49 protein-coding genes, 1 tRNA gene and 7 pseudogenes (2 of these 57 cut by a window edge) are annotated in these 57,671 nt (G+C 65.8%); 32 read left to right on the top strand and 25 right to left on the bottom strand.

The features are described from left to right. A protein-coding gene (locus CKW46_RS27295; protein WP_499018563.1) for an MMPL/RND family transporter crosses the window boundary here: on the bottom strand, positions 1-93 show its 5' portion. 2,847 nt of this gene lie to the left of the window's left edge; 93 of the gene's 2,940 nt are visible here — the first part of the coding sequence; its start codon is at positions 91-93; its stop codon lies beyond the left edge, outside the window. A gap of 699 nt (positions 94-792) precedes the next feature. Here CKW46_RS27295 and CKW46_RS27290 point away from each other — a divergent pair. The 8 genes from CKW46_RS27290 (at position 793) to CKW46_RS27255 (ending at position 8,492) form a co-directional block, all read left to right on the top strand. Beyond that, complete coding sequence (locus CKW46_RS27290) at positions 793-1,473, top strand: ABC transporter ATP-binding protein (RefSeq protein ID WP_015357343.1); 681 nt, start codon at positions 793-795, stop codon at positions 1,471-1,473. Further along, positions 1,473-2,306: an ABC transporter permease gene (locus tag CKW46_RS27285; protein WP_482052618.1), complete on the top strand. Its 834-nt coding sequence runs from the start codon at positions 1,473-1,475 to the stop codon at positions 2,304-2,306. The genes CKW46_RS27290 and CKW46_RS27285 overlap by 1 nt, the downstream gene beginning before the upstream one ends. A gap of 66 nt (positions 2,307-2,372) precedes the next feature. Beyond that, positions 2,373-3,308 (top strand): enoyl-CoA hydratase, encoded by a 936-nt coding sequence (locus CKW46_RS27280; protein ID WP_482052617.1) that lies wholly within the window; start codon positions 2,373-2,375, stop codon positions 3,306-3,308. Between the two features lie 208 nt (positions 3,309-3,516). After that, positions 3,517-4,743: an aminotransferase class I/II-fold pyridoxal phosphate-dependent enzyme gene (locus CKW46_RS27275; protein ID WP_499018559.1), complete on the top strand. Its 1,227-nt coding sequence runs from the start codon at positions 3,517-3,519 to the stop codon at positions 4,741-4,743. Positions 4,744-4,883: 140 nt separating this feature from the next. After that, positions 4,884-6,533: a fatty acyl-AMP ligase gene (locus CKW46_RS27270; protein ID WP_482052616.1), complete on the top strand. Its 1,650-nt coding sequence runs from the start codon at positions 4,884-4,886 to the stop codon at positions 6,531-6,533. Continuing rightward, positions 6,530-6,772, top strand: a complete 243-nt coding sequence (locus tag CKW46_RS27265) for an acyl carrier protein (RefSeq protein WP_482052615.1) — start codon at positions 6,530-6,532, stop codon at positions 6,770-6,772. The genes CKW46_RS27270 and CKW46_RS27265 overlap by 4 nt, the downstream gene beginning before the upstream one ends. A gap of 91 nt (positions 6,773-6,863) precedes the next feature. Further along, on the top strand, positions 6,864-7,697 hold the full coding sequence (locus CKW46_RS27260) for an SDR family oxidoreductase (RefSeq protein WP_482052614.1): 834 nt from the start codon (positions 6,864-6,866) through the stop codon (positions 7,695-7,697). Between the two features lie 3 nt (positions 7,698-7,700). Then, the gene (locus tag CKW46_RS27255; RefSeq protein ID WP_011741700.1) at positions 7,701-8,492 is read left to right on the top strand and encodes an SDR family NAD(P)-dependent oxidoreductase; all 792 of its coding nucleotides are present in this window, start codon (positions 7,701-7,703) and stop codon (positions 8,490-8,492) included. Between the two features lie 6 nt (positions 8,493-8,498). On the opposite strand, the gene CKW46_RS27250 is transcribed toward CKW46_RS27255, so the two are convergent. Further along, entirely contained in the window at positions 8,499-10,034 is a 1,536-nt protein-coding gene (locus tag CKW46_RS27250) for an LCP family protein (protein WP_015357337.1), read from the bottom strand. Between the two features lie 262 nt (positions 10,035-10,296). On the opposite strand from CKW46_RS27250, the gene CKW46_RS27245 reads away from it, so the two are divergent. After that, on the top strand, positions 10,297-10,989 hold the full coding sequence (locus CKW46_RS27245; protein WP_482052613.1) for an LppP/LprE family lipoprotein: 693 nt from the start codon (positions 10,297-10,299) through the stop codon (positions 10,987-10,989). 68 nt (positions 10,990-11,057) lie between these two features. Continuing rightward, complete coding sequence (locus CKW46_RS27240) at positions 11,058-11,801, top strand: DUF2510 domain-containing protein (protein ID WP_117436657.1); 744 nt, start codon at positions 11,058-11,060, stop codon at positions 11,799-11,801. Positions 11,802-11,856: 55 nt separating this feature from the next. Here the strand turns inward: CKW46_RS27240 and CKW46_RS27235 are convergent, their stop codons facing one another. Then, entirely contained in the window at positions 11,857-12,099 is a 243-nt protein-coding gene (locus CKW46_RS27235) for a hypothetical protein (protein ID WP_011741697.1), read from the bottom strand. Positions 12,100-12,302: 203 nt separating this feature from the next. On the opposite strand from CKW46_RS27235, the gene CKW46_RS27230 reads away from it, so the two are divergent. The 3 genes from CKW46_RS27230 (at position 12,303) to CKW46_RS27220 (ending at position 15,212) form a co-directional block, all read left to right on the top strand. Continuing rightward, complete coding sequence (locus tag CKW46_RS27230; protein ID WP_117436677.1) at positions 12,303-13,460, top strand: TDT family transporter; 1,158 nt, start codon at positions 12,303-12,305, stop codon at positions 13,458-13,460. 82 nt (positions 13,461-13,542) lie between these two features. Continuing rightward, positions 13,543-14,232 carry a GAP family protein gene (locus tag CKW46_RS27225; RefSeq protein WP_015357334.1) on the top strand — a complete coding sequence of 230 codons (690 nt, stop codon included), beginning with the start codon at positions 13,543-13,545 and terminating at the stop codon, positions 14,230-14,232. A 104-nt stretch (positions 14,233-14,336) separates the two neighbouring features. Further along, the gene (locus tag CKW46_RS27220; protein WP_499018554.1) at positions 14,337-15,212 is read left to right on the top strand and encodes an alpha/beta fold hydrolase; all 876 of its coding nucleotides are present in this window, start codon (positions 14,337-14,339) and stop codon (positions 15,210-15,212) included. A 68-nt stretch (positions 15,213-15,280) separates the two neighbouring features. Here the strand turns inward: CKW46_RS27220 and CKW46_RS27215 are convergent, their stop codons facing one another. Together CKW46_RS27215 and CKW46_RS27210 are read right to left on the bottom strand one after the other, a co-directional pair. Continuing rightward, positions 15,281-15,544 (bottom strand): type II secretion system F family protein, encoded by a 264-nt coding sequence (locus CKW46_RS27215; RefSeq protein WP_012396487.1) that lies wholly within the window; start codon positions 15,542-15,544, stop codon positions 15,281-15,283. 119 nt (positions 15,545-15,663) lie between these two features. Next, positions 15,664-16,050, bottom strand: a complete 387-nt coding sequence (locus CKW46_RS27210) for a hypothetical protein (RefSeq protein WP_015357332.1) — start codon at positions 16,048-16,050, stop codon at positions 15,664-15,666. Positions 16,051-16,257: 207 nt separating this feature from the next. Between CKW46_RS27210 and CKW46_RS27205 the strand changes: the two genes are divergently transcribed. After that, the gene (locus tag CKW46_RS27205; protein ID WP_231389787.1) at positions 16,258-16,665 is read left to right on the top strand and encodes a hypothetical protein; all 408 of its coding nucleotides are present in this window, start codon (positions 16,258-16,260) and stop codon (positions 16,663-16,665) included. A 41-nt stretch (positions 16,666-16,706) separates the two neighbouring features. Here CKW46_RS27205 and CKW46_RS27200 read toward each other — a convergent pair whose 3' ends face one another. After that, positions 16,707-18,344, bottom strand: a complete 1,638-nt coding sequence (locus CKW46_RS27200; RefSeq protein WP_083866545.1) for a DHA2 family efflux MFS transporter permease subunit — start codon at positions 18,342-18,344, stop codon at positions 16,707-16,709. Between the two features lie 210 nt (positions 18,345-18,554). Between CKW46_RS27200 and CKW46_RS27195 the strand changes: the two genes are divergently transcribed. Next, positions 18,555-20,045: a WS/DGAT/MGAT family O-acyltransferase gene (locus tag CKW46_RS27195; protein WP_482052612.1), complete on the top strand. Its 1,491-nt coding sequence runs from the start codon at positions 18,555-18,557 to the stop codon at positions 20,043-20,045. 20 nt (positions 20,046-20,065) lie between these two features. Here CKW46_RS27195 and CKW46_RS27190 read toward each other — a convergent pair whose 3' ends face one another. Together CKW46_RS27190 and CKW46_RS27185 are read right to left on the bottom strand one after the other, a co-directional pair. Further along, on the bottom strand, positions 20,066-21,559 hold the full coding sequence (locus tag CKW46_RS27190; protein WP_482052611.1) for an amidase: 1,494 nt from the start codon (positions 21,557-21,559) through the stop codon (positions 20,066-20,068). Between the two features lie 63 nt (positions 21,560-21,622). After that, positions 21,623-21,757 carry a hypothetical protein gene (locus CKW46_RS27185; protein WP_020726724.1) on the bottom strand — a complete coding sequence of 45 codons (135 nt, stop codon included), beginning with the start codon at positions 21,755-21,757 and terminating at the stop codon, positions 21,623-21,625. Between the two features lie 34 nt (positions 21,758-21,791). Here CKW46_RS27185 and CKW46_RS27180 point away from each other — a divergent pair, with 34 nt between their 5' ends. Continuing rightward, positions 21,792-23,528 (top strand): PE domain-containing protein, encoded by a 1,737-nt coding sequence (locus CKW46_RS27180; protein ID WP_482052610.1) that lies wholly within the window; start codon positions 21,792-21,794, stop codon positions 23,526-23,528. 73 nt (positions 23,529-23,601) lie between these two features. Further along, positions 23,602-24,360, top strand: coding sequence for an enoyl-CoA hydratase (locus CKW46_RS27175; protein WP_499018551.1), 759 nt, complete (start codon positions 23,602-23,604; stop codon positions 24,358-24,360). Positions 24,361-24,370: 10 nt separating this feature from the next. Here the strand turns inward: CKW46_RS27175 and CKW46_RS27170 are convergent, their stop codons facing one another. Beyond that, positions 24,371-25,585 (bottom strand): PucR family transcriptional regulator, encoded by a 1,215-nt coding sequence (locus CKW46_RS27170; RefSeq protein WP_012396479.1) that lies wholly within the window; start codon positions 25,583-25,585, stop codon positions 24,371-24,373. Positions 25,586-25,821: 236 nt separating this feature from the next. Here CKW46_RS27170 and CKW46_RS27165 point away from each other — a divergent pair, with 236 nt between their 5' ends. The 6 genes from CKW46_RS27165 (at position 25,822) to CKW46_RS27140 (ending at position 34,603) form a co-directional block, all read left to right on the top strand. Beyond that, positions 25,822-28,236 carry an arylsulfatase gene (locus CKW46_RS27165; protein WP_482052609.1) on the top strand — a complete coding sequence of 805 codons (2,415 nt, stop codon included), beginning with the start codon at positions 25,822-25,824 and terminating at the stop codon, positions 28,234-28,236. 80 nt (positions 28,237-28,316) lie between these two features. Next, complete coding sequence (locus tag CKW46_RS27160) at positions 28,317-30,218, top strand: solute carrier family 23 protein (protein ID WP_482052608.1); 1,902 nt, start codon at positions 28,317-28,319, stop codon at positions 30,216-30,218. Continuing rightward, positions 30,219-30,722 (top strand): 2-oxo-4-hydroxy-4-carboxy-5-ureidoimidazoline decarboxylase, encoded by a 504-nt coding sequence (gene uraD, locus CKW46_RS27155; protein ID WP_012396476.1) that lies wholly within the window; start codon positions 30,219-30,221, stop codon positions 30,720-30,722. It begins immediately after the preceding gene. Between the two features lie 37 nt (positions 30,723-30,759). Continuing rightward, positions 30,760-31,080: a hydroxyisourate hydrolase gene (uraH, locus tag CKW46_RS27150; protein WP_020785789.1), complete on the top strand. Its 321-nt coding sequence runs from the start codon at positions 30,760-30,762 to the stop codon at positions 31,078-31,080. Then, entirely contained in the window at positions 31,080-31,904 is an 825-nt protein-coding gene (locus tag CKW46_RS27145; RefSeq protein WP_015357323.1) for an FAD binding domain-containing protein, read from the top strand. Before uraH ends, CKW46_RS27145 begins: the two co-directional genes overlap by 1 nt. Then, positions 31,901-34,603: a molybdopterin-dependent oxidoreductase gene (locus CKW46_RS27140; protein WP_482052607.1), complete on the top strand. Its 2,703-nt coding sequence runs from the start codon at positions 31,901-31,903 to the stop codon at positions 34,601-34,603. Before CKW46_RS27145 ends, CKW46_RS27140 begins: the two co-directional genes overlap by 4 nt. Here the strand turns inward: CKW46_RS27140 and hpxO are convergent. The 3 genes from hpxO to CKW46_RS27125 all read right to left on the bottom strand — a co-directional run bounded on the left by hpxO (position 34,587) and on the right by CKW46_RS27125 (position 36,785). Beyond that, positions 34,587-35,753, bottom strand: coding sequence for an FAD-dependent urate hydroxylase HpxO (hpxO, locus tag CKW46_RS27135; protein ID WP_015357322.1), 1,167 nt, complete (start codon positions 35,751-35,753; stop codon positions 34,587-34,589). The genes CKW46_RS27140 and hpxO overlap by 17 nt on opposite strands. Positions 35,754-35,954: 201 nt before the next feature. After that, positions 35,955-36,029 (bottom strand) — tRNA-Thr (locus CKW46_RS27130). A 27-nt stretch (positions 36,030-36,056) separates the two neighbouring features. Then, the gene (locus CKW46_RS27125; RefSeq protein ID WP_011738791.1) at positions 36,057-36,785 is read right to left on the bottom strand and encodes a hypothetical protein; all 729 of its coding nucleotides are present in this window, start codon (positions 36,783-36,785) and stop codon (positions 36,057-36,059) included. Positions 36,786-36,946: 161 nt separating this feature from the next. On the opposite strand from CKW46_RS27125, the gene phoP reads away from it, so the two are divergent. Beyond that, positions 36,947-37,669, top strand: coding sequence for a two-component system response regulator PhoP (gene phoP, locus CKW46_RS27120; protein WP_012396471.1), 723 nt, complete (start codon positions 36,947-36,949; stop codon positions 37,667-37,669). 40 nt (positions 37,670-37,709) lie between these two features. Further along, a complete protein-coding gene (locus CKW46_RS27115; RefSeq protein WP_015357321.1) occupies positions 37,710-39,155 on the top strand; it encodes a sensor histidine kinase in 1,446 nt (481 codons plus the stop codon). 6 nt (positions 39,156-39,161) lie between these two features. Here the strand turns inward: CKW46_RS27115 and CKW46_RS27110 are convergent, their stop codons facing one another. After that, complete coding sequence (locus CKW46_RS27110) at positions 39,162-39,566, bottom strand: HIT family protein (protein WP_011738794.1); 405 nt, start codon at positions 39,564-39,566, stop codon at positions 39,162-39,164. Positions 39,567-39,570: 4 nt separating this feature from the next. Then, a pseudogene (locus tag CKW46_RS27105) lies at positions 39,571-40,902 on the bottom strand (PE-PPE domain-containing protein). Positions 40,903-41,389: 487 nt separating this feature from the next. Between CKW46_RS27105 and CKW46_RS27100 the strand changes: the two are divergent. Next, a complete protein-coding gene (locus tag CKW46_RS27100) occupies positions 41,390-42,832 on the top strand; it encodes a hypothetical protein (RefSeq protein ID WP_240274344.1) in 1,443 nt (480 codons plus the stop codon). A 1-nt stretch (position 42,833) separates the two neighbouring features. Here the strand turns inward: CKW46_RS27100 and CKW46_RS27095 are convergent, their stop codons facing one another. The 8 genes and pseudogenes from CKW46_RS27095 to CKW46_RS27060 all read right to left on the bottom strand — a co-directional run bounded on the left by CKW46_RS27095 (position 42,834) and on the right by CKW46_RS27060 (position 49,702). Beyond that, positions 42,834-43,253: a ketosteroid isomerase family protein gene (locus CKW46_RS27095; protein ID WP_011738796.1), complete on the bottom strand. Its 420-nt coding sequence runs from the start codon at positions 43,251-43,253 to the stop codon at positions 42,834-42,836. Between the two features lie 316 nt (positions 43,254-43,569). After that, complete coding sequence (locus tag CKW46_RS27090; protein ID WP_482052606.1) at positions 43,570-44,697, bottom strand: NDMA-dependent alcohol dehydrogenase; 1,128 nt, start codon at positions 44,695-44,697, stop codon at positions 43,570-43,572. Positions 44,698-44,859: 162 nt separating this feature from the next. Next, positions 44,860-45,405, bottom strand: coding sequence for a nuclear transport factor 2-like protein (locus CKW46_RS27085; protein WP_012396463.1), 546 nt, complete (start codon positions 45,403-45,405; stop codon positions 44,860-44,862). Positions 45,406-45,410: 5 nt separating this feature from the next. Beyond that, a pseudogene (locus tag CKW46_RS27080) lies at positions 45,411-45,618 on the bottom strand (ferredoxin). Continuing rightward, a pseudogene (gene cyp51, locus CKW46_RS27075) lies at positions 45,618-46,988 on the bottom strand (lanosterol 14-alpha demethylase). The pseudogenes CKW46_RS27080 and cyp51 overlap by 1 nt, the downstream one beginning before the upstream one ends. Beyond that, positions 46,985-47,809: an SDR family oxidoreductase gene (locus CKW46_RS27070; RefSeq protein ID WP_015357316.1), complete on the bottom strand. Its 825-nt coding sequence runs from the start codon at positions 47,807-47,809 to the stop codon at positions 46,985-46,987. The pseudogene cyp51 and the gene CKW46_RS27070 overlap by 4 nt, the downstream one beginning before the upstream one ends. After that, a pseudogene (locus CKW46_RS27065) lies at positions 47,809-49,037 on the bottom strand (cytochrome P450). Before CKW46_RS27065 ends, CKW46_RS27070 begins: the two are co-directional and overlap by 1 nt. Further along, positions 49,034-49,702 carry a TetR/AcrR family transcriptional regulator gene (locus CKW46_RS27060; RefSeq protein WP_012396459.1) on the bottom strand — a complete coding sequence of 223 codons (669 nt, stop codon included), beginning with the start codon at positions 49,700-49,702 and terminating at the stop codon, positions 49,034-49,036. Before CKW46_RS27060 ends, CKW46_RS27065 begins: the two are co-directional and overlap by 4 nt. Before the next feature lie 205 nt (positions 49,703-49,907). Between CKW46_RS27060 and CKW46_RS27055 the strand changes: the two are divergent. The 5 genes and pseudogenes from CKW46_RS27055 to purD all read left to right on the top strand — a co-directional run bounded on the left by CKW46_RS27055 (position 49,908) and on the right by purD (position 54,786). Further along, positions 49,908-51,378: pseudogene (locus tag CKW46_RS27055) on the top strand (aldehyde dehydrogenase). A 10-nt stretch (positions 51,379-51,388) separates the two neighbouring features. Continuing rightward, on the top strand, positions 51,389-52,141 hold the full coding sequence (locus CKW46_RS27050) for an SDR family oxidoreductase (protein ID WP_012396457.1): 753 nt from the start codon (positions 51,389-51,391) through the stop codon (positions 52,139-52,141). A 46-nt stretch (positions 52,142-52,187) separates the two neighbouring features. Beyond that, positions 52,188-53,054, top strand: coding sequence for an NAD(P)-dependent oxidoreductase (locus tag CKW46_RS27045; RefSeq protein WP_482052605.1), 867 nt, complete (start codon positions 52,188-52,190; stop codon positions 53,052-53,054). Next, positions 53,054-53,479 carry a carboxymuconolactone decarboxylase family protein gene (locus CKW46_RS27040; protein ID WP_117436673.1) on the top strand — a complete coding sequence of 142 codons (426 nt, stop codon included), beginning with the start codon at positions 53,054-53,056 and terminating at the stop codon, positions 53,477-53,479. Before CKW46_RS27045 ends, CKW46_RS27040 begins: the two co-directional genes overlap by 1 nt. Before the next feature lie 38 nt (positions 53,480-53,517). Further along, the gene (gene purD, locus CKW46_RS27035) at positions 53,518-54,786 is read left to right on the top strand and encodes a phosphoribosylamine--glycine ligase (RefSeq protein WP_117436674.1); all 1,269 of its coding nucleotides are present in this window, start codon (positions 53,518-53,520) and stop codon (positions 54,784-54,786) included. 39 nt (positions 54,787-54,825) lie between these two features. Here purD and CKW46_RS27030 read toward each other — a convergent pair whose 3' ends face one another. Then, on the bottom strand, positions 54,826-55,029 hold the full coding sequence (locus CKW46_RS27030; RefSeq protein ID WP_499018542.1) for a DUF732 domain-containing protein: 204 nt from the start codon (positions 55,027-55,029) through the stop codon (positions 54,826-54,828). A gap of 481 nt (positions 55,030-55,510) precedes the next feature. Further along, a pseudogene (locus tag CKW46_RS27025) lies at positions 55,511-56,375 on the bottom strand (serine/threonine-protein kinase); the annotation flags it as partial. Positions 56,376-56,691: 316 nt separating this feature from the next. On the opposite strand from CKW46_RS27025, the gene CKW46_RS27020 reads away from it, so the two are divergent. Next, positions 56,692-57,606, top strand: coding sequence for a universal stress protein (locus tag CKW46_RS27020; protein ID WP_015357310.1), 915 nt, complete (start codon positions 56,692-56,694; stop codon positions 57,604-57,606). A gap of 28 nt (positions 57,607-57,634) precedes the next feature. On the opposite strand, the pseudogene CKW46_RS27015 reads toward CKW46_RS27020, so the two are convergent. After that, positions 57,635-57,671 (bottom strand): annotated as a pseudogene (locus CKW46_RS27015) (Rv1355c family protein); it runs 2,091 nt beyond the window's last position.

The following is a 57,671-nucleotide window of genomic DNA, read 5'->3' as shown; positions in this document are numbered from 1 at the left end:
GATCAACAGGTTGCCCACGGTGGCGCCGACGATCCAGAGCCCCACAATAAGCACGGCGTATCGACTGGTGATTTTGGTAAAGCGATCCCACACGGGATGTGAAAGTACCGGAATTCAACGCGCGCACCCTTGTGAGCTGTACCACTAGGGGGTATTTAGTTTGACTCCGTACCACCGCGATCGACCGTCGGCAGCCACGGTATTCATTAGCCAAATTGACTGCGATCGGCTATTTGTATAGCGAAGGAATATGTGGGCCGCAGTATTCGATTGACAAGTCGTATCAAATGCCCGCTGACGCGCTATTTCTCCCGCCGGCTGGGTTGGTGTCAGGCGGCTCGAGCAGTGGGTATGACCGCTGGTCACCGCCCTTTGTGGGAAGTGCGGTGAAACGTTGCTGGCCGCCGTGTCGACAAGGCGGTAAGTCGCCTTTGTCAACCTTTTTGACAATCGGGTATCAGCAAATTCCCAGGGGGACGTTCAGGTAACTCCAAGTTGTGCGGAAGCCTGTGTTCGATCGCCCGGCGGGGAGCGGGGGTCTTCGTCTGCAAATCTATTCACCGTGAGGTTTTTGTTTGATTTCACCGCGCCGCCGGGATTTATCGGAGGAGAAAACCTAATTCCCTCAACCGTGAAACCCGAAGGCGGACACCGGTGAGCCAGTGGGTCCTACGGAATCGGTCTTCGATATCGTCTTTCGATAGTGTTGTTGGTCGAGACTGCCGGGTCTGGCGGCCGGCTTCATGATCGGCTGGTCAGATCGAGAGCCCGCACACGTTGGGAGGTGCCGTAGTGGGCGAGGGCCCGGTGTTCGAGTTGGTCGATGTGGTCGTCCAGCGCGACCGGGTTCGCGCGCTGGATGGGTTCACCGCCGCGGTTCCGGCGCAGGGTGTGACGGCGGTGTTCGGGCCATCGGGATCGGGCAAGTCGACAATGTTGCGCCTGTGTAATCGACTGGAGGTGCCAACGAGCGGGCGAGTGTTCTTCTGGGGCAACGATATTGCTGAGTGTGACCCGCTGTGGCTGCGGCGCCGAGTGGGCATGTGCTTCCAGCGTCCGACGCCGTTTGCGGGCACCGTGGCCGATAACCTCCGGGTCGCTCGGCCGGACGCCTCCGAAGCTCAGATGGCCGAAACCCTGGCCCGGGTTGCGCTGAGGGGATCGTGGCTGGATCGCGATGCCACCGCGCTATCGGGCGGAGAGGCGCAGCGGATGTGCCTGGCCCGGACCTTGCTGGCGCAACCGCAAGTCTTGTTGCTCGACGAACCAACCTCGGCGGTCGACGCCGACGCGGCCGCGGTGATCGAGGGCGCGGTCCGGGAACTGGCGGACGACGGGATTCCGGCGCTGTGGGTCACCCACGATGCGGCTCAGGCCGAGCGCGCCGCCGACCGCATTCTGCATATCACCCGGGGGCGCTGCACCGGCCTCGATTCGGTTGTGGACAGGCCCGCAGACGGGCAGGTGAGCTAGTGAACGGTCAGATCGGGTGGATAGGGCTGGCGACTTCGCTGGCCCTGGTCGCGTTCGCGGCGGCTATTTCGCTTTGGCAGCGATTGGGCTTGGAGCGGCAGGTGGTCTGGGCGGCGGCCCGCGCGCTGGTGCAGCTGCTGCTGGTGGGGGGTGCGTTGACCCTGCTGCTCGAGCCGGGGCGCTCGCTGTGGTGGTCCTGGGCGTGGATCGCCGGGATGATCGGCTACGCCGGGGATGTGGCACGCCGGAGGGCGCCGGAGGTGCCGCGGCTGGCGCTGCTGGCGGTCGCCGCATTTTCTGCTGCGGCGGTGCTCACCCTGGGAGTGATTTTCGGGCTAGGGGTGTTTCCCCTGCAGGCACGCACCGTGGTGCCGATCGCCGGAATGATGATCGGCAACTCGATGACCGCGATGGTGCTGGTGGCTCGCCGCCTCGTCGACGAACTGCGCGACAAGCGCGACGAGGTGGAGGCGAGACTAGCGTTGGGGCAGCCCTCCCGTCAGGCTGCCGCCCCCTACCTGCGGACCTCGTTGCGGTCAGCGATATCGCCGCAGATCGAGACCACCAAGGCCACCGGGTTGGTGTTCCTGCCCGGCGCCATGACCGGGCTCATCCTGGCCGGTGTATCACCGCTGCAGGCCGTGCTGGTGCAGGCGGTCGTGATGTTTTTGATCCTCGGCTCGGTTGCGGCCACCACCGTGGTCGTCGGGCTCGGTCTGGTCCGCCTGGTGTTCACCCGCGATCATCGGCTGCGACCGTTGCGGCAGCCAACCGGGGTCCACGGGGGCCCCAGTCGCGCCCGACCGTCCGGCCGGCGGGCAACCCAGCGATGACCCGCTTACACAATGGACGTAATCTGTAGAGTTCCACGCAAGCCCAGGACAAGTTAGGCGGGCGCAATGACACTCTCCGAGCAGGCCGACACCAGCGCGGAGGGTGTCGCCCCCGCCGAACTGGTGGCCTACGAAACCCTTGATGAGGGCCGTATCGCCCGGATCTGGCTCAACCGGCCCGAGGCGCACAACGCGCAGAACCGCACCCTGTTGGTGCAGCTGGACGAGGCGTTTGGTCGAGCCGAGGCGGACGACACCGTGCGAGTGGTGATTCTTGCCGCGCGTGGCAAGAACTTCTCCGCCGGACACGATCTCGGGTCCGAGGCGGCGCTGCTGGAACGCAAACCCGGGTCGGCGCAGCATCCGACCTTCCGATCGCACGGTGGGACCCGCGACGCGGTAATGGAGAAGCTCTACCTGCAGGAGTGGCACTTCTACTTCCAAAACACCTGCCGCTGGCGCGATCTGCGCAAGATCACCATTGCCCAGGTACAGGGCAATGCGATCTCGGCGGCGCTGATGCTGATCTGGGCCTGCGATCTGATCGTCGCCGCGGACAATGCCAAGTTCAGCGACGTGGTGGCGGTGCGTCTGGGGATGCCCGGGGTCGAATACTATGCCCATCCTTGGGAATTCGGGCCGCGCAAAGCCAAAGAGCTGTTTTTGACCGGTGATTCGCTAGACGCTGAGGAGGCGTACCGGCTAGGCATGGTGTCCAAGGTTTTCCCTGCCGATGAGCTGGCGGACAAGACCCTGCAGTTCGCCCGTCGTATCGCCGAACGTCCTACCATGGCGGCGTTGTTGGTCAAGGACTCGGTCAACGCGGCTTCCGACGCGATGGGATTCACCGAGGCGCTACGGCACGCGTTTGACGTGCACGAGCTGGGGCACGCACACTGGGCGGCCCACAATGAGAACCGGTACCCGATTGGTCTGCCGCCCGACGTCGAGGACTGGCGTACGGCCGGGCCGACCCAGGTGGCTCGACGCGATACGCCCTGAACCCGGCCGTGACGCGGTTGTCAAGAACCGGTACCAAACCACAAAGTATGTTCAGGCGGCCCCCGGGGCGTTCCCGTTGCGGACTGGTTGAATCCGGTTTTTCGGAACCAAATTCCAAGATTCTGCGCCATTGCTGTCACTTGACAGAAAGCATCCCTTAAGTGGCCTAACTTGGTGTCTAATTACACGCATGCTTAATACGTCGCGGTTGAACCTGCACGCGCGGGTAGAGCGGGACAGTCGCTTGGCCGCCTTCCGGCACTACGGCGCTCGCATGGAATTGCCGTTCTTTCGGACCGTGGAGTCCGCCCCCGGGCCGACCACCGTCGTCGAAGGACAGCCCCGGGTGATGTTCGCCTCGAACAATTCCCTGGGCCTAGGTGGCGACCCTCGCTTGGTTGAGGCGGCGAATCGGGCGACCGAGCGCTACGGGCCCTCGTGTGCGGGGGCGCCTCCGTTCTGCGGCACGCTGCAGATCAAGGTCGAGTTCGAAGAGTTACTGGCCGACTGGTACGGAACCGAGGCGGCGCTGGTCTACAACAGCGGATACCTGACCAACGTGGGCGCGCTCACCGCCCTGTTGGGCGTCACCGATCTGGCGTTTCCCGATAGCGAAGCGCACGCATCGATCCAGGACGGCATCCGGCTGTCCGGGGCCAGCTCGCGGTTCTTTGCGCACAATGACCTCGATGCGCTGGAACGCAATCTGATCCGCACCGCTGACCGCGGCGGCACCAAACTCATCGTCGTCGACGGGCTTTACTCGATGCAGGGCGACATCGCGCCGATGGCCCGCATTGCGGCGCTGGCCAGCAAATATAACGTGGGCCTGTTCGTAGACGAGGCGCACAGCGTCGGCGTCTTCGGGTCGCGGCGCACCGGAATCGCCGAAGAATTCGGATGTGCCAAGGATGTCGACGTGTTGATGGGCGGCATGTCGAAAGCGATCGCCTCCACCGGCGGTTACATCGTTGGATCCCAAGACCTGATTGATGTGCTCAAGTTGCACTCCAATGCCCATATCTTCACCGCAACGGCCGCGCCGGCCGCGTTGGCCGCAAGCGCTGCGGCGATCGAAATCATTCGCGGCCCGGAGGGGGCACAGCGCGCCGCCGCAGTCCTGGCCAACGCCCAAGCCCTGCGCGACGGTCTGGTCGCACAGGGCTTGCAGGTGCGAGGAGGGATAGTCCGGGCCGACGGTTCGGGCGCGATGGCACCGCATGTGTCGGTTTGGATCGGGCGGGAAAGCCAAGCGATCGCCGCGTGGAACCGAGCCTTCGACGATGGTGTCTTCTGCGCGCTGGCGCTTCCGCCCGCGGTCGGTGAGAACGAGGCATTGATGCGGTGCAGCGTGTCGGCGGGTCACTCGACGGCCCAGATCGAGCGAGCGGTCGAAGTCATTGCCGCCGCCGTGCTTGGCGTACGAGACAAATGATCGCTGAGTGTCAAATTGCTGGCTGATGTTAACAATTTGGTATCAAGAAATTCAATCGACAATGCTCGTTCGCGCGCAATCTTCGGAAATCGCGATAACCGCTCAGGTGCTAGTCCGTCAAGATGGGAAGCGGCAGGAATATGAGTAGGTTTACCGACGCCATCGCAACGACCGCTAGCAATTCCCCGCGGGGTTTGCACTTCGGCGCCGCGGGTGGATTGCGGTTTGCCAGCTGGCGCGACATTCATCAGACGGCGGTGCGGGTTGCGGGCCGGTTGTCGGCGGAGGGAGTCACCCGCGGCAGCAGGGTGACCGTGCTGGCCGCCAGGCCCGAGGATGTCGCTCCCGTCGTACAAGGCATCTGGCGGCTGGGCGCCGCGATGACGATGCTGCAGCAACCGACCTCGCAGGCCGATCTGGCCGGGTGGCACGCCGGTACGTTGCGCGCGCTGGCGTTGCTGGACACCCGCTGGGTGGTCATCGGGGAGCCTTTCCTTGCTGCGGCCGAGACCTTGCGTGCGGCGGGATACCGCGTCATCGAGATAGGTGAGAGCTGGCCCGAACTTGCGGCCACCGAGGAGCCGACCGGCGAGGACGACGTCGCGCTCTACCAACTCACATCGGGATCGACAGGAGATCCCAAGGCCGTCGCGATCACCCATGGCAACCTGTTCGCCGACGTCGCAGCCATGACGGCGGAGGTGCATTTGGACCCCGAGGTCGACATCACCGCGAGTTGGCTTCCGCTGTCACATGACATGGGGCTGATCGCCTACCTGATCTCTCCGATGTTCGCCGGCAACGGCGCGGTCTACATCACGCCGACGGAGTTTGTGGTGTCCCCGCTCAAGTGGATGCAGATCCTGACCGAGCGGCGGGCCACCATCACCGCGGCGCCCAACTTCGCGTACTCGATCATCAGCCGCCGACTCAGCGCGATCGAGGACGGCACCTACGACCTGGGTGCCCTACGCTGCGTCGTCACGCGTGCGGAGCCCATCGATCCCGCGACCATGGCGGAGTTCGCGCGGCAAGCCGGGCGCTTTGGACTGCGCCACACGGCGCTCGGCGCCGCCTACGGTCTGGCCGAAGCGACCGTCGCGGTGTCGTTTTCGCCTGTCGACAATCCGCTCACGACCGAGTCGGTGTGCGTCGAGGAACTGGAAAACCGGGGTCTGGCGCTACCGGCGTGCTCCTGCGGGGGGCCGACGAAACAGTTCGTGACGCTGGGGCCCCCGATGTCCGGGGTCGAGGTGCGGATCGTCGCCGCCGACGGCAGCAACCTGCCGCCGCGCCGCATGGGCGAGATCGCGATCGCCGGCGACGCCGTGGCCCGTCACTACCTCACGACGGACGGAGAGGTCGCCGCCGTGGACCCGGACGGCTGGCTTTTCACCGGCGACCTCGGGTATCTCACCGAGGGCGGCGAAATCGTCGTGTGCGGGCGCCGCAAGAACGTCATCATCGTCGCCGGCCGCAATATCTTTCCCGCCGACATCGAGCGGCTGGCCGCGTCGGTCCACGGCATCAGGCGCGGAGGTGTTGTCGCGTTCGGGGTCACCCTGGCCGACCGGCGCGAGGAGATCAGGATCGTCGCCGAGACCGTTGCGGACCCGTCCATCGAGGACGGCCGGGAATTGCGCCGCCAGATCGCCCAGAATGTGCGCGGCGCAACGGGCTTGAGCCCGACGGTGCTGCTGGTCGGCAAGGGTAACGTCCCCAAGACCGCGTCGGGCAAGATCCGTCACGTCATGGCACGAGAACTCTTCGGAGAGGTCAGTCCAGCATGAATCCACTCGATCAAGCGATTCTGTCCGTTATCGCGTCGCTGGCGCCCGACCACATGGCACCGGTAACCGTCGATTCGTATCTGGTTGATGACTTGGGCTATGACTCGCCACGCAAGATGGAACTCGTCGCGGCCTTGGAGAACCGCCTGCAGATGCGGGTCAAAGATCCCGAAATCCCGCTCGAGACGGTGGGCGAAGTGATCGGGTGGGTCAGCCGGCACGTGGGCGAGACGGCGTAGTCGGTCCGCGCGCCGGGGGGAGCCGCAGCGGCGATCATGGTGCATGGTTCGATGACTAGAACCTGTTTCAGTTTTGGCGTGAGGGGTCCAGATGCAGCTTTCGTTCCAAGACCGGACCTACCTGGTCACCGGCGGCGGTAGCGGAATCGGAAAGGGAGTGGCCGCCGGGCTGGTCGCGGCCGGAGCCTCGGTCATGATCGTCGGCTGTAACCCCGACAAGCTCGCCGGCGCGGTACAGGAACTCGAAGCGTTAGGTGCCAACGGCGGCGCCATCCGGTACGAACCCACCGACATCACCAACGAGGACGAGACCGCCCGCGCGGTGGATGCGGTTACCGCCTGGCACGGCCGGCTGCATGGAGTGGTGCACTGTGCGGGCGGATCGGAGATCATCGGACCGATCACCCAGGTCGACTCCGAAGCTTGGCGCCGTACGGTCGACCTCAACGTCAACGGCACCATGTACGTCCTCAAACACGCCGCAAGAGAGATGGTGCGAGGCGGCGGCGGATCGTTTGTCGGCATCTCCTCGATTGCGACCAGCAATACCCATCGCTGGTTCGGTGCCTACGGTGTCACCAAGTCCGCGGTCGATCACCTGATGCAGTTGGCCGCCGACGAGCTCGGCGCGTCGTGGGTGCGGGTAAACAGCATCCGCCCCGGCCTGATCCGCACCGACCTCGTCGCAGCGATCACCGAGTCCGCGGAGTTGAGCTCCGACTACGCGATGTGCACGCCGCTGCCCCGCCAGGGTGAGGTCGAGGACGTCGCCAACATGGCGATGTTTCTGCTCAGCGATGCCGCCAGCTTCGTCACCGGACAGGTCATCAATGTCGACGGCGGCCAGATGCTGCGGCGCGGCCCGGACTTCTCGGCGATGCTGGAACCGGTGTTCGGCCGTGACGCACTGCGCGGATTGGTCTGACCCATGACTCGACTGGTTGGACAGCGAATCCTGGTGACCGGCGCCGGCTCCGGCATCGGCCAGGCCACGGTGTTGCGGCTACTGGACGAGGGGGCCACGGTGGTTGGCGCCGATATCGATGCGGATGGCCTATCCAGAACCCAGGCGCGCACAGCCGAGGCCGGGACCGGCGCCAGACTCACCACGTGCCAGATCGACGTCGCTGACGAGAAGTCGGTGGTCGACGGCGTTGGCGCGGCGGTCCAGGCGCTCGGCGGTCTGGATGCGCTGGTCAACGCCGCCGGGATGTTGCGTGCCGCGCACACGCATCAAACCAGCATCCAACAGTGGAACCAGATCATCGCGGTCAACCTGACCGGCACCTTTCTGGTGGTCCGGGAAGCACTGCCGGCGCTGCTCGACAATCAGCGCAGCACCGTGGTGAACTTCAGCTCCACCTCGGCCGCGTTTGCCCATCCGTACATGGCCGCCTACGCGGCCAGCAAAGGCGGAGTCCAGGCGTTCACCCATTCCTTGGCCCTCGAGTACGCCCGAGACGGCCTACGAGCGGTGTGCGTGGCGCCCGGGAGCATCAAGTCCGGCATCACCGACGCCACCGGCGGGTACATCCCGGCGGACGCGAATTGGTCGCTGTTCACCCGGCTGATGCCGATTCTGCCGACCACCGAGACCTCCAGTGGCGCCGGAATGGCCGATCCCTCCGTCGTGGCGGGCGTGATCGCGATGCTGGTATCCGAGGATGGCGCCTTCATCACCGGCACCGAAATCCGCATCGATGGCGGAACTCACGCCTGACTCGGGCTAGTTGACGCAGGGAACTCCGCCGCCGTCGATCGGCTGTCCGTGGTCTGGCGCCGGATAGCTGGAGCTGTCGTCGCCCCCGTTGTAGTACGCGTTGGGCTTGGGGTAGGTGGTTGTGTCGTCGTCGGAATCGTCGGGCGCCGGCATCGAGAAGTTGGTGTCCACCGTTACCTGGATATGTCCGGGTTCGATGCTGGCATCCGGTTGCTTCGGGGCGTCGATACCCAACAGGGTGCCCAGGTTCATCGCGTCGGCCTGCGCACCGGGGCCGTACTTGATCGTGGTGGCCGCCGGGTCTCCGGACTTGCGGTCGCGGACCTGATCGGTGGTATAGCCGCGCTTGCGCAGTGCGTTGGACACCTGGCTGGCCAACCCGCTGATGCTGCCCGCGTTGACCACGTCAACGACGGTGGACGGGCTGGGTTTGGCCGGCGTCGTAGTCGCCGTGGCGGCGGTTGATGTGCTGCCGATGGCCGCTGCTACCTCGGCCTTGATCGCCGCGGGATCGACGATGTTGACGTCCTGGCCGTCGATGTTGTCGTACCGCACCACCGGCAGCGTCCGGAACTCGATGTCGGCTCCGGCCAGCTCACCCATGCGGCGAATCAGGTCCTCATCCCAGCCCCCGGACAACACGAGGTCTTTGCGTGCCACCGCCATCAGGCTGTCCAGCCGGTCCAGGTTGGTGAAGGTGCCCGAATCCTGCAGATCGCGCATGACCGACGACAGGAAAGCCTGCTGGCGGTGGGTGCGATCCAGGTCCCCGTTGTCCAGACCGTGGCGCTGGCGCACAAAGGCCAGCGCCTGGGCGGCATCCAAGCGCTGGCGGCCGGCGGGGAAGTCGGCTCCCGAGTAGGAGTCGTCAACGGCATGGTTCAGGCAGACTTCCACGCCGCCCAGGGCTTGGGCGAGGTCATAGAAGCCCGCCAAATTGACCTCGGCGAAGTAGTCGATGGGAACACCGGTCAGAGCGCGCACCGCACGCAAAGTTGCGGCCCGGCCGGCTTCGCGGCCGCGGGTCTCGAGTTCGCGCTGGCTGGTCACGCCCTGATCGATCAGCTCCTGCGCGACGTACTGCTTGGTGAGCCCGTAAGCCTCTTTGATCTTGATGTGGTTGTAGCCGGGAACGCCGGTGAACGGCACCCAGTCGTCACGCGGGATCGAGAAGGCGACAACTTTTCCATCGGCGCTGACATGCACCAGGATCAGCGTGTTGGTGTTGTAACCACCTTGATCCGAATCACCCGCGTGCAGGTGCTTCAGGATCGACCACGGCAGGTCGTTGCCTTCTTGGTCCTTACGTGAGTCCAGCCCGATCAGCAGGATGTTCATGTTGTTGCCGGTGGATCGCGGATCCTCGGCAGTCAGGGCCTGGGAGATGGTGATGCCGGTCAGCGCGCCGTGAGCCACCCAATATCCGGCCCCGGTCATTCCCAGCGCGACCACCGACACCAGGGTCATCAGGGTGCGCGACACCCGCCGGCGGATCGGTGACGGTTTTCGAACAGCGCGATGCCGGGCTTTGGTACGTCCCATTACGAGCCTTAGTCCGCTACCGGCCCACCGACCGACGCTTGGCCAGCGGTTTGCGGGGACGTCGCTCGATGCATGCCGTCCAGTATGCGGCAGATTGCTGTGTGGACCCTACTCCAGAAGCTCTGATGTGGGCAGATTCACCCCCGGCGTGGCGCTGATTTCACGGCCGCGACATTCCCCTACCTGCATGTTCTGGCTACAATTCGCCAAACTCGGAAGTACCGTACAGGTGTCTGGAGGGTATTGGGGGACCCCGGGAAATATGGCTTCTGGCGAGATCGACCCCAACTGGCCGCCACCGGTCTATCAGCCGTCCGACAACATCGACACCACGCCACCGTCGTCGCAACCTGGAGTGCGGGGCGGATCCGGCCGGGTGATCTGGCTGGTCGTCGCACTGGTCGCCGCCGTGTGCGTCGGCGTGGTGGCGATCATCGCGTACTCGGCCAGGCGCCAGCCGGCCGCGAGTCCGCCGGCCACCACAGCGGCCACCGCACCGGCCACGACGTCGGCCACGACGCCGGTCGCGACATCGCCCACCAGCGCGCCGCCCGGGTCATGCGGCCCGGATGAGGCGGCGGCGCTGGCCACGCTGCCCCCGGATAAAAAGACCGGTAGGCCGTGGAACCCCACCCCGGAATTCAGCGACTACGACCTCTGCGCGGAGCTATCCGCGGTGGTGGTGACGGTGGTCGATGCGACTCGCAGCTCGCCAGACGAGGCGCTGATGTTTCATCGCGGGCAGTTCGTCGGGACGGCGACACCCGAGGCATACCCGTTCACCCAGTTGGAAGCTCCGGCATCCACCGACGATCTGGTGGTCCTCACGTATCGGTCCAGGCAGAGCTGTGACGCTTGCGAGGATGGCGTGCTGACCGTCGTCGGGTTTCAGTGGCAGGGTGACCACGTGCAGATGCTTGATCCGCCGCCAGACCCATGGGATTCGCCACCGTGATCTGGCCGGCCGACGCGGTTTGAGCTGACCAGTTCCTGACGTTTGAATCGATTGAATGGAGCGTGCGGGTGCCGACTTCACCGCCGGCGGGATGGTATGCCGATCCCGGCGGTTCCGGGGGACGACGATATTGGGACGGTGAGCGCTGGACTGAGCACTGTCGGGCAGACGCTGGGATAGCGCGCTCGCCGCTGGCGGCCGTTGTCGACGGTGTGCGCCGGGGATGGTCGGCGATGCCGCTGGCGCTGCGGTTGCTGTTGCCCATCGCCTTCGTGCTGATCTCGGCGGGAATCGGCGTTGCGTTTTGGCTGCAATCGCCGCCCGACAACTGGGCGCGACTGCCCAATCATCTCGAATGCCGCATACAGGAGGGGCCACAGCCGCCGGACCAGATCATCGTGGCCGCGGTGCAGGTCGAACATCTCAGCGCGGGCGTACTCGAGCTGGTGATTCGGTTCGCCGAACCGTTGCCGCAGTCACCCAGCGGTAGTCATGCATCCGGGTTCGTGGGCTATGTGCTGACATTCAGCGTTGCCAACAACGGCCGCAAGTTCGTCGAGCTGGGTCCCGAAGAGGACACCGACGACCTCGCCATCACCGCCACCCTGACGTCCAACGGGAATGACGTGACCATGCGGCCGGATCGAGACACCAATGCCCGCAGAACCGCGCCCGACACCATTGAAATCAACCTCGACCTCAAGCGACTGGGAATCGAAAACCAACTAGTGGTTCCCACGCTGACCGTCGACTCACAATTCAACACACCGTCGACCACCACGGTGGAGTTCGCGTCGCAAGTTTGTACCTAGTGAATCCGTTGTGGTCGGCAAGCATTCGTGACCGACGTCGAGCCTCGAGCGAGGGCTATTGGACCCTCACGATTTCTTCTCCCGACGTGTAGTAGAAGGGGATATTCGAGCCCGTTGCGCGTTCAATGAGAAAAATGATGAATGGTTCGACTTCGTAGTAACGGTGAACACAGCCACGTGCGTCTACTGCGGTAGCGCACCTGCGGCCCGGTGCGCCGCACCGTTGCTTGATAGGCATGGCGAACGCGGCAACCAAAAGCACGACGGCAATGCAGACCGCAACCGGGACTCTGTTCAATGCGAACCTTTCGCCGGAGCATCACTGCAGGCAGTGTATTCGGCTCGCGCTCAACCCTCACGCACCACGGTCGTGGCGGCAATTTGCCCTACGCAGTCCGGCCGGCCGGCGGTTTGGCCGCCCGTACCGGCCGCCGCCGCACGGGCGCGCAAGTTGCGGCGCCGCGCGGCGCCGAAGCGAACTCGGCACTAGGTTTCTCAGCTATGGCCGTTACAAATTCGTCCGGTACGCCGTCGCCGCATACTCGCGTCGAGGTGCTGGGCAACATCGGGCCCAACTGGTTTGCCTCGGTCATGGGTACCGGAATCGTGGCCGTCGCCGGCGCGACCCTGCCCGTCCACGTGGTGGGGCTGCGGGCCTTCACCCAAGTCGTCTGGGTGATCGCCGCGGCGCTGCTTCTCGCGCTGATCGTCCTGGTCGGCGGCCACTGGCTACGACACCCCACCGTCGCGCGCAGTCACGCCCGCAATCCGCAGATGGCGCACTTTTACGGAGCTGCCCCCATGGCGCTCATGACGGTCGGTGCCGGCGCAGTGCTGGCGGGCGGGCCCCTCATCGGCGAGCGACTCGCCGTCGACCTGGATTGGGTGTTGTGGACCGCGGGCACCATCGGCGGCCTGTTCACCGCGGTGAGCATTCCGTTCCTGATGTTCACCCAGCACCGTGTCGAGCCCGATGCGGCATTCGGTGGGTGGCTCATGCCGGTGGTCCCGCCGATGGTGTCGGCCGCGACCGGCGCATTGCTGCTACCGCATATGCCGGCCGGATCCGGCCGCGAAACCATGCTCTACGGCTGCTACGCGATGTTCGGATTGTCGTTTGTGGCGTCGCTGAACATCATCGCGATGATCTGGAGCCGGCTGGTGTTGTACGGCACCTCGGGCGCCGCGCGAGTACCCACGTTGTGGATCGTGTTGGGACCCCTGGGGCAATCCATCACCGCCGCCGGACTTTTGGGGGCGGCCGCCGCGACCGGCGCGGTGGACCACGAATTGGCGGAGACCATGCAGGCGTTCGCAATCATCTTCGGCGTCCCGGTGTGGGGCTTCGCGATGTTGTGGATAGCGCTGTCCACCGCGCTGACGGTGCGCACGCTGCGCCGGGGCATGCCGTTCGCCCTGACGTGGTGGAGCCTGACCTTTCCGGTCGGCACCTTTGTCACCGGCACGTCGCAGCTGGCTCTCCATACGCATTTGCCGGCATTCCGGGTCGCCGCTGCCGCTGCCGCTGCCTACGCCGGCCTGCTGGCCACCTGGGTGCTGGTGGCTATCCGGACCGTGCGCGGGAGTCTGCGTGGCAACCTGCTCAACCTGCCGCCCAGCTCTGCGCCGGTCAAGGCCAGCAAGGGTCCGGTTCCCTGAACGAATTCTGTTGTCGCCGGCCTGAGGGTTGGCGTGAATATCGGGGGGCCGGGCGCGTTGTCATGGTCGGTGCGTCCGGTCGATGCGAAAATTGCTGCCCGTGACAGGAAATTCCGGCTCAGTGCTGGCCAGCCTCGTTCCCCTCGCGCTGGTGATCGCGGTCTCGCCAATAACCATCATTCCGGCGGTATTGGTGCTACATGCGCCGCGCCCCCGGCCGACGGGGCTGGCGTTCCTGGGTGGCTGGGTGCTGGGGCTGATAGCGGTGACGGCGATGTTTGTCGCCGGGTCGGAACTGTTCGGTGGTCTGCGTAGGTCCCCACCCGCCTGGGCATCCTGGGCTCGGATCGTCGTCGGGTCGTTGCTCATCTTGTTCGGCATCTACCGCTGGTTGAACCGGCACGGGGAGGTCGAATCACCACGGTGGATGCGGTCGTTCGCCACCATCACGCCACGGCGCGCCGGGATAACCGCGGCCGTGTTGGTGCTGGTGCGCCCCGAGGTGGTGATCATTTGCCTGGCGGCTGGACTGGCGATCTGCACCGGTGGGCTCGGTGTCGCGATGAGATGGGTCTGCGGTGCGATTTTCGTCGCCATCTCGGCATCGACGGTGGCCGGTCCGATCCTGGCCTTCGTGGGTGCGGGTGGCCGTCTGGAGGATTCGCTGGATCGGCTCAAGGAATGGATGGAAAAGAACCACGCGGGGATGCTCGCGGCCGTTTTGATCCTGATCGGTGTGATGGTGCTCTACAACGGAATTCACGCGCTGTAGGGGATCCGCCCTGGTCACGCGGGTGGGTGTGTGGCTTGCTCGGGGAGCCTCGAGAGCTCGCATTCGGACTCGGACTCGACGTTAGAGCGTCTTAGTATCAGCTGGTGGCGACTGCACCCGAGCGGTTCTCGGTTCAGGGGCCCGATGGCGTTCGCATCGTGGCAGATCGCTGCGGTGACCCGCGAGGACGTGCCGTGGTGTTCTTGCACGGCGGCGGACAGACTCGGCGCTCGTGGGGCCGAGTGGCCGCCGTCGTGGCCGAGCGGGGTTGGCAATCGGTCACCGTGGACTTGCGTGGGCATGGTGAATCCGACTGGTCACCGCACGGGGACTATCGCGTTGTCAGCTTCGCCGCGGATATTCAAGAGGTGCTGCGGGGCCTGCCCCCGCAACCGGTTCTGGTGGGCGCGTCGTTGGGCGGGTTCACGTCGATGCTGCTGGCCGGGGAACTTTCGCCGGGCATTGCCAGTGCCGTCGTTCTGGTGGACATCGTGCCGAACATGGATCCCTCCGGAGCCAGTCGGATACATGCGTCCATGGTCGAGCGGGTGGAATCGGGGTTCGGCTCGCTGGATGAGGTGGCCGATATGATCGCCGCCTACAACCCCCATCGACCCAGGCCGACCGACTTGGAGGGCCTGACCACCAACCTGCGCCGTCGCGGCGATCGGTGGTATTGGCACTGGGATCCGCGGTTCATCAGCGGCACCGCCGCCTTTCCCCCCATCGAAGTCACCGAGCCTCATCGGCTGTACGCCGCCGTCGACACGATCCTGCGCGGCGGCGTTCCCATGTTGCTCATTCGGGGGCAAATGAGCGACCTGGTCAGTCAGGAGCGAGCCGAGGAATTTCTTGCCCGCTTCCCGAATGTCGAGTTCACCGATGTCCGCGGCGCCGGGCACATGGTCGCCGGCGACCGCAACGACATCTTCGCAGCGGCCGTGTTGGACTTTCTGAGCCGCCATCTCGACGCTGGGTGATCGATCCCTGGCTACTCGGGAGCGGTTGGCCAACAGGCCCGCGGCAGACCGGAAATGAGGTCAGCCTGCTAGCCCTGGGTCAGCATCTTCTTGATCTCCGCAACGGATGCTTCCAGCTTGCGGATGCGCTCGTTGGAGTCCTCGGCGGTGCCGCGCATGTCGCCGCCGTATGCCCTGAGTACGTCGGCGAGCATCTGCTGGGTTTGGCCAAAAGCCTTGATCGCGTCGACTATTTCCTCGTAGCTGGTCCGCGACGCTTCCAAGGCAGCGATGCGGGCCTTGAGGTCGCGCAGCGTGCTGTCGAGCGCTTCAGATGCTTCAGGTAGGGCCACTCTGAAAATCCTAGGTGTTTTTCCAGCCGAACCGTCTATTTTTTTGTGGCAATGACGACCTTTTGGTCGACCTCGTGCCAGTACGGGTGTGGCACCGAACCCGCGGGCTCGTTGGCTAGTCAGCTGGGAATGCCGGCATTGACCAAAGTCTGTACGCCGCTGGCACAACCACGCAGGAAGTCGGGGGCGTAGACGTCCCGGACCTGCTGCACGGCCGCCAGCTGGTTGGCGCAGACCTTGTGCACCTGGCCGCAGACGATGATCGAGTCGGCCGGGAACCCCATTGCCTGCATCCGGCTGATCGTGAAGCGGCCGTCTTTCACGGCCTTGTCGTAGCCGAGTCGGTAGGACGGGCCCGTCGTTTCACCGGCGTCCGCGTATGCGGGTGCAGAGGCGATCAGCGTCACTCCAGCCGCGATACCGACGACGACTCGCGACAGCCGCCCAGTGGACAGGCACCGCGTTGCCGGCAGTGGGTGGCTGTAGGTCGCTGCGGCGTCCGTCATGAGATTGGCCTCGATCTGTCGTTTCAGGATCCCACTTCCTGTGGCGGTCTTCTGTGCCGCAGTGGACCCTCGCGTCGCTACTGTATGACATCGGTTCCAAAATTGGAAGTAAGGATCGAAAACGGGCAAATTGTGCCTTGCGTTGGAATGCGGGCTCAGATTTGCGCCAAAGTTGACTCATTCCAAAACAAGCCATACATTGGTGGGGTGCCGAGGTTGAATCCCGCAGGTAAGGACCTTGGCCGCGTCCTAGAGTGGCTGTTGAACCGGGACGTTCCAGATAGTGAAATCGGTTCCGCGCTCAACTTGCCCAAGGCGACCTATTCACGGCGTAAGGATGCTGACGATTTCCCCAGCTACGCGGAGTTGATCGCGGTGGGGGAGTACTTCGACGTCTCCTCGCGCGTGCTACAGATTGCGTTCGGCTGGCGCGGGCAGGATGAGTTGATCCTGCTCGACATCGAAGAGATGCGCCAGTACATGGAACAGGCGGGGGCCTCGTTTTTCGGTAATGAACGAATACGTCGCTACATCGAGGAGCGCGAGGGCGCTGACTACCCGTTGGCCGCGGCAATCCTGAAAATGACGGAGCCCCCGGAGTCCGGGGCTAGCTGATTCCCCCGGCCCTCGGGCCGCGCCGGCCCCACGGTGGTGCGCTATGGCTCAACCTGCAACAACTCGATCCGCGGGGCGGGGCGCTTGGGTAGGAACCACGCCGGAATGGCTGTTGTCGCGACCACGATCATTCCGAGCAAGAAGACCCCGGCGTAGGCCAGCGACAAGTCTTTGGTGAGGTGCTCGGCAAACCCCGGGGTTCGAATCCGCGGCGGCAGGTTGGACACATCCAGTGGCAGATGCTGCCGGAGCGCCTGTTCGCGGATCTCATCCGCGCGGTTGGCCGCCGCGATGTCAGCGCTGCCGTTGAATCGGCTGGTGAGTACGACCGACATCAGCGCCGCGCCCACCGACGCCGCGACGTTGTGGTTGACGTTGAATAGCGTTGAGCCGTGCGCGACTTCGCTGGAATTCAGCATGTGCACCGCCGACCAGGACACCGGAACCATCATGGCGGCGGTACCCACCCCGAACGTGCCGAGCCCGATCAGCAGCGCCGGAAGATGCACGTGCTCACGGCTCATGCCATAGATAAAGATGCCCATGCCGACCACGGTCAACGCGGTCCCCATCAACACCACATCGCGCGGGCCCCGCTTCTCCATCAGCCGCCCCACGATCGGCATCACCGCGGCAGCGGCCAGCGTCTGGGGGATGAGCAGCAGCCCGGACTGCAGCGGTGTTTTTCCGAGCACCTGCTGGAAGTACGCCGGAAACAACAGGCAGCTGCCGAAAAAGGTGACGGCGAACATGAATCGGGTGGCGTTGGCCGCCGCGACGGCCCGGTTCTTGAGCAGTCGCAGATCGATCAGCGCGTGGTCGCCACGGTGCAGGGCGTGCAGCGCGAAACCGCCGATCAGGATCAAGCCGACCGTTGTCGGCAGCCAGACTTGCGGGTCGCCGATGGTGCCGCGCGCCGGCAGCGCTGATAGCCCGTAGAGCAGCAGCACCAGCGCCGGGGACAGCAGCGCCATGCCCACGAGGTCCAGCGACTCCGCGGGCAGAGAATCGTCACCGGGCAGCACCAACCCGGCCAGTATCAAGGTCAGGGCTCCGATCGGCAGGTTGATCAAGAAGATCCACTGCCAGCCAAACGCGTCGATCAACCAGCCGCCCAGAATGGGCCCGGCGATCGGGGCCATCAACACCGAGATCATGCTGATCGTCAGTACCCGGCCCAAGCGGGCCGGACCCGCCGCGCGCGCCAGAATGATGAGCTGCAGCGGTATGAGTATTCCGCCGCCAAGGCCCTGCGCCGCGCGGAAGGCCACCAGCAGGGTAATGCTCGATGCCATCGCGCACAGCAACGATCCCAGCGTGAACAGCAGCACCGAACCCATGACCAGGCGTTTGGTGCCGAGCCGATTCGCCGCCCAGCCGGTCAGCGGGATCACCGAGGCCAGCGACAAGGTGTAGCCGGTCGATGTCCACGCGACCACCGCCTGGGTGGACGAGAACTCTTCGATGAACGTTCGCTGAGCCACGTTGACGACCGTGGTATCCAGGGTGACCATCACCGGGAGCATCAGGCACGTCGCCGTGGTCATCAGAAGTTCGGCGTCCAGCCTGACGGGATGGGCGTCGGGGCGACCGTCATCGCCCAGACGCGACTCGCCCGCGGCGTGCGTGCTGTCACCGATCTCTGGCTCGCGCGGCAACCGACCCACCCGGCGGCGCATCGGTTCACTGTATCCGCCGAACTGCCGACCCAACGTCGAAATTATCTGGTCGCCAGTGCGCTGACACCGATGATTTGTGCCGCCCAGGTGGGCTACGGTCGAAATCTGGAAAGGCTGTGTGTCGCCGCCAGACCATCCGACCGGCCCACACATCACGACGGCCCTCGGCAGCTCGCCTTGCCGGAGCGCCAACCAAGCGAGGAGTAATCGGTGAGCAAGACCGCCAAGCGGCTGGGCCCGCAAGACATGTTTTTTCTCTACTCCGAGTCGCCGAGCACCATGATGCACGTCGGTGCCCTGATGCCCTTCACACCACCGGATGACGCGCCCGCGGATTTCTTGCGACAACTCGTCGATGAGAGCAAGGCCAACGAGGTTGTGGAACCGTGGAACCTGAAGCTGAGCCACCCGGACTTGCTCTACAGCCCCACCCAATCGTGGGTTTACGACGAAAACTTTGACCTGGACTACCACGTGCGGCGCTCCGCCCTGGCCAGCCTGGGCGACGAGCGTGAACTCGGAATCCTGGTGTCGCGGTTGCACAGTCACGCGCTGGACCTGAGGCGTCCACCGTGGGAGATGCACTTCATCGAAGGCCTCGAAGGCGGTCGGTTCGCGATCTACATCAAGATGCATCACTCGTTGATCGACGGCTACACCGGCCAGAAAATGCTGGCCCGCAGTTTGTCCGCCGACCCACACGACACCACGCACCCGTTGTTCTTCAACATCCCCACCCCCGGCCCGGCGCCCGCCGACACCGAAGAGTCCGCCGGCGGCGGCCTGATCGGTGGGGCGGGCAATGTGCTCAGCGGGTTGGGCGACGTGGTCAAGGGCCTGGGAGGCATGGTCAGCGGGGTGGGTAGCGTGCTCGGTTCGGTGGCCAGCGCGGGACGATCCTCGCTCGACCTCACCAGGGCGCTGGTCAACTCCCAGCTGCGCAGCGACAACGAGTACCGCGACCTGGTCAGCTCGGTGCAGGCTCCGCACTGCATTCTCAACACCCGGATCAGCCGCAACCGCCGGTTCGCCACCCAGCAATACCCGCTGGCGCGGATGAAAGCGATTGGGGCTCAATATGATGCGACGGTCAACGATGTCGCGATGGCGATCATCGGGGGCGGCTTGCGGCGCTTCCTCGACGAACTTGGCGAGCTGCCCGACAAGTCGCTGATCGCCGTGTTACCGGTCAACGTGCGGCCCAAGGACGACGAGGGGGGCGGCAACGCTGTCGCGACCATCCTGGCCACGCTGGGCACCGACATCGCCGATCCCGTGGAGCGGCTGCGAGCGGTCACCGCGTCCACCCGGATGGCAAAGGCTCAGCTGAAGAACATGGACCGCGACGCGATCCTGGCCTACAGCGCGGCCCTGATGGTGCCCTATGGCATCCAGCTGGCCAGCACCCTCACCGGGGTGAAGCCGCCGTTGCCCTACACCTTCAACCTTTGTGTCAGCAACGTTCCCGGGCCGCAGGAAGTGCTCTACCTGCGGGGTAGCCGGATGGAGGCGTCCTATCCGGTCTCCCTGGAGGCACACAGCCAAGCGCTCAACGTCACCTTGCAGAGTTATGCCGGGACACTGAACTTCGGGTTCATCGGTTGCCGCGACACGTTGCCACATTTGCAGCGGCTTGCCGTCTATACCGGGGAAGCGCTCGACGAGCTGGATGAACCCGCGGCGTCGTCCGCGGTGAACTGACGCGCCCGGCGCGCCGACACCTAGCCGGCGGGCGGTGTCGCCGGATGCCGGTGCGCCCAGGGACGGGCCTCTTCGAGTTGGGCTGCCAGCGCCAAGAGGTCGCCATCGCTGCCCAGGCCTCCGACGAACTGCACACCCAACGGCAGGCCGGCCGGTGTCCAGTGCAGCGGCACGCTGATGGCGGGTCGTCCGGTCAGATTGGCCAGCTGGGTGTAGGGCACCCAGCCCAGGCTCTCTTGAATGAGATCGTCCATGATCCCGCTGAGCGAGAGCACCTTTCCGGCACGCAACTTGCTCAGCAGCCGCGCCGTCGTCTGCAGGCGTGGTGACGTCGTCGTGTCACCAACGGTCAGTGGCGGAGTCGCCAGGCTGGGAGTCAGGAAGTAGTCGTAACTCTCATGGAAACTCGCCAGGGACTGGATGTAGTTGTTGCGGTTGTCCAGCGCAAGCAGCGGAGCCAGCACACCGGTGGATCGGCCGAGTTCGGCCATGGCCAAGGTGTCGGCTTCAAAGTCGCTGTCGCGGGCGCCGATTCGCTTTCTGATCTCGGCGACTTGGCTGTGCAGCTGCGCGAACCAGATGGTCAGGAAATCGCGGGCCAGCGCGGCGTCATCGTAGGGAGGATCGACTTGCTCCACCCGGTGGCCCAGGTCCTCGAGCAGGCTCGCCGCGGCCTCGACTGCCGCGACGGCCTCGCGGTCAGGCGCGGCGTTGATCGCAGACGACGCCGAGTACCCGATCTTGAGCGCGCCCGGACGGTTCTTGATGTGTTCGACGAAGGTGGTGTCGGGAAGGGCGACCTGGTAGGCGGCGCGTGGGTTGGGCCCGACGATCGCATCGTAGATGGCGGCGCTGTCGCGAACGGTGCGCGAAACCACCCCCTGGGTTTCCATGCCGAACAGCGGCTCGCCGGTCTGCGGGCCATAGGGCGACAATCCCCGGCTGAGCTTGAGCCCGACCAGCCCGTTGCAGGCCGCGGGAATGCGGATGGATCCGCCGCCGTCGTTGGCGCCGGCCAGCGGAACGATCCCGGCGGCAACCGCGGCCCCCGATCCGCCTGAGGAGCCGCCCGGGGTGTGCTGCGGATTCCACGGGTTGCGGGCCGGCCCCCAGTAATCGGGTTCGGTGATGCCCTTGGCCCCGAACTCGGGTGTATTGGTCATGCCGAAGACGACCAGGCCCGCGTCCAGGAATCGTTGGGTGACCAGGGCGTGTTGTTTGGCGACGTCGTTGGCCAGCGACCGAGATCCACACGAGCTGGGAAAGCCGCGATATTCCTGATCGAGGTCCTTGATCAGGAAGGGGACGCCGGCAAGCGGTCCACGTAGCTCCGGATCCGCGGCCCGTCCCTCAGCCAGGGCATCGATACGACGGATGATCGCGTTCAACCTCGGGTTGACCGCGTCGGCGCGCTGACGCGCCAAAGCAAGTAGCTCGGTAGCGCGGACTTGCTTGGTCGCCACCAGCTCGGCCAGGCCAGTCGCATCCAGCGACATGTACTCGTCAAGATGCATTGGCCGATCTTATGATTGCGGCGATTGGCCGGCGGGGAAAGGCAGTCAATTTCTTACCGGTTCTTACCGGTTCTTACCGGTCTTGCTCGCGTTGTTCGCCGGGGTTGCGCCGATCTCAGTGCGGGTGGACCGCAAACCCGGATCCGCACTCGCAATTTTTTCCTCGATGTGCGCATCTTTTTCGGCGTTGCCCACCATGATGTCTAGTACGCGACAACACGAGGGGTAGGCGATGTCTTTTGTGCTCGTGGCGCCAGACATGTTGGCGACGGCAGCGGCGGATGTGGTGCAAATCGGATCAGCCGTTAGTGCCGGCAATCTGGCGGCGGCGATTCCGACTACTGAGGTGATGGCGGCCGCCGCCGATGAAGTATCTGGGGCGATAGCGGCGCTGTTCGGCGCGAATGCCCAGGAGTATCAGGCGGCGGCGGCCCAGGCCGCGACGTTCCACGAGCAGTTTGTCCGTGCCCTGAGTGAGGCGGGGGCGTCGTATGCCAGCGCCGAGGCGACCATCGTCACCGGCTTGAGCTCGGCGGTCGCGGACGGGTTTCAGACCGCGGTCTACGGTCCGATACGCGCGGCTGGGCAGGCGTGGATCAGCAGCCCGGCCGGCGAGGTTGTTGATCCGATCATCAATGCGCCCACCGAAGCCCTGTTCGGGCGTGGCCTGATCAGCAATGGTGCCGCCGGAACGGCCGCACACCCCAATGGTGGCGCCGGCGGGATCCTGTTCGGCGACGGCGGCCCCGGCTACACCCCGACCGGCGGGATCGGCGCGGTCGCGGGCGGCATCGGCGGAGATGCCGGGCTGATCGGCAACGGTGGCCTCGGCGGTAACGGCTTCGGCGGCGGCACCGGCGGCATGGGCGGTACCGGCGGCTGGCTGATGGGCAACGGCGGCGGGGTCGGCGGGGTCGGCGGGGTCGGCGGTGTTGGTGGCCAAGCCTTGTTCTTCGGCAACGGCGGTGCCGGTGGAGGCAGCGCGCTGGGTGGCCGTGCCGGGCTGTTCATCGGGGAGCCGGGCACCGGCTGGGTTGCTGACCCCGGCAACGGCCAGTCGATCGTGATCGACTTCGTCCGGCACGGGCAGACGGCGAGCAACGTGGCGGAGCTGATCGACACCAACGTGCCCGGCCCACCACTGACAGCCGAGGGACACCTGCAGGTGGACATCATTGCCGGCCAGCTTTTCGCGAAGGGCCCCTACGCGGGGATCTTCGACTCGGAATTGCTCCGTACACAGCAAACCGCCGCGCCGTTGGCTGCCCTGTATGGGATAACCGACGTTCCGGCGCTGTCCGGACTCAACGAGATCAGTGCCGGCATATTTGATGGCCTACAGCAGATCACGCCCGCGGGCCTGCTGTATCTGATCGGCCCGATGGCGTGGACGCTGGGATACCCGATCGTGCCGATGCTGACCCCGGGCTCGCTGGACTTCAACGGCGTGGTCTTCAACCAGGACTTCACCCACGCCATGGACACCATGTACAGCGCCGCCCTGGCGAACCCGGTCCTAGCCGCCAACGGCAAGATCACCGACGTCGCCTACTCCAGCGCATTCACCATCGGTGTCGGGACAATGATGAACGTCGACAACCTCGATCCACTGCTGCTGCTCACCCACCCGCTGCCCAACACCAGCGTGGTCGAGGTGCAGGGCAGTCCCGCCAACGGCTGGACGATGGTCAGTTGGGACGGGATTCCTGTCGCACCAGCGACATTGCCGACCCAGCTATTCGTCGACGTGCGGAACCTGATCACCGCGCCGCAATACGCGGGCTGGGACATTTTCTATTCATTGTTCACCGGCAATCCGACGACCATCCTGACCGCGGTTCGCGACGGCATCGAGGAGGTCGGCAGCGCGGTGATCAACTTCCCGATCGAGGTGACCGAGGACGTCGTCAACGCCATTTGCGGTGCGACCGACGGCCTGACGGCCGGCGTGCCCAGCCTGGTCGGATGAGTGTGGGCCGCGACAACCACAGCGCATGGAAACGACGGAGAGCCGGTTCGTCAACCTCGGTCGTGACGGTGGCGTGGCCACCGTCGAGCTGATCGACTCGGGACCGCTGAACATTGTCGGCACCGCGGCTATCACGGCCCTTACCAACGCATTTCGCAGCATCAACCAAGACAGCGGCGTGCGGGTCGTCGTACTGCGCGCCGCGGGCGAGAAGGCGTTCATCGGTGGCGCCGACATCAAGGAAATGGTCACCCTGGACCGCATCAGCGCCCAGGCCTTCATCCGCCGACTCGCGGGCCTGTGCGAGTCGATTCGACAGTGCCCCGTCCCGGTCATCGCCCGAATCGCGGGTTGGTGTCTGGGCGGCGGCCTGGAAATCGCGGCGTGCTGCGATCTGCGGATCGCCGAATCCGGCGCCCGATTCGGGATGCCCGAAGTGGCGGTGGGAATCCCGTCGGTGATCCATTCGGCGTTGTTGCCGGCGCTGGTCGGGGCCTCGCGGACAACTTGGCTGCTGCTGACGGGCGAAACCATCGACGCCGACACGGCCGCAAGCTGGGCTCTGGTGCATGAGGTCGTCGCGCCCGCCGCGCTGGACCTGCGGATCGCCGCACTCGCAACAAAACTTGCCGGATTCGGCCCGCAGGCCCTCCGTCAGCAAAAACGCCTACTGGCCAAGTGGCCCGACATGACGGTGCCGGCGGCGATCGAGGACAGCATCGAGCAATTCGGCCTTGCGTTCCAGACCGGTGAGCCGCAACAGCACATGCAGGCGTTCCTCTCTCGCAAGGGCCGTAAAGCAGGAAGCGGCCCGCAAGCCCCGGAGGAGTAGCCGGCCAGGATCACAGTTCGCCACCGCTGCGCTGGGTCATGGCGCGCATTGCGGGCAATAGTGCGAGCGCGACCGACAGATCAAGGGCGCCGATGTCGATCGTGCGGCCAAGCAATTCCTCGGCCTGGTGGACTCGATAGCTGACCGTGTTGGGATGCACCCCAAGTCGTTGCGCGGCTTTGGCCGGGCTGCGGTTTTCCTCGAGATACACCGCAAGCGTGGCGGCAATCCGATACGTCCCCTCATCGTTGGCGGCCAAAGGGCCCAGGACGCGTCTGACGAATGCCACCGCGTGCCCGCGGTCCGTGCCGGCCAGGGCTGCTACCGCAACGTTGCGGTAGCAGGTCACCACCTCAGCGCGATCCCCGAGCAATGAGACGAACCGTTGCGCGTGCGACGCCTCGACATGGGTGCGACGGAAACCGCTTATCCCCCAACCCGGTTCACCGATGGCGACCCGGACGTCCTGCGGTAGGTGGATGCCGCTACAGATGTTGGCCACATCCAGCTCCGCAGCGGTGAATGCCTGCGGTCGGCTCAGCCAGCCGGCAATGGCCTTCGAACCGGCCGGATGGGCCAGGACGCTTTGGGCCGCGATGGCACGGGTCAGCTGCGTCAGTGCCTCGGTGAGCGTCACCGGGCCGGCGCAGGCGTCCTGGGTCACGTCGCGCCACACGCTGACGCCGACATGGTGACGGTTGACGTCGTAACGCAGCCGGGTGGAAGCCCGCTGCGCATCGTCTTCACGTTCGGTGAGGATGTCCTCGACCGCCGCCGCGCGTGCGGCGGCCGCACCGGTCAACCAGGCCTCGCGTTCAACTTCATAGAGCCGTTCGGCCCGAATCAGGACGACGTCGACATAACCGAACAGCCAGTTGGTGGCCAGGTCGAGCGCCCGGTCGTGATCGGTAGCCGCCGAACTCGCGGTGATCCGGTCGAACAGCCATTGCCACGTTCGCTCCTGGGCCATCCGTACCGAGCGGAAGAGGTCATTGAGCGCAATGTTTCGCTGCACTCCAGAGCGACCGATGGCGGCGGTGGCCGGCGTCAGATCGAGCAGCCGCGGCCCCTCCCCGGAGTCGATGCACTCGGCGATTTGGCGGACACTGGCTTCGACGCTGGCAAGTTGGTCGGCCACCGCGGGCGGATCAGGAACGATGCTCGGCAACTCGGACTGGTATCGGTCAACGATGTCACGCGCCAGCTGGGTTGCGCACGTTTGCATTTCGGCGGCTAGCGGCCTGAGCACCTGCTGCCATACCCGGCGAGCGCTCGGCTCTTGAAACGGTGGCCACCTGGGCTCCATGTCGACGAAATCTAATCTCGTCGTGCTCCCGGCACAACGGCCCAGCAAACCGAACTGGCGATAACAGTCCCCGCTCGATGGGGGCGTGGCAGGGTAGTGAGGCAGCGGCTGCGCGAGTTAGCAAGGCAGTAAAGCCAATTGACAAGGAGGTCATGATGGCCAAGGCGGCGAAGAAGACCCCAGCCAAGAAATCGTCGACCGGGGCCGCCTCAGACGCGCACCGCGAGCCGCATCTGGCCCGTGAGCACCTGCCCATCCCCGACCCCAAGCACGTGGGATTGACCACCTACGACGCCAAGGACCCCAACACCAAATACCCACCGATCAAACAACTGCGCCCGCCACAGGGGGCGCCGAACGTGCTCATCGTCTTGATCGACGATGTCGGGTTCGGCGCGTCGTCGGCGTTCGGCGGACCGTGTCGCACCCCGGTGGCCGAGCAGCTGGCGGCCGGCGGGCTCAAACTCAACCGCTTCCACACCACCGCCTTGTGCTCACCCACCCGGCAAGCGCTGTTGACCGGGCGCAACCACCACTCGGTGGGCATGGGCGCGATCACCGAGATGGCCACCTCGGCGCCCGGCAACAACAGCATCAGGCCCAAGGAGAAGGCACCGCTGGCCGAGACCTTGAAGCTCAACGGCTACTCCACCGCACAGTTCGGTAAGTGTCACGAGGTGCCGGGGTGGGAGGTCACCCCGATGGGCCCGTTCCACCAGTGGCCGACGGGTTCGGGGTTCGAGTACTTCTACGGCTTCGTCGGCGGCGAGGCCAATCAGTACTACCCGGGTCTGTACGAGGGCACCACGGCGGTAGAACCGCCGAAGACCCCGGAGCAGGGCTACACGCTGACCGAGGATCTGGCGGATCGGGCGATCACCTGGGTACGCCAGCAAAAGGCGCTGATGCCCGACAAGCCGTTCTTCATGTATTTCGCACCCGGTGCGACCCACGCCCCGCATCACGTGCCCAAAGTGTGGTCGGACAAGTACCGGGGCAAGTTCGACGACGGCTGGGACGCGCTGCGGGAGAAGACCCTCAACCGGCAGAAGGAACTCGGGGTGGTATCCGATGGCGCCGAGCTGACCAAGCGCCATGACGAGATCCCGGCCTGGGACGACATGCCCGACGAACTCAAGCCGGTGCTGGCCAGGCAGATGGAGATCTACGCCGGGTTCCTCGAGCAGACCGACCATGAGGTGGGGCGCCTCGTCGGTGCCATCGATGACCTCGGTGTCCTCGACGACACGCTGATCTACTACATCATCGGCGACAACGGAGCCTCGGCCGAGGGCACCATCAACGGCTGCTTCAACGAGATGACCACGCTCAACGGGTTGCCCGGGATCGAGACGACGGAGTTCCTGCTGTCCAAGACCGACGATTTCGGCACCCCGGACGCCTACAACCACTACGCCGTCGGCTGGGCGCATGCCCTCTGTGCGCCCTACCAGTGGACCAAGCAGGTCGCCTCGCACTGGGGCGGCACCCGCAACGGCACCGTCGTGCACTGGCCCAACGGCCTCACCGAGCAAGGGGGAATGCGCGACCAGTTCCACCACGTGATCGACGTGGCGCCGACCATCCTGGAGGCGGCCGGTTTGCCGGCACCGCATTCGGTCAACGGAATAGCCCAGGCGCCCCTCGAAGGCGTCAGCATGATGTCGACGCTGCGCGATGCCGCGGCGCCCGAAACCCACGAGGTCCAATATTTCGAGATGATGGGCAACCGCGGCATCTACTTCCAGGGCTGGACCGCGGTGACCAAACACCGCACCCCGTGGAAAGCCGACGCCCCACCGCCGTTCGACGACGACATATGGGAACTGTATGCCCCCGGTGACTGGACCCAGGCGCACAATCTGGCCACGCAGAACCCGGCCAAGCTCGCCGAGCTGCAGCGGCTTTGGCTCATCGAGGCCACCAAGTACAACGTTGTGCCGCTCGATGACCGCGGCTTCGAGCGGATCAACCCCGACATCGCCGGCCGTCCGCAATTGGTGCGGGGCAACAGCCAGCTGCTGTTCGACGGGATGCGCGTCAGCGAATGGTGCGTCTTGACGATCAAGAACAAATCGCACTCGGTGACCGCCGAAGTCGAGGTGCCAACGGGCGGGGCCAGCGGAGTGCTCATCACCCAGGGCGGCAGCGCCGGGGGCTGGACGCTGTACGCCCACGAGGGCAGGCTCAAGTACTGCTACAACTTCCTCGGCATCGACCACTACATGGTGGCCGCGACCAAGCCGATCCCCACCGGCAAGCACCAGGTCCGGATGGAATTCGGCTACGACGGCGGCGGGTTGGGCAGGGGCGGCGATGTCACGCTTTTCTACGACGGCAAAGCGGTGGGCCAGGGACGGGTCGAGCGCACCCAACCCATGGCGTTTTCCGCCGATGAGGCCTGTGACGTCGGGTGCGACACCGGATCGCCCGCCTCGCCCGACTACGGCCCTACCGGCAACGCCTTCAGCGGCACCATCGCCTGGGTGCAGATCGATCTCGGTGCAGACAGCCATGACCATCTGATCACCGCCGAAGACCGGTTCAACATTGCCATGGCCAAGCAGTGACCTGCCGCAGACGCCCCAATTAGCACGGTTTCCGGCATTTCGACGTGCGCGAGCGACGGATCTCAAGGATTGTCTTAGGCATGTCGGCTCCCCCCACAAGCCCGGTCAGACGTGTTCATCCGGTCGACGAGGTACTGCCGATCCCCAAATTGGCGACCTACGGCTTTCAGCACGTCGTCGCGTTCTACGCCGGGGCGGTCGTGGTGCCGATCATCATTGCCAACGCGATCGACCTGCCCCACCAGGACCTGGTCAAGCTGATCACCGCGGACCTGTTCACCTGTGGCGTCGCCTCGATCATCCAGTCCGTCGGCTTCTGGAAGATCGGGGTGCGGCTGCCCCTGCTGCAGGGCGTGGCGTTCGCCGGGGTGTCGCCGGTTATCGCCATCGGACTTTCCCATGGCGGCGGAACGCCCAGCCTGCTCTACGTCTACGGCGCGGTGATCGTCGCCGGTTTGTTCACCATCCTGATCGCCCCGATCTTCACCAAGCTGCTGCGATTTTTTCCCCCGGTGGTCACCGGCACGCTGATCACCATCATCGGGCTGTGCCTGGTGCCGGTGGGCGCCGGCGACGCGGTGACCAATCCGCGCACCGGCGAGCACGACCCGACCAACATTCGCTGGCTGCTCTACGCGCTGGGAACGATCGCGATCATCGTGGCGATCCAGCGGGTGTTCAGTGGTTTCATGGCCACCATCGCGGTGTTGATCGGCTTGGTCGTGGGCTGCGTGGTCGCCTACGGCCTGGGCGACATGAGCTTCGCCAAGGTGGACGAGGCGTCGGTTATCGGATTCACCGAGCCGTTCGTGTTCGGTATGCCGAAATTCGACTTCGTTGCATGCTTGACGATGATCATCGTGCTGATGATCACCTCGGTGGAGTCGACCGGCTCGACCCTGGCCACCGGCGAGATCGTCGGCAAGCGCATCAAGGCCGCCCAAATCGGCAACGTGCTGCGCGCCGACGGACTGGCCACCGTGATCGGCGGAATCTTCAACTCCTTTCCCTACACCGCGTTCTCCGAGAACATCGGGCTGGTGCGGCTCACTCGGGTCAAGAGTCGCTGGGTGGTCGCCGCCGCCGGGGTGGTGATGATCGTGCTCGGGTTCCTGCCCAAGGTCGCCGCGGTCGTCTCGGCGGTCCCCAGCCCGGTCCTCGGCGGGGCGGCGTTGACGCTGTTTGCCACCGTCGCCGTGGTGGGCATCCAGACGCTGGGCAAGGTCGACTTCACCGACCACCGAAACCTCATCATCGTGACCACCAGCCTGGCGCTGGCGTTGTGGGTGACGTCCTATCCCGACGTCGCCGAGTCGATGCCGTCGGGCGTGGACCTGATCTTCGGCAGCGGCATCAGCATCGGTGCCGTCGCCGCGATCGTGCTCAACATCGTGTTCTTTCACACCGGCTCGCATGGGCCACGGGTGGCCGGCGGCGGCTCGATTACCCTCCATGAGGTCAACGCGATGACCCGCGAGCGATTCACCGAAGTGTTCGGCCATGTCGTACAGGACGTCCCCTGGGTGATCGACCGTGCCTACGAGCACCGGCCGTTCGCCGACACCGCCGCGCTTCGCGAGGCGTTCCAGGACGCGGTGCTCACCGGGTCCTCCGAGCAGCAGATGGAGCTACTCAATGCGTTTCACGATCTGGGTGCCGAGGACGAGACCGGACGCGCCCTGGCCGTCGACCACGTGTCGCTATCCAATCTCGACGAGCGGGATCACAACGTAGTGGTGGAGCTTGCCAGCGCCTACCGCGAACACTTCGGCTTCCCGCTGATCATCTGCGCCCGCGAGACCGAGCGCTTCGACCGAGTGCTCAAGAACGGCTGGTCGCGGATGGACAATTCCCCCGCCACCGAGAGGGCGTACGCCCTCATCGAGGCGGCCAAGATCGCCAACTACCGGTTCAGCGATCTGGTCGCCGACGCGAACCCGATTGCGTCGGCCAGGCTCAGCCGACTCAACGAGCTGCACTAGATGACCAAGCCTGCCCTGGGCCTTGATGGCTTCAATCGCCTCACGGATCGCCAACGCATGCACCTGCTGTTCGGCGTGTGTTCGACGACGATCTGGGCGCGCCGGGTGCTGGCCGGCGCGCCGTTCGATGATGTCGATGCGCTGCTGGACCGCGCGGACCGGGTACTGGCCCAGCTGCCCGAGGCCGAGATCGACGCCGCGCTGGACGGCCACCCGCGCATCGGTGCCAGGGCCGACAACGCGTCCTCGGCGCGTGAGCAGGCCCTAGTCGCCGGAGCCGGCGAGGCCGTGCGCGCCGAACTCGCCGAAAAAAATCGCAAGTACGAGGACAAGTTCGGTTACGTCTACTTGGTGTGCGCCACCGGACGATCCGCCGAGGACTTGCTCGAGACGCTCACCGACCGGCTCGACAACGACCCGGAAACCGAACGCCGGGTGATGCGCAGCGAACTGGCCAAGATCAACCGGCTGCGGCTGCAGCGGCTCCTGCGTGAGCCCGCGTGAGCGCCGCGCGTGGCTACCGGCCTGGCATGGTGAACCCATGAGCCTTTCGACACATGTGCTGGACGCCGTGAGCGGTCGACCCGCGGCCGGAGTCGCCGTGGAACTCACCGACGCTGCCGGAACACCTCTTGCCAGCGGCCGCACCGACGATGACGGCCGGATCAAGTCGCTCGGTGCGACACTGGCCGCCGGGATCTACCGGCTGCGCTTCGATACCGGCGAATATTTCGCCGCGAGCGGCACCGCCGGGTTCTACCCCGAGGTCGTCATCGCCTTCGACCTCACTGACGTCGACGCCCAATACCACGTGCCGCTGTTGTTGTCGCCGTACGCGTATTCGACATACCGGGGGAGTTAATGGATCTCAACTCCGTAGAAATCGTCAATACCCCCAGCCGCCGCGACGAACTCTGGCCGCTGGAGCCCACCGACGCCATTCTCGCCGGCGGGACCTGGCTGTTCTCCGAACCGAACTCACACATCCGCCGCCTGGTCGACATCACCGGCCTGGGCTGGCAGCCGATAGCGTTCGGCGACAACGGTATTGACCTGGCCGCAACGTGCACACTTGCCGAGATCTCGACGCTGTCGGGGCGGCTGCCCGCCGACTGGACGGCCGGTGCGCTGCTGTATCAGTGCTGCACCGCAATGCTGGCGTCGGCCAAGATCTGGCGCACCGCCACCATCGGCGGCAATGTGTGCCTGTCCTTTCCGGCCGGCGCCATGATTTCGCTGCTGTCCGCGTTGGATGCGCGCGTGACGGTGTGGTGCGCCGATGGCAACGACTACACGCTGCCGGTCGCCGAGTTCGTCACCGGACAGGCCGCCAACGTGCTCGTGCCCGGCGACGTGCTGCGCTCCTTTCACCTGCCGGCCGCCGCGCTGCGGGCCCGGACCGCCTTCCGCAAGCTCGCCCCGTCCGCGCTGGGGCGCTCCGGCATCGTGGTGATCGGCCGCCGTGGCGCCGAGTCCGACGGCGGCGGCTTCGTGCTGTCGATCACGGCGGCCACCGTGCGCCCCTTCGTGTTCGAGTTCCCCACCCTGCCCGGCACCGACGAGCTGCGCGCCGCCCACGCCGGCATACCCGATGGCGCCTGGACCCGCGACGCACACGGCGATCCCGATTGGCGGGCAGCGGTGAGCCTGGTGCTGGCCGAGCAGATCCTGGCCGAGCTGGCATGAGGTTCACCGTCAACGCAGCCGACCTGGACGCCACCCCGGCGGCCGGGCAATGCCTGCGCACCTTCCTGCGCGAGCACGGCCACTTCGAAGTCAAGATGGGCTGCGATGCCGGTGACTGCGGCGCTTGCTCGGTCTTGGTCGACGGCGCCGCGGTGCACTCGTGCGTGTTCCCGGCATTTCGCGCGGCGGGCCGCACCGTCACGACGGTGGCCGGGCTGGGCACCCCCGATGACCTGCACCCGATGCAGCGCCGTTTCGCCGAGGCGGCCGCCTTCCAGTGCGGGTTTTGCACGGCCGGTCTGGTGGTCACCGCGTCGACCTTCGGCGATGACGAATTGGCCAATCTGCCACAGCATCTCAAGGGCAACCTGTGCCGGTGCACCGGCTACCGGGCGATCCTGGACGCGCTGGAGGGCAAGGTCAACGTCGAGAAGCCCAGCGGATCCGACGCCGGGCGCTCGATCGGCGCACCGGCGGCACTGCGGGTGGTGACCGGCACCGAGCCCTACACCACAGACCACGCGCCGGCCGGCCTGCTGCACCTGGCCGTGCTCGGCAGCCCGCTCGCGCACGCCCGTATCACCTCGATCGACACCACGGCGGCCGCGACGATACCCGGTGTCCACCTGATCCTCACCCACCACGACAGCTCAGCCGTTGCGTTCTCCACCGCGCGCCACGAGATGCGCACCGACGACCCCGACGACACCTATGTGTTGGACCGCACCGTGCGCTTCATCGGACAGCGGGTTGCGGCGGTGGTCGCCGACAGCGTGGCGGTCGCCGAAAAAGCTTGCCGGGCGATCCAGATCGAGTACGAGGAACTGCCGGCCGTGTTCGATCCGGAGCAGGCCCGGGCGCCCGGCGCGGTGCTCTTGCACGCCGACAAGGGCGGCCAGGCCCGCATCGCCGACCCGGCGCGCAACGTGGTCGCCGAATTACATGGCGGCACCGGCGATGTCGAAGCCGGCGTTGCCGCCGCGGAGGCCTCCGGCGGAGCGGTGGTGCGCGGACGGTGGCAGACCGCCCGAGTGGGGCCGGCCCACCTCGAAACCCATGGCTGCACCGGGTGGCGGGACAGCCGCGGGCGACTGGTGATCCGCACCAGCTCCCAGACACCGTTTCTGGTCCGCGACGAACTGTGCCACGTCTTCGGGCTGGACCGCGACCAGGTGCACGTTTTCACCAAGCGGGTCGGCGGCGGATTCGGCGGCAAACAGGAGATGCTCACCGAGGACCTGGTGACGTTGGCCGTGCTGAGACTGGGCCGGCCGGTGCGCTACGAGTTCACCCGTGTCGACGAGTTCGTCCGGGCGACGTGCCGCCACCCCTACCGCATCGACGTCACCGTGGCCGCCGACGGGGATGGGGTGCTGACCGCGCTGGCGGTCGATGCCCTGATGGATGCCGGGGCGTACGGAAACCACACTCGGGGTGTGCTGTTTCACGGTTGCGGCGAGTCGGTGTCGGTGTACCGCTGTGCGAACAAGCGCATCGACGCCGAGGCCGTGTACACCAATAACGTGCCGTCGGGGGCGTTCCGCGGCTACGGCGTGGGCCAGATGGTCTTCGCGGTGGAGTCGGCACTCGACGACCTGGCACAACGACTGGGCATCGACGCGTTCGAGTTCCGGCGCCGAAACGTGGTGGTGCCCGGCGACCCGTTCGTCGATGCCCATGCCGGCGAGAACGATCTGACGTTCGGCAGCTACGGGCTGGATCAATGCCTGGACCTGGCCCAGGACGCGTTGCGCCGCGGTGGGAGACCGGCTCCCGACGGCGCGGGCTGGCGAGTCGGAGAGGGCATGGCCCTGGCGATGATCGCGACGCTGCCCCCGGGCGGGCATTTCGCGTCCGCCGACATCTCGGTCGACGACGCCGGCGTCTACACGCTGTGCGTCGGCACCTCGGAGTTCGGCAACGGCACCACCACCGTGCACGCGCAGCTGACCGCCACGGCGTTGGGCACCACCAGCGACCGGATCGTGATCCGCCAGTCCGACACCGACGTGGTCGAGCACTACACCGGGGCGTTCGGCTCGGCCGGAACCGTGATCGCCGGACGTGCGGCGCTGGGCGCGGCCCAACAGTTGCGCAGCCGGATCATCGCCGCCGCGGCCGAGGTGGCCGGCGCGTCGCCAGCCGACTGCGTGCTGGGCCCGCACGGCGTGCAGTGCGGGCAGCAGCTGGTCGGATTCGGGCAATTGCCGACGCCGTTGACCGGGCAGGGAAGCCAGGACGGGACACCGCGGTCGGTGTCGTTCAATGTGCACGCCTTCCGGGTCGCGGTCAACACCGACACCGGCCAGGTGGAGATCTTGCAGTCGGTTCAGGCCGCCGACGCCGGGGTGGTGCTGAACCCGGAGCAGTGCCGCGGGCAGGTGGAGGGCAGCGTGGCGCAGGCGATCGGTTCCGCGCTGTATGAGGACCTACAGATCGGCCCCGACGGCAGGGTGCTCACCCAGACGCTGCGCGACTATCACATTCCGCAGTTCGTCGACGTGCCCCTCACCGAGGTGTACTTCGCCGACACCTTCGACGAACTCGGTCCGCTGGGCGCGAAATCGATGGCCGAATCGCCCTACAACCCGGTGGCGCCGGCTCTGGCCAACGCGATCGCCCGGGCCTGCGGTGCGCGGGTCACCCGGCTGCCGATGACCGCGGCCCGAGTGTGGCGGGCGATCAACTCAGCGGAGTGAGCGGCCCACCCATGATGTTGGCGACGAGCCCGCGAATGATGTTGGTGCCGTCTTCGTTTCGCAGCTCCTCATACCAGGCTGCGGTGGTATCGGGGTCCTTGGCGTGGATGACGTCGCAGCGCTTACGGGCCCGCAATACCAGATCGCCGGCCCGTTCGGTGCGGCTGGCCTGATAGGCGGCCAGCGCGGCCGCAACGTCGGTGGGGTTGTCCTTGAGCGCCCATTGCAGTGCCACCGCGTCTTCCATCGCCGAGCATCCGCCCTGCCCGATGTCGGGCGTGGTGTTGTGGGCGGCATCGCCAAGCACGGCGACGCGCCCCTTGACCCAGGTGTGGAACGGGTCCAGGTCGAGGATCTCGACGCGGTTGGTGGTCGTCAGGTCGAGCTTGTCGATCAAGGCCTGCACGCCCGGTGCCCAGCCGGCGAACTGCTCGCGCAGCACCTCTCGCGCAGTGCCTTTCTCGAAGGGCAGGCCCTCGGGCTCGACCACGTCGAAGAAGAAGTAGAACCTGTCATCGGCGACCGGCATCGCCGACACCCGCTTGCCGTCGCCGACATACATGGTCCACTCGTTGGCGGGGCTGATGGCTTCGTCGACCTCCACCAGCCCGTTGTAGTTGACGTAGCCGGCGTAGCGCCGGGTGACCGGCCCGCCCAGTACGTATTCCCGGGTGATCGAGTTTGCTCCGTCGGCGCCGATGAGGATGTCGGCACTCGCGATGGTGCCGTCGGCGAACGTCGCGGTGGCGGCGCCGTCCTGGTTGGCGACCTCGACCATCTTCATGCCGAAATGGATCTCGTCGATCCCGTAGGCCTCCATCAGCATTTGCTGCAGCTCGGCGCGGGCGATTGGGTACGGGCGCTGACCGACCTGCTCGATGAGCGGCTGCATCGAGATCCGGCACATGGTCTCGCCGGAGTGGGCCTCGGCGTAGCTCATCGTCTCGACGATCCCGCCCAGCCGTGCCGTCTGCTGCTCGAGTCCCAGGTAGTTGAGGCATTTCACCCCGTTGGACCACACCGAGATGGCGGCGCCGACCGGCTTGTTCTCGGTGACACGCTCATAGACCTCGGTGTCAATGCCGATCTGGCGCAGGGCAATCGCGGCACTCATGCCGCCGATGCCCGCACCGATGATCACCGCTTTCACCGGTGTTACCTCCTTTGCTCTCCGGGTGCCGTGCGTCGACCGTATGACGGCTGGCCCCGTTTCGCGCGTCGAAGCGGTGCCGGGCGGCTGGGTGCCGACAACTGGGCAATGGGTTGGATCGCCATGGCGCGCTCGCCAATGGACCCTACCCGGCCATCGAGGCTGGTGCTGCCCCCGAGGCGGTTGCTGCCGGGCGCCAGGTGGAGCCCCCTGTCAGGATTGAACTGACGACCGCTCGCTTACAAGGCGAGTGCTCTACCACTGAGCTAAGGAGGCCGGTAAGACCGCTGCCAGCCTAACCCCTCACTCGTCGGCGTCGACCACTCGCTGGGAGCGCACCGGGCGTGAGGACGAACGGCGCGCGGGACGCCGGCCCGGCAGCGGGATGCGCTCGGCGATGCTGCTCAGCGGGTTGACCACCATGGTGAGCGCGACGACGGCGTCTTGCAGGGTCTCGATCGCCGGCTCCAGCGCCTCCATGCCGGGGGCCAGCCGGGCCAGGGTGTCGGCCACATCGGCGAGCTGTTCGAGGGGCCCGTTCTTGGCGGTGAGCTTGTCGACCAGACCACCTTCGGACAGCAACCGATCGGCCAGCCCGTCCTCGGAAAGGACCCGCTCGATCAAGCCGTCCTCGGCGACCAGTTGATCGGCCAGCCCGCCCGGCTGCAGCGCGCGATGCATCGCGCCGCCCTCGGCGGTCACGCGGTCGAGCAAACCACCGGGCGCGGTCAGCAGGTCGACCACCCCGCCCGGGCGCAGCATCCGGTCCATCGGGCCGTTGGGCGCGATCGCCCGCCCCAACGGCGCATCCTCGTCGAGCAGCTTGGCCAGCCGGTTGGCGCGCACGATCGCGTCCTCGATGCCGAGCACGCTGGCCATGGCGTTGTTGCCGGCATCGGTGCTGGTTTCGCCGAGCGCTTGCTTGGCCAGGCCGACGGCGGCTCCCGCGAGGTTGAGGCTGGCCTCAGCGGCGGCGAGACCGGCGCGGGCGGGGGCGGTGGCAAAGGCCACCAGGCTTTGGCCGACGTTCATTCTGTGAGTCTATTCACGACGCGCCGCAATAATTGCGTCCGGGTTCGGGCAGGCACGACTATTCCTGGCAGACTATTAGCGGGTGACTGTCAACGAGCTTTCAGGAAGTACACAATGAACGTTAAGCAAGCTTTCAGCTGCATGTTGCAGGAATTAATGTCATGACAGCCACAACCCCGGGCGAGGCCACCACACCAGAAGCGCGCATCCTCGTTGTCGACGACGAGGACAACATCGTCGAGCTGCTCTCGGTCAGTCTGAAGTTTCAGGGATTCGAGGTGCACACGGCGACCAACGGCGCGCAGGCGTTGGATCGGGCCAGGGAAACCCGCCCGGACGCGGTGATTCTCGATGTGATGATGCCCGGGATGGACGGCTTCGGTGTGCTGCGGCGGCTGCGGGCCGACGGCATCGATGCACCCGCACTGTTCTTGACCGCCCGGGACTCGCTGCAGGACAAGATCGCGGGGCTGACCCTGGGCGGCGATGACTACGTGACAAAGCCCTTCAGCCTGGAAGAGGTCGTTGCTCGGTTGCGGGTAATTCTGCGCCGCGCCGGCAAGGGCAGCGCAGAGCCGCGCAATTCCCGCCTTACGTTCGCCGATATCGAGCTCGATGAGGAAACCCACGAAGTGTGGAAGGCCGGCCAGCCGGTGTCGCTATCGCCCACCGAGTTCACCTTGTTGCGCTATTTCGTGATCAATGCGGGCACGGTGCTGAGCAAGCCGAAAATTCTCGACCATGTGTGGCGCTACGACTTCGGTGGCGACGTCAACGTCGTCGAGTCCTACGTGTCGTATCTGCGGCGCAAGATCGATACCGGCGACAAGCGGCTGCTGCACACCTTGCGTGGGGTCGGCTATGTGCTGCGGGAGCCGCGATGAGCGTGCTCCCTAGCCCGGCAGGTTAGGGAGGAGCGCCGCGATGGCCGAACGTCTTCCGCGCGCAGTGCCGCTCCGGGTGGGTCTGGTCGCGGCCACCCTCGCCCTGGTGTTGTGTGGCCTGCTGGCCTCGGGCGTGGCGGTCACCTCGATCCTGCGACACAGCCTGGTCAGCAGGATCGACTCGACGCTGCTGGAAGCCTCGCGCACCTGGGCGCAAGCCTCCTGGCGGCATTCGATGCCCAGCGTTGAAGGCCCCGACCCGGCCCGGCCTCCGTCGAAGTTCTACGTGCGCAGCATCAGTCCCGACGGTCGGGCCATGACGGCCATCAACGACCGCAACGCCGAGCCGGCGCTGCCCGCCGACAACGACGTGGGTTCGGATCCGACGACGCTGCCCTCGGTGAACGGCTCGAACATCGAGTGGCGGGCGGTCTCGGTGCACGGGCCGCAGGGCGGCCTGACGACGGTGGCCATCGATCTGTCCGACGTTCAGCACACGGTGCGGTCGCTGGTCTGGCTGCAGATCGGTATTGGGGCCGGGGTACTTGTGGTGGTCGGCCTGGCCGGCTTCGCGGTGGTGCAACGCAGCCTGCGGCCGCTGTCCGAAGTCGAGCAGACCGCCGCGGCCATCGCTTCGGGTCAGCTGGATCGCCGTGTGCCAGAACGTGATCCCCGAACCGAGGTGGGCCAGCTTTCGCTCGCCATGAATGGAATGCTGTCCCAGATCCAAGTAGCGCTGGCGGCGTCGGAGGATTCGGCGGAAAAGGCACGCAGTTCCGAAGAACGGATGCGGCGTTTCATCACCGATGCCAGCCACGAACTACGTACCCCGCTGACCACGATCCGCGGCTTCGCCGAGCTGTATCGCCAGGGCGCGGCGCGCGATGTGGCCATGTTGCTGTCGCGGATCGAGAGCGAAGCCAGCCGGATGGGCCTGCTGGTGGACGATTTACTGACGCTGGCCCGCCTGGACGTGCAACGGCCGCTGGAGCGCAACCGGGTGGACCTGCTGGTTCTTGCCGCCGATGCGGTGCACGATGCGCGGGCGATCGACCGGAAGCGCGCCATCACCGTCGAAGTCCTGGAGGGCCCGGGCACACCGGAGGTGCTCGGCGACGAGCCCCGGTTGCGCCAGGTGCTCAGCAACCTCGTCGGCAACGCGCTGCAGCACACGCCCGACAGCGCCGACGTCACCGTGCGGGTCGGCACGGCTGGCGAGAACGCGGTCCTGGAAGTGGCCGACAAAGGTCCCGGGATGCCCGCGGAGGACGCGGCCAGGGTATTCGAGCGGTTCTACCGGACCGACTCTTCGCGCGCCCGCGCCAGTGGTGGGACCGGGCTTGGTCTGTCGATCGTCCACTCCCTGGTGAAGGCGCACGGCGGCGATGTCACGCTGACGACCGCGCCGGGGGAGGGCTGTTGCTTTCGCGTCACGCTGCCGCGCGTCAGCGAGGCGGCGGTGGAACTCACCGAGCCGGTCAGTTAGACCGATTCAGGTCAGCTCCGATAGCGCCTTTTTGATTTTGGCTTGCGCTTCGTCCAGTGATTCCGGTGACGGATTGCGGTCGACGGTGGCGAAACCGAAGTCGCTCAAGTGGCGGGTGGGGAACACGTGGATGTGCAGGTGTGGGACCTCTAACCCGGCGATGATGACGCCGGCGCGTTCGGTGCCAAACGCCTTGCACACCGCCTTGCCGATCAGCTGACTGACTTCCATCACCCGGCCGAATACCGCGCCGTCCACGGTCTGCCACTGATCGATTTCGGCGCGCGGGACCACCAACGTGTGGCCCTGGGTCATCGGCTCAATCGTCAAGAACGCGACGACGTCGTCGTCCTCGTAGACAAAGCGGCCGGGCAGTTCACGGTTGATGATCTTGGTGAAGATCGATGCCATTGGTTCAGCATATGTGTGCCGTCACTGACCCCAGCGCTGGCCATGGCCAGGACCCCAGCACATCGGCCGCGCTGGGCAGACCGACCAGCGCTCCTTGCGAGAAGTAGGGGCCGGCGTTGGGAGTCAGCGAGGAGTATCCGTCGTTGACGATCGGTGCCAGCACCGAGTTGAGGCCCGCGACGATCGGCGCCGGGACACCGATCTGCTCGAGCGGTAACAGCATCGGCAACGTCGGGGACGGGATCAGGTACGTCGTGATCGTGCCTCCCAGCGAGGTGGTCACGCTGGACACTTCGACCGCGTCCGACAGCGAGGCGAACGATGACGTGTTGTGGTACTAGGCGGCCCCGAACAGGGAGTTCACCCAGGCCGGGAGATTCCATGGCCGGTCGGGCGGATTGCCCCAGAAGTCGTATTGGCCATTGACCACGCTGACGTCGTATTGGGTGTTGGACAGGCCGTGCACCGTGTAGTTGATCAACGGCACGGTCAGGCCATCGGGCAAGTAGATGTGCGCCAAACCGAGCTCAGGGCTGCCGAACAAGGCGAACTCCAGGGCATGGGCCGGTGGCGCGTTGGGGTCGGTTGCCAGGTAAGCCAACTCGCGGTTGGCGACGATGGTGCCTTGTGACAGTGCGGCCACGTGCACCGGCAACCCGCTGCCATTGGTCACCGCGCTCATGATCTGCTCATGGAGCATCCGCGTTCCGATGGCGACGGCCGTGTTGGTGTCGGGGGCGGCTAGACTGCCGCTGAGGATGCCGATGCTGGCCGGATAGTTGATGACCGAAGCGATGGTGTCGGGGAACCAGTTTTCTCCGATCGCATGGTTGATCAAGTCATATCCCTGCAGGATCGACGCCGAACTCGGCCCCGGAATGCCCAGCAGGAGTGCCTGTCCCAGATAGGGCAGCTCGGTGAGGAATCTCGGATAGTAAAGCGGTCCGGCCCCCGGGACCGTAATCCTGGTGCCTGCCGCCGCGGGCGCCATCGAGGCACCCCCGGCGGGCGTGGCTGCGGTGCTGGCCGAGGCCGTCGGGTCGGCGCCGAGCAGCGGGTGCCCGAGCAGCGCCGTGGCGGGGGCGTTGATCGCGCCGGCCAGACATCGCTGCGCGTTGGCGATCTCGGTGGTCAGATACGTGTTGGCGTCGGCCGCCAAGGTGAGCACGAACCGCTCGTGAAACTCCGCCGCTTGGGCGCTGGCCAGCTGATACTGCAGGCCGTGCGTGCTGAACAACGCCGCAATGTGGGTGGAGACTTCGTCGGCGCCCGCGGCCAGCAGCAGAGTCGTGGATCGGGCGGCCGCTGCGGTGGCCGTGCTGACCGCCGACCCCATCGCGGCCAAATCCTCGGCCGCGGTGCTCAGAAAATCGGGCGCTGCAACGACATACGACACGGGTCTCTCCTCGAGAGCACGAGGGAGGCGTGCCGATCGTCGGCCCTCGCGCAATCTGTGGCCATGAGGTTACTCGCAGGCCGGACCCTGGCGCCGACTTTTGGGCAGGACTGCCGGGACTTCATAGCCTTGTAGTCCGTCATCGGGTCGGTGCGTCATCGGCTCTCCCGGCCGGATCCAGGGCGCCAAGGGGCACATCTCATTCGTTCTGGTCTGATGGGATTGCCGTGGCGCGCGGCATTCGGAGCGCCGAACCTGCCCGGTCGAAATATCCGAAATTACAGTCGCACAGTGATTTTCGGACAACTCAACCATCATGTTACTGGTCACAAGTCTTTTCGAGACAAAATCGTTAACCCGATGTGGCCGTGTCGTTTTCCGCGTTCGTCAAGATCCTCGGTGACCCAATACACGGGAGGGGACCTACGTGCGGTTTCCTGCGGCAGTGCTCGCCATACCCACGGCATTGCTTACCGAGTGTGCCATTTCGGCGCTGCCCGCCGTCTTCCCGCCCGCCACGCACGCCGCCGCCGCATTCGGTCCGCTGGCCCCGCCCAACCCGTTCATGGCGCCGAATGGATTGGCGTCCATGCACAATGACGCCGGATCGGCAGACGCGGGCCCGCTCCCCGGCCCCGGTGCGCGGCTGGCGCCGATCTTTGCCTACCCGCTGCTGGCCGCCTGTCCGAGCATCACCCAGGGGACTGACGGATTGGTGTTGGCCCTGTGCACCAACGACATCACCCAGGCCCCCATCGTCTATCTGATCGATCCCGGCGGCCTGGTTCCACATGTCATACCGCTGGCGAGCCTCGGCATCGCCAAAGGAGGTCTGCTCGGCGGCGTGTATGCCTACCTGGACAACAACAACCAGCTGGTGATGATCGACGGGACCAACCACCTACTGCGTATCGCTCATGCCAAGGACAGCAAGGGCTGCTGGCAATTGAGCATCACCGAGTCCACCGACGTGTCCAGTGCCATCCCGGCCGGCGATCAGTCCGTGGGTGTGGTCCCCGACTACCTGGGAAATGTGTGGTTCGCCACCGGCAGCGGCGTGGTCGGAGTGGCCAAGGTGGGCGGTGGTGTCGCCAGCGTTCAGTTGGACCCCGGTGAGCAAGTCGCCAACAGCATCTCGGCCTCGCCGGCCAACCGCGTCGGCGTGGCCACCACCGCCGCTCTCTACGAGCTCAACCTGGACGGCGTCGGCAATCCGCAGGTGCTGTGGCGGCAGCCCTACGATCGCGGCCCGGCTCGCAAGCCGGGACAACTCAGCTGGGGCACCGGTTCCACCCCAACCTATTTCGGGCCCACCGGTGCGGACTACCTGACCATCGTCGACAACGCTGACCCGCTGGTGCACGCGTTGATCTACGAGTCCGGAACGGGCAACCTGATCTGCCAGCAGCCGGTGCTGACTCAAGGCGGGCCGGGCAGTGAGAACTCGCCCATCGGCGCCGGGACGTCCATGTTCATCGCCAGCACCTACGGCTACCCGTATCCGGCGGTGCCGGCGGGCGCGGGCCCCGCGGTGCCCCCGACCGCGCCGTTCGTCGGGGGAATGACTCGGGTCGACGTCGAGCCCACCGGATGTCGCACCGTGTGGGACAGCAGTACTCGCAGTGCGGCGTTGCCCCACCTGTCTATTGCCGACGGCCTGATCTACACCATCACGCGGATCGGCCTGGACAACACCACCCCGCTGGACGTCTTCGCGTTTGCCGTCATCGATCCGAACAACGGTCGAGTGCTGCTACAGCAACCGAAATCGGCCACCATCCTCAGTGATCCGATCCAAACGGCCTGCATGGTCCTGATGGACAACAAGATCATGCAGGGCAACATCACCGGAATCGGCCGTATCGGATGAGTTATTCTTGGTTGCCGAACTTCATCATCTCCAGGTTCCAGTATCCGCGCATGTTGGTCATGAGCCCCTCGTCGTTGACGCGATAGGTGAACACGCCGCGGACCTCGCTGGTGAAGCCGCCGTCAAACCTGCTGCGCAGCACCAGGATATGGGCGATCTCGTTGGGTGAACTCGACGGAAAGGTCTCCTCGCAGGTGATCGACAGCTGGTTGGCCGCAATGTTGGTGTCATAGAAGTTCGCCACACCATCTTTGCCCCGCACCCCGGTGCCGTCCGGGTTGGTCACGGACTTGCCGATCGGATCCTCGATGACGATGTCGTCGGCCATCAAGGCGAGCCACCCCTGGCGGTCGTGGGCTTGAACGCAGCGCCATGACGCCTGCGAGGCCGCCAATGCGGGGGACTGGGCGGTTTGGGTCATCGCTATCTCCTGTCGTCAAATGGCGCGCGCGGCGCGTGCACCGCCGCGTCGGTGGCCAGATGCAGGCCACCGGGAGTGTCGGGGTGCCGGTGATCAACCCCGTTGGCACCCACCGTGATCAGACCCACGCCACCTCTGGCGCGAGCCGCGAAACAGTCACGGGTGCGCTGGGCTGGCCGCCCGTCGGTGGTGTCGAACCTCGTCTCCATCGCAGACCTCACCGGCCGGTTGCGCGGCGCCATGGCGCCGATTCGCCCCGGCGCCAACAGGTGCGGAAAGCGGGTCACCCAGGCCCACGCGCCTCGTGCCGAGCGGCCTACCGGTCGGCGTCGGTGAAGCGGATGACGCCGCGAATGTTCTTGCCGTCAATCATGTCCTGGTAGCCCTCGTTGATCTGTTCCAGCCGGTACTGGCGGGTGATCATGTCGTCGAGGTTGAGCTTGCGCGCCTTGTACATCGACAGCAGTTGCGGAATGTCGTATTGCGGGTTACCGCCGCCGAAGATGGTGCCCTGCAAGTTCTTCTGCATCAGGGTCAGCATTGCCAGGTTCAGGTTGACCTGAGTGTCCAGCAGGCTGCCGATCGCGCTGACCACGCAGGTACCGCCCTTTGAGGTGATCGCCAAGTAGGTGTCGATGTCGGAGCCCTGCAACTCGCCGACGGTGATCACCACTTTCTTGGCCATCAGCCCGTAGGTGACTTCGGCGATCCCCATGAGCGCCGCCTCCATGTCGGGATAGACATGGGTGGCGCCGAACTTGAGCGCCTGGTCGCGTTTCCACTCCACCGGCTCGACGGCGAAGATGTAGCGGGCGCCGGCGGTCACCGCGCCCTGCAGCGCCGCCATGCCGACCCCGCCAAGACCGACGATGGCGACGTCGTCGCCGGGGCGGACGTCGGCGGTACGAACTGCCGAGCCATAGCCGGTGGTGACGCCGCAACCCACCAGGGCGGCGACCTCGAAAGGAATGGCTGGGTCGATCTTCACCACCGAGCTGCGGTGTACCACCATGTACGGCGAGAAGGTGCCCAACAGGGTCATGGGGTAGACGTTCTGGCCGCGGGCCTGGATGCGGAAGGTGCCGTCGGACACCGCGGCGCCGGCCAGCAACCCCGCCCCCAGGTCGCAGAGATTGCGCAGGCCGGCCTGACAGGTCGGGCATCTGCCGCAGGACGGGATGAAGGACAACACCACGTGGTCGCCGGGGGTGATGTCGTCCACACCGGGGCCGACCTCGGTCACGACACCGGCGCCCTCATGTCCGCCCAGGACCGGGAAACCCGCCATCGGAATGCCGCCGGTGACCAGGTGGTTGTCGGAGCGGCACATGCCCGCCGCTTCCATCTGAATCTTGACCTCGTCTTTGACCGGATCGCCGATTTCGATGTCCTCGACCGACCACGGCTGGTTGAACTCCCAGATCAGAGCGCCTTTTGTCTTCACGTTGGACCTGACCTCATTTCGCCATTGAATTGATCAGAACTGCCGGACGCGGACGCCCAGGCAGTAGTGACGAGTGCCACAGGACACTCTTTTCGGCCAGCATAGCGCGCGCAACAAAACAAATGCTTGGTTGGGTGCATGGAGCGGCTGGCCGTACCCGGGTCACCAGATCGGGACGGGCGTCTTACCCAGCGGGTAGTAGCCGGGAAGCCGCTCACCGGCGAGGCTGCGCTCGATGCGCCGCTGCATGCCCGCGGACAGCTTCCCGGCCTTCATCAGATCCAGGTACAGCGCCTGCACGTGCCCGAAGTCGAAGAAGTCGCGCTGCCACTCGATGAGTTTGTCCGCGTTGAGCCGGAACCAGCTGCCGCCGATGCCGTAGATCTCCTGTCGGCCGCCGTCGCCGTCGGTGACGACCTGCTTCCAGAAGCCGACGATCTCGCCCTGCCGGTCATCGATGATGACCTTCTGATAGGGGTACTGCCAGTTCTGAAGGCCCTCCATCTCGTACCCGAGCGCGACGTCGCGGATCTCGTCGATCCCGACGCACATCACGTCTTCCTTCGGGCCGATGTTCCATCCGTAGGTGGCATCGGGGGCGTAGAAGTCGGCCAGTGGCTTCCAGTCGCCCGCAGCCTCGCAGTCCCTGTTGGCCTGAAGCCAGGACTGCACCCACTGTTCAAGTTCGCTACGTTCGAACGACGCCATCGTCCTCAGTCTTCTTTCGCTTTGATCGATAGTGCTTGGGTTGGACACATTCGCACCGCCTGCTCTATCTCTGGGCGGGCTTGCTCGGGGGGGCTCGGGATCGATGATCTCGACCTTGCCTCGCTTGGGCACCCGGAAGTAGTCCGGTGCCTCCAATTCGCACATGGCGTGGCCCTGGCACAGATCCAGGTCGGCCTCAATCCGGTAGCTCATCAGTGGCCCCGGTTGTCGCTCAATTTTCTGCGGCGGTAGCGCACCCTGGCGGGGCGCGCCAACTGAACCACCATCTTGGAGTGGTCGTTGCGATAGCTGTCGGCGGGCTGCGCCATCTCGAACTCGTACTCGCGCAGCAATACCGAGAAGATCGCCTTGATTTGCATGGTGGCGAATGCCGCACCCACGCAGCGATGCCGTCCGGCGCCGAACGGGATCCAGGTCCAGCGGTTGATCAAATCCTCTTGCCGCGGCTCCTGGTAGCGCTCGGGCACAAACTCATCCGGATCGGGGAAGTCCTCGGCAATCCGGTTGGAGATCGCCGGTGAAGCCGCAACCAGTTCACCTTCGTGAATCGGGTAACCCTCGACCTGGAATTCGCCCTTGGCCACCCGCATCAGGATGATCAACGGCGGGTGTAGCCGCAGCGTCTCCTTCAACACGTTCTCCAGCCGTGGAATCTGGCGCAGCGCGTGGAAACTCACCGGCTGGCCGTCGGCGTAGAGCTCGTCGAGCTCATCGATCACGGCGGCATACGCGTCGGGGTGGCGCAGCAGCTCGATCAGCGTCCAGGCCGAGGTACCCGAACTGGTGTGGTGCCCGGCGAACATCAACGAGATGAACATGCCGGTCACCTCATCGGCGCAGAACCGCGGATTGCCTTGCTCATCGGTGATCGACACCAGCACGTCGAGCATGTCGCGGTCACGCTTGTCGGTCGGCGGGTTGGCGACCCGCTGGTGCATGATGTCCTGGACCAACGCCACCAAGCCTTTTCGGGCCTCGTCTCGCCGACGGAAACTTTCGATCGGCAGATACGGATCCACGTAGCACAGCGGGTCGGTGCCGTGCTCGAGCTCGTGATAGAAGTGCGCGAACCGGGAGTCGAGCTGGTTGCGGAACTTCGTGCCGATCAGACACGAGGTCGAGGTGTAGATGGTCAGTTCGGCAAAGAACTCCAGCAGGTCGATTTCGCCTTCCTGGCCCCAATTCTCGATCATCCGATGCACTTCGCGTTCGATGGTCGTGGCATGCCCTTTCATGTGCTCGCCACGCAATGCCGAGTTGTGCAGCATCTCCTTGCGCCGCTCGGGGCTGGCGTCGAACACCACCCCTTTGCCGAAGGTCGGGGTCATGAAGGGGTAGGCCTCGGCCTGGTCGAGTTATTCATCGCTGGAGCGGAAAAAGAACTCATTGGCCTTAGCGCCAGAGAGCAGGACGACGTGCTTGTTGGCCAACTGGAACCAGCCCACGTCGCCACATTCGTCGCGCACCCGCTGCATCAACCCGATCGGATCGGTGCGGAACTCCTCGAGATGTCCGTGTTCCTCTTCGCCGCCGGACACTCGCGGCACGATCGCTGTCGTCATGAATCCTTGGCCTTCTCATCGACTTTGAGTTGCTGACGGTTCGTGGTGGCGGCCAACGGGGCTTCCGGCTGCAACTCCATGTTGGCCACGAACCCACCCCTGGGTGTTTCCGCCACGAATGTGATGGCCCGGGCGATATCGGATGCTCGCAGGAAGTAATCGTGGCGCGCCTGACCCCATTTGGCCCAGTCCTCGAGTGCCGGGCCGATCGACTCGACCGGCAGGCTCCAGCCCATCGCCGTCTTGGTCGGGCCGGGATGCACGATCGACGCACGCAGGCCGGTGCCCTCCAATTCCATCTGCAGGTTGGTGACCATTGCCACCAGCGCGGCCTTGGCCGCGCCGTAGGCACCCATGTGCGGGCGCTGGCGCAGCGCCACATCCGAACCCACGAAGATCAGGTCCCCGCGTTGGCGTTCGAGCATGCCCGGAAGAACCGCGGTGGCCAGCCGGTTCGCCCCGATCAAATGGATCTGGACCTGCGATTCGAAAGTCTCGGTACCGATTTCGTAGAGTCGACCGAAGTAGGTGTCGCCGGCGCCGGCGACCAGCACCTCGATGTCGCCGAGCCGCTCGGTGGCCTGATGCACGAAATCCTTGACCGAATCTGCGTCAGTGACATCGAGGGCCAGCGCGACGGCATCGCCGCCATCGGCGCGAATCTTCTCGACGATCTCTTCACACTTCTGCACCCGCCGCGCGCCCAGCGCAACCGGAAAGCCATGGGCGGCCAGCTCGACCGCGGTGGCGGCGCCGATTCCCGATGACGCGCCGGCGACGATCGCGGGCCGGCGATCCGGGTGGGGCTGGAAGCGAGGCATCAGGCGACCTCCACGGTGATCGGCAGGTGAGCGAATCCGCGGACGTTGCTGGAGTGGACCCGCACGGCGTTGCCCTCGTCGACCTGGTAGCCACGGATTCGTTTGAACAGTTCGGTCAGTGCCACCCGGGCTTCCATCCGAGCCAGATGTGCTCCCAGACAGAAGTGCGCGCCACTACCGAAACTCAGCAACTTCGAGCCGATCTCGCGCCCGATCAGGTACTCGTCGGGATCCCGGAATGCCCGCTCGTCACGGTGGGCCGAGCCCGGCAACAGGAGCACCACGTCCCCCTCGGGGATCGTGGTGTCGTAGAGGGTGAGTTCACCGACGACGGTGCGGGCCAGGATCTGGCTCGAGGTGTCATAGCGCAGGGTTTCCTCGACCCACAGCGGCACTCGAGAAAGATCGGCGTAGATCGGTGTCAGTTGATCGGTGTTCTTGTGGCCCCAAAACGCGGCATTGGCGATAAGTTTGGTCGTCGTCTCATTTCCGGCGATCACCATCAAGAACATGAAACCGAGCACTTCTTCGTCGGTGAGGCGGTCGCCGTCGACGTCGGCGGCCAGCAGCGCGGAGGTCAGATCGTCGGAGGGCTTCTTACGCCGCTCGGCGATCATCTGCTGGTAGTAGACGATGAGGTTGATCGATGCCTCGATGCCTCGATGGCCGACGCCGGCACATCCGTGACACCGTCCTCGCGGTGCATCACCCCGTCTGCCATCGCCCGGATCTGATCGCGATCGGCGACCGGAACGCCCATCAGCTCGGAGATCACATCCATCGGCAGCTTGCCGGCGAATTCGGCCACATAGTCGACCGTCTGGGAGCCGCCGGCCATGTCCAGCATGGTGTCCAGGTGCGCCACGGCCAGCTCGGTCACCCGCGGCTCCAGCTCGTGAATCCGCCTTGGCGTAAAGCCTTTCGAGACCAGCGTGCGCAGCCGTAGATGGGCCGGGTCGTCCATCGCCAAGAATGACATCGTCTTGGTGGCATGGGGCCCGCGTGACACCGGATCCAGCGAAACTCCGTCGCGGTTGGAAAGCGTGGTGCTGTTGCGGAATCCCTGGTGCACGTCGCGGTGCCGGGACAGCGCCCAGAACCCGAGCTCCTGGTTGTGATAGAGCGGGGCCTCGTCGCGCAGCCGCCGATAGTACGGATACGGATCCTCGTGGAAGTCGTAGTCATAGGGATCAAGGACCAGCTCGGGTCCCCCCACGTGCACGCTCATGCGTCCTCGCCCGCCTCGGCGGCTGGCTCTGCCAAATCGTCGCCGGGGGCCGCCTGCCCCGCGCCGACCAGGATCAGTACCGCGACGTCGGCCAGCCGGTCGGCAACTTCGTGATAGGTGAACTCCCCACTGCCGGCGTGTACCAGCGCGCCGAAAAATGCCATTTCGAGCGCCGCGATGGTGCCGGGTTGCGCCCCAGGACCGATGGCCGAGGCGATCCGGCGATGGATCTCGGCGCCGATCTGATCGCGCACGGCGCGCACCGCGGGGTCGGCGCCGCCGCCCAGTAGCGCCGCCGTGCACGCGGCCCCCACCTCGGGTTCATCCGCTACCACCAGGGCCAGGTGCCGCAGCGCCTGTACCACCCGATCGCGCATCGCGACGTTGACGTCGGTGAAGAAGGGGACCTTGCGCACCAGGTCGAGATAGACCTCGGCGATCAGGTGGTTCTTCGACGAAAAGTAGGTATATGCGGTGGCCGGGGACACCCCGGCGCGGGCCGCCACCATCCGGACTGTCAGGTCCGGGTAGGAGCTCGCCCGCAAGGTGTCCATGCCAGCTGCCAGCACCCGGCGAAAGGTCTCCTCCTGGCGACGGTTGCGCCGCCGATCTCCGGACTCGTGCTGTTGCTGGTCGGTGACCGTAACCAGTGCATCGCTGGACACATGTCCAAGCTAGAGGATGGTTACGAGGCGAGGCAACCCCTGTGCCTGAAAATGCGGTCCTAACATCTATAAACGGGGGGATTGGCGGTCGCCGGCGGGGCCGGACCTTGCACCGTCGCCGCGCTTGAAGCTATGGTTGGCCCATCGATATCGGACAGTTGTCCATTAGATTGGTCCTTCATCAGCATGGAGGCGGGAGCGGTAGATGGCCCTGTTGGCCGACGGAGTCAGCTCACTGTTCATCGATGGCAAGCGCTGCGAGGGTGCGGCGGGTACTTTTGCGACCGTCAACCCGGCCACCGAGGAAACGCTCGGCGTGGCGGCCGATGCCGATGCGGGTGACATGGACCGGGCGATCGAGGCTGCGCGCCGCGCATTCGACGACACCGATTGGTCGCGCAACACCGAATTGCGGGTGCGATGCGTGCGGCAGCTGCGTGACGCGATGCGTGAACACATCGAGGAGCTGCGCGCGCTGACCATCTCCGAAGTCGGGGCGCCGCGGATGCTCACCGCCGCCGCTCAATTGGAGGGTCCGGTCAATGACCTGGCCTTTTCTGCCGACACCGCCGAATCCTATTCCTGGAAACAGGATCTCGGTGCGGCGGCGCCCATGGGCATCCCGACGCGGCGCACCGTCGTTCGCGAGGCGGTGGGCGTCGTCGGCGCCATCACGCCGTGGAACTTCCCGCACCAGATCAACCTCGCCAAGCTGGGCCCCGCGCTAGCCGCGGGCAATACCGTCGTGCTGAAACCGGCACCGGACACATCGTGGTGCGCGGCGGTGCTCGGCGAACTGATCGCCGATTGCACCGACATCCCACCCGGCGTCGTCAACACCGTCACCTCCAGCGAACACGGCCTGGGCGATCTGTTGGCCAAAGACCCTCGCGTGGACACGGTTTCGTTCACCGGATCCACCGCGACCGGCCGCAGTGTGATGGCCGATGGGGCGGCCACCATCAAGAGAATGTTCTTGGAGCTGGGTGGCAAATCGGCCTTCATCGTGCTCGATGACGCCGACCTGGCCGCGGCGAACTCGGTATCGGCCTTCACCGCAAGCATGCATGCCGGGCAGGGGTGTGCGATCACCACCAGGCTGGTGGTGCCGCGTGCCCGCTACGACGAGGCCGTCGCAATAGCTGCGGGGACCATGTCGTCGATCAAGCCCGGCGATCCTGATGATGCCAGAACGGTTTGTGGTCCTTTGATTTCGCAACGGCAGCGGGACCGGGTACAGGGTTATCTCGACTTGGCGATCGCCGAAGGCGGAACCTTCGCTTGCGGCGGCGGGAGGCTGGCCGGCCGGCAGGTCGGTTACTTCATCGAGCCCACGGTGATCGCGGGTCTGACCAACGATGCCCGGCCCGCGCGCGAAGAGATCTTCGGTCCGGTGCTCACGGTGCTTGCCCACGACGGTGACGATGACGCCGTGCGCATCGCCAACGATTCACCGTATGGCTTGTCGGGCACCGTTTATGGCGGTGACCCGCAGCGAGCCGCCGACGTCGCCGCGCGGCTGCGGGTGGGCACCGTGAACGTCAACGGCGGGGTTTGGTATTGCGCTGATGCGCCGTTCGGGGGGATACAAGCAATCCGGGATCGGGCGTGAGATGGGCCTCGCCGGATTCGAGGAGTACCTGGAAACCAAGCTGATTGCGACTGCGGCGAACTAGAGGAGAACGCGTGGGACAGTTCGAGAACAAGGTGGCGATCGTTACCGGGGCGGCGCAGGGTATTGGCCAGGCGTATGCGGACGCCCTGGCTCGCGAGGGTGCGCGCGTGGTCGTCGCCGACATCAATGCCGAGGCCGCCGAGAAGACCGCAAAGCAGATTGTCGCCGACGGTGGCACGGCAATTCATGTGCCCGTGGATGTTTCCGATGAGGAGTCGGCCAGGGCGATGGCCGATCGTACGGTCAGCGAGTTCGGCGGCATCGACTACCTGGTGAACAACGCCGCGATCTACGGCGGCATGAAGCTCGACCTACTGCTGACGGTGCCGTTGGATTACTACAAGAAGTTCATGAGCGTCAACCACGACGGGGTGCTGGTGTGCACGCGCGCCGTGTACAAGCACATGGCCAAACGCGGTGGCGGGGCAATCGTGAACCAGTCGTCGACGGCGGCGTGGCTGTACTCGAACTTCTATGGTTTGGCCAAAGTCGGGGTCAACGGGCTTACCCAACAGCTTTCCCGTGAGCTTGGCGGAATGAAGATCCGGATCAATGCGATCGCGCCGGGACCGATCGACACCGAAGCCACCAGAACCGTCACGCCCGGCGAGTTCGTCAAGGACATGGTCAAGCAGATCCCGTTGAGCCGGATGGGGACTCCCGAGGACCTGGTGGGGATGTGCCTGTTCTTGCTCGGCGACCAGGCCTCCTGGATTACGGGGCAGATCTTCAATGTCGATGGCGGCCAGATCATCCGCTCGTAGCCACCGGAGACGATGCAAAGCCAAGCGATGACAAGGAGCGGCGCACATGTCTGAGCACCCGAAACTCGGGTACATCGGTCTGGGCAACCAGGGTGCCCCGATGGCCAAACGCCTGCTCGACTGGCCCGGCGGCCTAGTGGTTTACGACGTCCGGGCCGAGGCGATGACGCCGTTGGCCGAAGCCGGCGCCAGCGCCGCCGCCAGCGTCGCCGAGGTCGCCGGCGCCGACATCATCAGCGTGACCGTGCTCAACGACGCCCAGGTGCGTGAGGTGATCACCGGTGCGAACGGTCTGGCGGCACACGCGCGCGCGGGCACCATCATTGCGATTCACTCCACGATCAGCGACACCACCGCCGAAGAACTCGCGCGGGAACTGCGCCCGCGCGGGATTCACGTCATTGACGCGCCGGTCAGCGATGGTGCGGGAGCCGCTAGCAAGGGCCAACTGGCCACCATGGTGGGGGCCGGCGACGACGTCTTTGCCCGGGTCAAAGAGCCGTTCTCGTGCTGGGCAACGCTGGTGGTACATGCCGGCCGGCCCGGTGCGGGCACCCGAATGAAGCTGGCCCGCAACATGCTGACCTTCACCATTTATGCGGCCGTCGGCGAGGCCTGGAAGCTGGCCGAGGCAAGTGGGGTGAACCTGCAGGATCTGGGCAACGTGGTGCGCCACACGGACAAACTGACCAGCGGCGCCGGGTCGATCATGTTCCGTGATAACACGAAAGACCTTGAGCCTGGCCATTTCCTGTACGACGGATTTGTGCACGCCCGCGATCTTGGTGAGAAGGATCTGGGGCTGGCGCTGGCGTTGGGTGAGGCGCTGTCGGTCGATCTGCCGCTGGCTAGGCTCGCGCTGGAGCGGCTTGCGCCCGGTCTTGGGGTACCGCACACACAGAAGGACGCGTAATGGACGAACTGCGCCGCAAGGGCCTGGACAAGATGAACGAGGTCTACGGCTGGGAGATGCCCAACATCGAGGGTGACGCGTACTTCGACCTGACCGTTGATCACCTCTTCGGCACGATCTGGACCCGGCCGGGGCTGTCGATGCGCGACAGACGTCTCATGACGCTGACGGCGGTGACGGCGATCGGAAATCGCGACCTGGCCGAGATCCAGATCAACGCCGCGCTGCTCAACGGGGAACTCACCGAGGCCGAACTGAAGGAAATGGCGGTCTTCCTCACCCACTACCGCGGGTTTCCGCTGGGTTCGGGGCTCAATGGTGCGGTCGACACCGTGGTGGCGCGGCGTAAGAAGGGCGCCGGCGAGGACAAGAAGGGCAACGTCGACGACGCGTTGAAGATGCACTCGGGCGGCAAGCCGGACTGAGACGGTACCGGGCCGGGTGAGCCCGCTAGGCTTGCCCCGTGCGCGTCCTGGTGATCGGCTCCGGTGCCCGTGAACATGCTCTACTGCTGGCACTCGCCCGCGACCCGCAGGTCAGCGGGCTAGTTGTCGCTCCCGGGAACGCGGGCACCGCCCGGCTGGCCGAGCAACACGATGTCGATGTCACCTCCGGTGACGACGTCGTCGCGCTGGCCCGCGAGGTGCGCGCCGACCTGGTGGTTATCGGCCCGGAGGTGCCACTGGTCCTCGGGGTGGCCGACGCCGTTCGCGCGGCCGGAATCGTGTGTTTCGGCCCCAGCAAGGACGCGGCGCGCATCGAGGGATCCAAGGCGTTCGCCAAAGAGGTGATGGCCGCGGCCGGGGTACGCACCGCCAGCAGCGAGATCGTCGATAACCCCGCGCGCTTGGACGCCGCTCTCGATCGATTCGGGCCGCCCGCCGGTGACCCGGCCTGGGTGGTGAAAGACGACCACCTGGCCGCGGGCAAGGGTGTGGTGGTCACACCGGAGCGTGATGCCGCCCGGGCACACGCTGCCGGGCTGCTGGAAGCGGGGCGCCCGGTGCTGCTGGAGTCGTATCTGGACGGCCCCGAGGTATCGCTGTTCTGCGTGATCGACGGTGAGACCGTGGTGCCGCTGCTACCGGCGCAGGACTTCAAGCGGGTCGGAGAAGGTGATACCGGCCCCAACACCGGAGGAATGGGCGCCTACGCGCCGCTGCCCTGGCTGCCCGACTACAGCTACCGGCAAGTCGTCACCGAGATCATCGAACCCGTTGCGGCCGAGCTAGTTCGGCGTGGTTGCCCGTTCTCCGGATTGCTCTACGCCGGCCTGGCGATCACCGCGAAGGGGCCGGCGGTGGTCGAATTCAATTGCCGTTTCGGTGATCCGGAGACCCAGGCAGTGCTGGCGTTGCTGGACTCACCGCTCGGTCAGTTACTGCACGCCGCCGGTAGCGGAAAGCTGGCCGAATTCGGCGAACTGCGCTGGGGCGAGGGTGCCGCGGTGGCGGTGGTACTGGCCGCGGAGAACTATCCCGGACGGCCCCGCCTTGGCGACGTCATCGTCGGCGCCGACGCTGACGGGATCTTGCATGCGGGCACGGCACGCCGCGACGACGGGGCGATCGTGTCATCCGGGGGCAGGGTGCTCTCGGCGGTGGGAACCGGTGCTGACCTGGCCGCGGCGCGCGCGGACGCGTACCGCATTCTGGGGTCGATTCGTCTGTCGGGCAGTCATTTCCGCAATGACATTGGGCTGCTCGCCGCGCAGGGCAGGGTCGGCGGCTAACCCACCTCCCGAGCGGGCGATGCCCCTTTGGCGGCTTTCCTATCCCTGGTACTGCGGGCAGTAGGCGGTGATCGCCGCGTTGATGCCGGCGGACGCCTGTGCGGGCGTGATTCCGGTGTTGTTCACGGTCGCGGCGGCGGCATCATGGGGGGTTCCCCCGTTTTGCAGGCTGGTGCATACGGCACGGCCGGTGGCGGCCGCGGTTGCGGGGTCGGTGACGGTGATACCGGGAATCTCTGGCACCAGGGACAGGAAACTCTGGTCGGGGCTGGGGGATGTGGTGGTGCCGGCGGCGCCACAACGGGCGCGGGAATTCTGGAAACCGTTGGCGCGGAAATGATCTGGGTTTCGGCCGGTCGCTGTGGTGGCGGCGCGACTCGGTGCGGGGCCGGCACGGGTGGCATGGGCCGCGGCGGTGGCGGGTGCTGTGCCACCGGTTGGGTCGGCGACGGCGGAGGGCCTTGTTCCGGGGATGCGGCCAGCGTCCTGTGCGCAGAGGCAGTGGTGTCATTGGAGATCGAGTAGCCACTGGCGCCGACGGCAGTGAGCGCTAGCACCGTCGATGCTGCCGCGAAGATGCGCCACCTACCGCGCCGTTGCGGCGTTTCGCGGTCAGCCAAGGTTCGAGGCGCCGGGGTGGCCTTGGCCGGCCTGCTCGCCAGAGGTGCCGGCATGGTCGAAGCCGAGGACTTCGGGTGCCGGCCACAGCGGGCGGCCCGCGCGAACGCGTGCGCGAAATCTATGCATCGGGCGTATCGATCGGCGGGATTCTTCGCCAGAGCCACGGCCAGCACCGGGTCGAAGGCCGCGAGTTCGGGGCGGGTCTGGGCCAGCGCCGGTGGCGGGGTGGACAGGTGGCGACTGATCACCACGGCCGGGTTGGTGTGCGGGAACAATGTTGTCCCGGTCAGCAGGTGGTAGACGGTGGCGGCGAGCGCGTACTGATCGGCACGTCCGTCGATCGGTTCGTCCATCAGCTGTTCGGGCGCGGCGTAGGGGAACGTTCCGATGGTCATGTTGGTGGCGGTCAGACCACTGGCGTCGCCGATGTTGCGCGCTATTCCGAAGTCGCCCAACAGGATTCTCTGGCCGTCTTCGCCGGGGTCGCTGAGCAAGATGTTCGCCGGGCTGACGTCGCGGTGCAGCAGATCATGGTGCTGATGCGCGTAGTCGAGCGCGTTGGCGATCGCCGCGATGATTGTCGACACCTGATCTGCCGGCATGCCGACCGGGTAGTGGTCCCGTAGCAGGCTCGCCGCGTCGGTTCCCTCGACGTAGTCCATCGAGATCCAGAGAGCGCCGGCATGTTCGCCCCGGTCGTTCACCCGGACGATGTTCGGATGCCACAGCGCGGCGGCAACGTCGGCCTCCCTGATGAAGCGACGACGATAGTCGTCGTCGGCACAGACGCCGGCGCCGAGGACCTTGAGCGCTTCGTGGCGGGGCAACCGTGGGTGCTTGGCGAGGTAGACCTCGCCCATGCCGCCGGAACCCAGCAACCGGAGGATGGTGTATCCGGCAAATATTTCTCCGGCAGTCAACCCGATGCCGGGGTCTTGATGAACTAGTCCAACCATCACGCCGTCCATTGCAGTGTTGCCGGCGCCGACTCAGCGCTGGCCTGGGATTAGTCTAGGTAGTTCACGTTCCGTTTACCATGACGCCATCACCGGTTCATTGAAAAGTCTTACCTGATGGCCGGGTGCCGCCGCGAGCCGGACGACCAGCGAGCAACATCGTGGCGCTGGTTCGCGGCACCGTTGTCACGCGGTGTGCCGGATTCGCGGGGCCGAAGTGAAAGGTCGTTTGGTCCCTAAGGGTTGGGACGAATGCCTCCTGACGACCGCGCCACCGGGTTCTAGCGTCGAACCTAGGCAGCGGAGCTTTCAAGGGATAGGCGGCGGAATGGGCGGCGAGGTAGTGGATCCGGGAATCGTCATCGGCATCGACGGCTCGCCCGGCTCCGATGCGGCGCTGAAATGGGCCGTCCAGGAGGCCACGATGCGCAACGTGGCACTGACCGTGGTGCATGCTGCGGCCTACGTGCCGGACGCTGCGCCCAAGGTCGAATGGTTCGGTGACCCGGCTCCCGATGAACTTCTGCAGCAACTGGACACGCGGGCCCAGCAGGTTCTGGCCGACGCGGTGCAGATCGTCAAGGACGCCACCGGCGATCATCGTCTGCGCATCATCCATGAGCTCAGTTCGCAGTCACCCGTTCCCGCGCTCGTCGAGCTGTCCAGGAAAGCCGACCTGGTGGTGGTGGGCAGTCGCGGTCAGGGGTTGGTGAAGCGCATGCTGCTGGGCTCGGTCAGCACCGGGCTGGTCCATCACGCCCACTGCCCGGTCGCGGTGGTACCCAGCGAAGTCCCGCCACCGGTTGAGGGGCCGGTTGTGGTCGGCATCGATGGCTCGCCGGCGTCGGAGCTTGCCACCGCCATCGCTTTCGACGAGGCCTCCTGGCGGGGTGCGGAACTGGTCGCGCTACACGCCTGGACCGATGCCGAGATCCCCGCGGCGGCGAATCGGGACTGGACCGGCACCACCAGGACGTCGTGGTCGGAGCTGCAAGCGGCGGCCGACGAAACGCTGGCCGAGCGATTGGTCGGCTGGCGGGAACGCTATCCAGACGTGGTGGTCCGTCGAGTCGTCGTGGTCAACCGTGCCACCCAGCACCTGATCGAGCACGCGGAGTCCGCCCAGCTTGTGGTTGTCGGCAGCCATGGGCGCGGAGGATTCTCCGGGATGTTGCTCGGGTCGGTCAGCACCGCGGTGGTACACGCGGTCCGCGCACCCGTGATCGTCGCCAGGCAGGGCTAGCACCCGGCGCAAGAATCGCTGGTCGAAACTAGCCCGAGCCCGTCATCGCTGCGGCCGAAACGGTG

The organism is Mycobacterium liflandii, assembly GCF_022354805.1.
In the GTDB taxonomy this organism is placed as follows: domain Bacteria; phylum Actinomycetota; class Actinomycetes; order Mycobacteriales; family Mycobacteriaceae; genus Mycobacterium; species Mycobacterium marinum.
Note: the sequence above shows the minus strand (reverse complement) of the source record. Positions and strands in the feature narration are given on the sequence as shown.

Bases quoted from the DNA above. Each gene is read 5' to 3' on its own strand.
- CKW46_RS27125 (WP_011738791.1), bottom strand. From the start codon at position 36,785: ATGAACGTCGGCCAAAGCCTGGTGGCCTTTGCCACCGCCCCCGCCCGC.
- CKW46_RS27045 (WP_482052605.1), top strand. From the start codon at position 52,188: ATGTCTGAGCACCCGAAACTCGGGTACATCGGTCTGGGCAACCAGGGT.
- CKW46_RS27020 (WP_015357310.1), top strand. From the start codon at position 56,692: ATGGGCGGCGAGGTAGTGGATCCGGGAATCGTCATCGGCATCGACGGC.
- CKW46_RS27265 (WP_482052615.1), top strand. From the start codon at position 6,530: ATGAATCCACTCGATCAAGCGATTCTGTCCGTTATCGCGTCGCTGGCG.
- CKW46_RS27170 (WP_012396479.1), bottom strand. From the start codon at position 25,585: ATGCAAACGTGCGCAACCCAGCTGGCGCGTGACATCGTTGACCGATAC.
- CKW46_RS27280 (WP_482052617.1), top strand. From the start codon at position 2,373: ATGACACTCTCCGAGCAGGCCGACACCAGCGCGGAGGGTGTCGCCCCC.
- CKW46_RS27270 (WP_482052616.1), top strand. From the start codon at position 4,884: ATGAGTAGGTTTACCGACGCCATCGCAACGACCGCTAGCAATTCCCCG.
- CKW46_RS27260 (WP_482052614.1), top strand. From the start codon at position 6,864: ATGCAGCTTTCGTTCCAAGACCGGACCTACCTGGTCACCGGCGGCGGT.
- uraD (WP_012396476.1), top strand. From the start codon at position 30,219: ATGACCAAGCCTGCCCTGGGCCTTGATGGCTTCAATCGCCTCACGGAT.
- CKW46_RS27225 (WP_015357334.1), top strand. From the start codon at position 13,543: ATGCGAAAATTGCTGCCCGTGACAGGAAATTCCGGCTCAGTGCTGGCC.
- CKW46_RS27085 (WP_012396463.1), bottom strand. From the start codon at position 45,405: ATGGCGTCGTTCGAACGTAGCGAACTTGAACAGTGGGTGCAGTCCTGG.
- CKW46_RS27110 (WP_011738794.1), bottom strand. From the start codon at position 39,566: ATGGCATCGATCTTCACCAAGATCATCAACCGTGAACTGCCCGGCCGC.
- CKW46_RS27070 (WP_015357316.1), bottom strand. From the start codon at position 47,809: ATGCCTCGCTTCCAGCCCCACCCGGATCGCCGGCCCGCGATCGTCGCC.
- CKW46_RS27145 (WP_015357323.1), top strand. From the start codon at position 31,080: ATGGATCTCAACTCCGTAGAAATCGTCAATACCCCCAGCCGCCGCGAC.
- CKW46_RS27230 (WP_117436677.1), top strand. From the start codon at position 12,303: ATGGCCGTTACAAATTCGTCCGGTACGCCGTCGCCGCATACTCGCGTC.
- CKW46_RS27185 (WP_020726724.1), bottom strand. From the start codon at position 21,757: ATGGTGGGCAACGCCGAAAAAGATGCGCACATCGAGGAAAAAATTGCG.
- CKW46_RS27250 (WP_015357337.1), bottom strand. From the start codon at position 10,034: ATGGGACGTACCAAAGCCCGGCATCGCGCTGTTCGAAAACCGTCACCG.
- CKW46_RS27095 (WP_011738796.1), bottom strand. From the start codon at position 43,253: ATGACCCAAACCGCCCAGTCCCCCGCATTGGCGGCCTCGCAGGCGTCA.
- CKW46_RS27255 (WP_011741700.1), top strand. From the start codon at position 7,701: ATGACTCGACTGGTTGGACAGCGAATCCTGGTGACCGGCGCCGGCTCC.
- CKW46_RS27180 (WP_482052610.1), top strand. From the start codon at position 21,792: ATGTCTTTTGTGCTCGTGGCGCCAGACATGTTGGCGACGGCAGCGGCG.
- CKW46_RS27115 (WP_015357321.1), top strand. From the start codon at position 37,710: ATGGCCGAACGTCTTCCGCGCGCAGTGCCGCTCCGGGTGGGTCTGGTC.
- CKW46_RS27190 (WP_482052611.1), bottom strand. From the start codon at position 21,559: ATGCATCTTGACGAGTACATGTCGCTGGATGCGACTGGCCTGGCCGAG.
- CKW46_RS27160 (WP_482052608.1), top strand. From the start codon at position 28,317: ATGTCGGCTCCCCCCACAAGCCCGGTCAGACGTGTTCATCCGGTCGAC.
- CKW46_RS27040 (WP_117436673.1), top strand. From the start codon at position 53,054: ATGGACGAACTGCGCCGCAAGGGCCTGGACAAGATGAACGAGGTCTAC.
- CKW46_RS27210 (WP_015357332.1), bottom strand. From the start codon at position 16,050: ATGACGGACGCCGCAGCGACCTACAGCCACCCACTGCCGGCAACGCGG.
- CKW46_RS27165 (WP_482052609.1), top strand. From the start codon at position 25,822: ATGGCCAAGGCGGCGAAGAAGACCCCAGCCAAGAAATCGTCGACCGGG.
- CKW46_RS27200 (WP_083866545.1), bottom strand. From the start codon at position 18,344: ATGCGCCGCCGGGTGGGTCGGTTGCCGCGCGAGCCAGAGATCGGTGAC.
- uraH (WP_020785789.1), top strand. From the start codon at position 30,760: ATGAGCCTTTCGACACATGTGCTGGACGCCGTGAGCGGTCGACCCGCG.
- phoP (WP_012396471.1), top strand. From the start codon at position 36,947: ATGACAGCCACAACCCCGGGCGAGGCCACCACACCAGAAGCGCGCATC.
- CKW46_RS27140 (WP_482052607.1), top strand. From the start codon at position 31,901: ATGAGGTTCACCGTCAACGCAGCCGACCTGGACGCCACCCCGGCGGCC.
- CKW46_RS27245 (WP_482052613.1), top strand. From the start codon at position 10,297: ATGGCTTCTGGCGAGATCGACCCCAACTGGCCGCCACCGGTCTATCAG.